This window comes from Pseudomonas sp. R25(2017) (genome assembly GCF_002112565.1).
In the GTDB taxonomy this organism is placed as follows: domain Bacteria; phylum Pseudomonadota; class Gammaproteobacteria; order Pseudomonadales; family Pseudomonadaceae; genus Aquipseudomonas; species Aquipseudomonas ekonensis.
The window spans coordinates 56,446-113,812 of the sequence record NZ_NEHZ01000008.1 but is presented as its reverse complement, the minus strand read 5'-3'; the positions used below and the strand labels follow the sequence as shown (position 1 = coordinate 113,812).

50 protein-coding genes (1 of these 50 cut by a window edge) are annotated in these 57,367 nt (G+C 64.8%); 20 read left to right on the top strand and 30 right to left on the bottom strand.

Features of this window, described 5'->3' with window-relative positions:
• The 17 genes from CAG31_RS12425 to rpsB form a co-directional block, all read right to left on the bottom strand.
• On the bottom strand, positions 1-438 hold the beginning of the coding sequence (locus CAG31_RS12425; RefSeq protein ID WP_085581403.1) for an acetyl-CoA carboxylase carboxyltransferase subunit alpha. It extends 510 nt beyond the left edge of the window; 438 of the gene's 948 nt are visible here — the first part of the coding sequence; the start codon lies at positions 436-438; its stop codon lies off the left edge, out of view.
• 138 nt (positions 439-576) lie between these two features.
• On the bottom strand, positions 577-4,098 hold the full coding sequence (dnaE, locus tag CAG31_RS12420; RefSeq protein WP_085581401.1) for a DNA polymerase III subunit alpha: 3,522 nt from the start codon (positions 4,096-4,098) through the stop codon (positions 577-579).
• A gap of 76 nt (positions 4,099-4,174) precedes the next feature.
• The gene (rnhB, locus tag CAG31_RS12415) at positions 4,175-4,801 is read right to left on the bottom strand and encodes a ribonuclease HII (RefSeq protein ID WP_085581759.1); all 627 of its coding nucleotides are present in this window, start codon (positions 4,799-4,801) and stop codon (positions 4,175-4,177) included.
• Between the two features lie 11 nt (positions 4,802-4,812).
• Positions 4,813-5,943 carry a lipid-A-disaccharide synthase gene (gene lpxB / locus CAG31_RS12410; protein WP_085581399.1) on the bottom strand — a complete coding sequence of 377 codons (1,131 nt, stop codon included), beginning with the start codon at positions 5,941-5,943 and terminating at the stop codon, positions 4,813-4,815.
• Between the two features lie 2 nt (positions 5,944-5,945).
• Positions 5,946-6,722: an acyl-ACP--UDP-N-acetylglucosamine O-acyltransferase gene (lpxA, locus tag CAG31_RS12405; RefSeq protein ID WP_085581397.1), complete on the bottom strand. Its 777-nt coding sequence runs from the start codon at positions 6,720-6,722 to the stop codon at positions 5,946-5,948.
• A complete protein-coding gene (fabZ, locus tag CAG31_RS12400) occupies positions 6,719-7,159 on the bottom strand; it encodes a 3-hydroxyacyl-ACP dehydratase FabZ (protein ID WP_085581395.1) in 441 nt (146 codons plus the stop codon). Before fabZ ends, lpxA begins: the two co-directional genes overlap by 4 nt.
• A 105-nt stretch (positions 7,160-7,264) precedes the next feature.
• Positions 7,265-8,320, bottom strand: a complete 1,056-nt coding sequence (lpxD, locus tag CAG31_RS12395; protein WP_085581393.1) for a UDP-3-O-(3-hydroxymyristoyl)glucosamine N-acyltransferase — start codon at positions 8,318-8,320, stop codon at positions 7,265-7,267.
• 3 nt (positions 8,321-8,323) lie between these two features.
• A complete protein-coding gene (locus CAG31_RS12390) occupies positions 8,324-8,827 on the bottom strand; it encodes an OmpH family outer membrane protein (RefSeq protein ID WP_003222140.1) in 504 nt (167 codons plus the stop codon).
• 45 nt (positions 8,828-8,872) lie between these two features.
• Positions 8,873-11,263 (bottom strand): outer membrane protein assembly factor BamA, encoded by a 2,391-nt coding sequence (bamA, locus tag CAG31_RS12385; protein ID WP_085581391.1) that lies wholly within the window; start codon positions 11,261-11,263, stop codon positions 8,873-8,875.
• 74 nt (positions 11,264-11,337) lie between these two features.
• Positions 11,338-12,690: a sigma E protease regulator RseP gene (rseP, locus tag CAG31_RS12380; RefSeq protein WP_085581389.1), complete on the bottom strand. Its 1,353-nt coding sequence runs from the start codon at positions 12,688-12,690 to the stop codon at positions 11,338-11,340.
• Positions 12,691-12,743: 53 nt separating this feature from the next.
• Entirely contained in the window at positions 12,744-13,934 is a 1,191-nt protein-coding gene (gene ispC, locus CAG31_RS12375) for a 1-deoxy-D-xylulose-5-phosphate reductoisomerase (RefSeq protein ID WP_085581387.1), read from the bottom strand.
• Positions 13,931-14,737, bottom strand: a complete 807-nt coding sequence (locus CAG31_RS12370) for a phosphatidate cytidylyltransferase (protein WP_085581385.1) — start codon at positions 14,735-14,737, stop codon at positions 13,931-13,933. The genes ispC and CAG31_RS12370 overlap by 4 nt, the downstream gene beginning before the upstream one ends.
• On the bottom strand, positions 14,737-15,492 hold the full coding sequence (gene uppS, locus CAG31_RS12365; protein ID WP_085581383.1) for a polyprenyl diphosphate synthase: 756 nt from the start codon (positions 15,490-15,492) through the stop codon (positions 14,737-14,739). Before uppS ends, CAG31_RS12370 begins: the two co-directional genes overlap by 1 nt.
• Positions 15,493-15,509: 17 nt before the next feature.
• Positions 15,510-16,067, bottom strand: a complete 558-nt coding sequence (gene frr, locus CAG31_RS12360) for a ribosome recycling factor (RefSeq protein ID WP_085581381.1) — start codon at positions 16,065-16,067, stop codon at positions 15,510-15,512.
• Positions 16,064-16,807, bottom strand: coding sequence for a UMP kinase (gene pyrH, locus CAG31_RS12355; RefSeq protein ID WP_011332683.1), 744 nt, complete (start codon positions 16,805-16,807; stop codon positions 16,064-16,066). Before pyrH ends, frr begins: the two co-directional genes overlap by 4 nt.
• A 212-nt stretch (positions 16,808-17,019) precedes the next feature.
• On the bottom strand, positions 17,020-17,883 hold the full coding sequence (gene tsf, locus CAG31_RS12350; protein ID WP_085581379.1) for a translation elongation factor Ts: 864 nt from the start codon (positions 17,881-17,883) through the stop codon (positions 17,020-17,022).
• Between the two features lie 205 nt (positions 17,884-18,088).
• Positions 18,089-18,826: a 30S ribosomal protein S2 gene (rpsB, locus tag CAG31_RS12345; protein ID WP_085581377.1), complete on the bottom strand. Its 738-nt coding sequence runs from the start codon at positions 18,824-18,826 to the stop codon at positions 18,089-18,091.
• Positions 18,827-19,199: 373 nt separating this feature from the next.
• On the opposite strand from rpsB, the gene map reads away from it, so the two are divergent.
• From map to CAG31_RS12325, 4 genes are all read left to right on the top strand, one after another.
• Positions 19,200-19,982 (top strand): type I methionyl aminopeptidase, encoded by a 783-nt coding sequence (map, locus tag CAG31_RS12340; protein WP_085581375.1) that lies wholly within the window; start codon positions 19,200-19,202, stop codon positions 19,980-19,982.
• A 40-nt stretch (positions 19,983-20,022) separates the two neighbouring features.
• Complete coding sequence (locus CAG31_RS12335; RefSeq protein ID WP_085581373.1) at positions 20,023-22,725, top strand: [protein-PII] uridylyltransferase; 2,703 nt, start codon at positions 20,023-20,025, stop codon at positions 22,723-22,725.
• A 61-nt stretch (positions 22,726-22,786) separates the two neighbouring features.
• On the top strand, positions 22,787-23,986 hold the full coding sequence (dapC, locus tag CAG31_RS12330) for a succinyldiaminopimelate transaminase (RefSeq protein WP_085581370.1): 1,200 nt from the start codon (positions 22,787-22,789) through the stop codon (positions 23,984-23,986).
• Between the two features lie 155 nt (positions 23,987-24,141).
• Entirely contained in the window at positions 24,142-24,888 is a 747-nt protein-coding gene (locus CAG31_RS12325) for a peptidase M12 (RefSeq protein WP_085581368.1), read from the top strand.
• A gap of 27 nt (positions 24,889-24,915) precedes the next feature.
• On the opposite strand, the gene CAG31_RS12320 is transcribed toward CAG31_RS12325, so the two are convergent.
• Positions 24,916-26,547 (bottom strand): Na+/H+ antiporter, encoded by a 1,632-nt coding sequence (locus tag CAG31_RS12320; protein WP_085581366.1) that lies wholly within the window; start codon positions 26,545-26,547, stop codon positions 24,916-24,918.
• Positions 26,548-26,819: 272 nt separating this feature from the next.
• Here CAG31_RS12320 and CAG31_RS12315 point away from each other — a divergent pair, with 272 nt between their 5' ends.
• The 4 genes from CAG31_RS12315 (at position 26,820) to CAG31_RS12300 (ending at position 29,926) form a co-directional block, all read left to right on the top strand.
• Positions 26,820-27,182, top strand: a complete 363-nt coding sequence (locus CAG31_RS12315; protein ID WP_085581364.1) for an ArsC family reductase — start codon at positions 26,820-26,822, stop codon at positions 27,180-27,182.
• 32 nt (positions 27,183-27,214) lie between these two features.
• On the top strand, positions 27,215-28,249 hold the full coding sequence (gene dapD, locus CAG31_RS12310) for a 2,3,4,5-tetrahydropyridine-2,6-dicarboxylate N-succinyltransferase (RefSeq protein ID WP_085581362.1): 1,035 nt from the start codon (positions 27,215-27,217) through the stop codon (positions 28,247-28,249).
• Positions 28,250-28,319: 70 nt separating this feature from the next.
• Positions 28,320-29,525 (top strand): aminotransferase class V-fold PLP-dependent enzyme, encoded by a 1,206-nt coding sequence (locus CAG31_RS12305; protein ID WP_085581360.1) that lies wholly within the window; start codon positions 28,320-28,322, stop codon positions 29,523-29,525.
• The gene (locus tag CAG31_RS12300) at positions 29,522-29,926 is read left to right on the top strand and encodes a SufE family protein (protein ID WP_085581358.1); all 405 of its coding nucleotides are present in this window, start codon (positions 29,522-29,524) and stop codon (positions 29,924-29,926) included. Before CAG31_RS12305 ends, CAG31_RS12300 begins: the two co-directional genes overlap by 4 nt.
• A gap of 94 nt (positions 29,927-30,020) precedes the next feature.
• Here the strand turns inward: CAG31_RS12300 and tcdA are convergent, their stop codons facing one another.
• Positions 30,021-30,833, bottom strand: a complete 813-nt coding sequence (gene tcdA, locus CAG31_RS12295) for a tRNA cyclic N6-threonylcarbamoyladenosine(37) synthase TcdA (protein ID WP_085581356.1) — start codon at positions 30,831-30,833, stop codon at positions 30,021-30,023.
• Between the two features lie 217 nt (positions 30,834-31,050).
• Here tcdA and CAG31_RS12290 point away from each other — a divergent pair, with 217 nt between their 5' ends.
• The 4 genes from CAG31_RS12290 to CAG31_RS12275 all read left to right on the top strand — a co-directional run bounded on the left by CAG31_RS12290 (position 31,051) and on the right by CAG31_RS12275 (position 36,298).
• Positions 31,051-33,642: a glycosyltransferase gene (locus tag CAG31_RS12290; protein WP_085581354.1), complete on the top strand. Its 2,592-nt coding sequence runs from the start codon at positions 31,051-31,053 to the stop codon at positions 33,640-33,642.
• A gap of 242 nt (positions 33,643-33,884) precedes the next feature.
• Entirely contained in the window at positions 33,885-35,036 is a 1,152-nt protein-coding gene (gene dapE / locus CAG31_RS12285) for a succinyl-diaminopimelate desuccinylase (protein ID WP_085581352.1), read from the top strand.
• A complete protein-coding gene (locus CAG31_RS12280) occupies positions 35,036-35,845 on the top strand; it encodes a putative RNA methyltransferase (protein WP_085581350.1) in 810 nt (269 codons plus the stop codon). The genes dapE and CAG31_RS12280 overlap by 1 nt, the downstream gene beginning before the upstream one ends.
• A gap of 75 nt (positions 35,846-35,920) precedes the next feature.
• Entirely contained in the window at positions 35,921-36,298 is a 378-nt protein-coding gene (locus tag CAG31_RS12275) for a hypothetical protein (protein WP_085581348.1), read from the top strand.
• Between the two features lie 138 nt (positions 36,299-36,436).
• Here CAG31_RS12275 and CAG31_RS12270 read toward each other — a convergent pair whose 3' ends face one another.
• A complete protein-coding gene (locus CAG31_RS12270; RefSeq protein ID WP_008019570.1) occupies positions 36,437-36,646 on the bottom strand; it encodes a cold shock domain-containing protein in 210 nt (69 codons plus the stop codon).
• A gap of 239 nt (positions 36,647-36,885) precedes the next feature.
• On the opposite strand from CAG31_RS12270, the gene plsB reads away from it, so the two are divergent.
• From plsB to CAG31_RS12250, 4 genes are all read left to right on the top strand, one after another.
• Entirely contained in the window at positions 36,886-39,396 is a 2,511-nt protein-coding gene (gene plsB, locus CAG31_RS12265) for a glycerol-3-phosphate 1-O-acyltransferase PlsB (protein ID WP_085581346.1), read from the top strand.
• Positions 39,397-39,487: 91 nt separating this feature from the next.
• Positions 39,488-40,174 (top strand): hypothetical protein, encoded by a 687-nt coding sequence (locus CAG31_RS12260; protein WP_085581344.1) that lies wholly within the window; start codon positions 39,488-39,490, stop codon positions 40,172-40,174.
• A 50-nt stretch (positions 40,175-40,224) separates the two neighbouring features.
• Positions 40,225-40,623 (top strand): YbaY family lipoprotein, encoded by a 399-nt coding sequence (locus CAG31_RS12255; protein ID WP_085581342.1) that lies wholly within the window; start codon positions 40,225-40,227, stop codon positions 40,621-40,623.
• A gap of 27 nt (positions 40,624-40,650) precedes the next feature.
• Positions 40,651-41,340 carry a DUF4197 domain-containing protein gene (locus CAG31_RS12250; protein ID WP_085581340.1) on the top strand — a complete coding sequence of 230 codons (690 nt, stop codon included), beginning with the start codon at positions 40,651-40,653 and terminating at the stop codon, positions 41,338-41,340.
• Here the strand turns inward: CAG31_RS12250 and CAG31_RS12245 are convergent.
• The 3 genes from CAG31_RS12245 to CAG31_RS12235 all read right to left on the bottom strand — a co-directional run bounded on the left by CAG31_RS12245 (position 41,337) and on the right by CAG31_RS12235 (position 46,984).
• Entirely contained in the window at positions 41,337-42,713 is a 1,377-nt protein-coding gene (locus tag CAG31_RS12245; RefSeq protein ID WP_085581757.1) for a Fic family protein, read from the bottom strand. The two genes, CAG31_RS12250 and CAG31_RS12245, sit on opposite strands and share 4 nt — an antisense overlap.
• A gap of 98 nt (positions 42,714-42,811) precedes the next feature.
• The gene (locus tag CAG31_RS12240) at positions 42,812-45,877 is read right to left on the bottom strand and encodes an efflux RND transporter permease subunit (RefSeq protein WP_085581338.1); all 3,066 of its coding nucleotides are present in this window, start codon (positions 45,875-45,877) and stop codon (positions 42,812-42,814) included.
• A 6-nt stretch (positions 45,878-45,883) separates the two neighbouring features.
• The gene (locus tag CAG31_RS12235) at positions 45,884-46,984 is read right to left on the bottom strand and encodes an efflux RND transporter periplasmic adaptor subunit (protein WP_085581336.1); all 1,101 of its coding nucleotides are present in this window, start codon (positions 46,982-46,984) and stop codon (positions 45,884-45,886) included.
• Positions 46,985-47,078: 94 nt separating this feature from the next.
• On the opposite strand from CAG31_RS12235, the gene CAG31_RS12230 reads away from it, so the two are divergent.
• A complete protein-coding gene (locus CAG31_RS12230; protein WP_085581334.1) occupies positions 47,079-47,714 on the top strand; it encodes a TetR/AcrR family transcriptional regulator in 636 nt (211 codons plus the stop codon).
• Positions 47,715-47,805: 91 nt separating this feature from the next.
• Here the strand turns inward: CAG31_RS12230 and CAG31_RS12225 are convergent, their stop codons facing one another.
• Positions 47,806-48,588, bottom strand: coding sequence for a class I SAM-dependent methyltransferase (locus CAG31_RS12225; RefSeq protein WP_085581755.1), 783 nt, complete (start codon positions 48,586-48,588; stop codon positions 47,806-47,808).
• A 92-nt stretch (positions 48,589-48,680) separates the two neighbouring features.
• Here CAG31_RS12225 and CAG31_RS12220 point away from each other — a divergent pair, with 92 nt between their 5' ends.
• Positions 48,681-49,301 (top strand): energy transducer TonB, encoded by a 621-nt coding sequence (locus CAG31_RS12220; RefSeq protein ID WP_085581332.1) that lies wholly within the window; start codon positions 48,681-48,683, stop codon positions 49,299-49,301.
• Between the two features lie 22 nt (positions 49,302-49,323).
• Here the strand turns inward: CAG31_RS12220 and CAG31_RS12215 are convergent, their stop codons facing one another.
• The 6 genes from CAG31_RS12215 to ppc all read right to left on the bottom strand — a co-directional run bounded on the left by CAG31_RS12215 (position 49,324) and on the right by ppc (position 55,917).
• A complete protein-coding gene (locus tag CAG31_RS12215) occupies positions 49,324-50,145 on the bottom strand; it encodes an oxaloacetate decarboxylase (protein WP_085581330.1) in 822 nt (273 codons plus the stop codon).
• A gap of 33 nt (positions 50,146-50,178) precedes the next feature.
• On the bottom strand, positions 50,179-51,039 hold the full coding sequence (locus tag CAG31_RS12210) for a DUF72 domain-containing protein (protein ID WP_085581328.1): 861 nt from the start codon (positions 51,037-51,039) through the stop codon (positions 50,179-50,181).
• Complete coding sequence (locus CAG31_RS12205; RefSeq protein ID WP_085581326.1) at positions 51,039-51,347, bottom strand: hypothetical protein; 309 nt, start codon at positions 51,345-51,347, stop codon at positions 51,039-51,041. The genes CAG31_RS12210 and CAG31_RS12205 overlap by 1 nt, the downstream gene beginning before the upstream one ends.
• Before the next feature lie 233 nt (positions 51,348-51,580).
• Complete coding sequence (gene tsaB, locus CAG31_RS12200; RefSeq protein WP_085581324.1) at positions 51,581-52,255, bottom strand: tRNA (adenosine(37)-N6)-threonylcarbamoyltransferase complex dimerization subunit type 1 TsaB; 675 nt, start codon at positions 52,253-52,255, stop codon at positions 51,581-51,583.
• Between the two features lie 94 nt (positions 52,256-52,349).
• Complete coding sequence (gene adk / locus CAG31_RS12195) at positions 52,350-52,997, bottom strand: adenylate kinase (RefSeq protein ID WP_085581321.1); 648 nt, start codon at positions 52,995-52,997, stop codon at positions 52,350-52,352.
• Between the two features lie 289 nt (positions 52,998-53,286).
• The gene (gene ppc, locus CAG31_RS12190) at positions 53,287-55,917 is read right to left on the bottom strand and encodes a phosphoenolpyruvate carboxylase (protein ID WP_085581319.1); all 2,631 of its coding nucleotides are present in this window, start codon (positions 55,915-55,917) and stop codon (positions 53,287-53,289) included.
• Between the two features lie 212 nt (positions 55,918-56,129).
• Between ppc and CAG31_RS12185 the strand changes: the two genes are divergently transcribed.
• On the top strand, positions 56,130-56,471 hold the full coding sequence (locus CAG31_RS12185) for a pilin assembly protein (RefSeq protein ID WP_085581317.1): 342 nt from the start codon (positions 56,130-56,132) through the stop codon (positions 56,469-56,471).
• Positions 56,472-56,914: 443 nt separating this feature from the next.
• Positions 56,915-57,319 (top strand): DUF4398 domain-containing protein, encoded by a 405-nt coding sequence (locus CAG31_RS12180; RefSeq protein WP_085581314.1) that lies wholly within the window; start codon positions 56,915-56,917, stop codon positions 57,317-57,319.
• The last annotated feature ends 48 nt before the right edge of the window (positions 57,320-57,367 follow it).

Sequence of the window (57,367 nt, the reverse complement as noted above, 5' to 3'; positions counted from 1 at the left end):
CATTTCCATCAGGCGGCAGGCCTTGCGGTAGCCTTCCGGACGCGGCATGCCGAAGTTGCGGCGCACCTTCTCGCGCACTTCGCGGCCCTTCTGGTGACCGATCACCATCACCGGCTGGTCGTCCAGACGTGCCACGCCGCCCACGATGGCCGCGTCGTCGGAGAAGTGACGGTCACCGTGCAGTTCGTCGAACTCGGTGAAGATGTGGTCGATGTAGTCGAGGGTGTACGGACGGCGCGGGTGACGCGCCAGACGTGCGATCTGCCAGCTGGTCAGCTTGCCGAAAATGTCTTCGGTCAGCGTCTTGCTCTTGTCCTGCAGGCGGGAGATCTCATCGCCGATATTCAGCGAATTGTCGTTACCGACCAAGCGCAATTCTTCGATCTTGGCTTGCAGGTCGGCGATCGGCTGTTCGAAATCTAGAAAATTCGGGTTCATAGGCGTCCGTCTAGGGTCGCGTCCAAGCAAGCTTGGGCCGGCCGGTTGTCTGTTCGCGCCCTACCTTAAGGGACAGGCGCGTCGAGGTCGAGATTAAAAGTTCAGGTTGCGGACAGGCGATCTGATATCACCTGCCGGTCAACGGTATTGGAGGAAGACGTTGTCTCGTCCGAACTGGTCACGCAGGGCTTGAATCAGGGCGTCCGCCGGATCGATCCGCCAGCTCTCGCCGAACTGCAGCAAGGTCTTCGCATCGGGGCTGGTGTATTCCATGGTGATCGGGCAAGCCCCGCGGTGGCGCTTGAGCAACTCGCCCAACCAGCGTAGCTGATCGCCCTTCAGGTCCTGGGTCTGCAGTTTCAGGCGCAGGCTCTCGGCCAGGCTGGTGCGCGCCTCTTCCATGCTCATCACCCGCTTGACCCGCAGGCGCAGGCCGCCGGAGAAGTCGTCGTTGCTGACTTCGCCTTCGACCACCACCATCGCGTCGGTCTGCAGTAGCGACTGGGCGGAGTGGAACGCATCGGCGAACAGCGACGCCTCGATCCGCCCGGAGCGGTCGTCGAGGGTGATGAAGCCCATCTTGTCGCCCTTTTTGTTCTTCATGACCCGCAGGGCGATGATCATGCCGGCGATGGTCTGGGTATCCCGCGCAGGCTTCAGGTCGATGATGCGCTGACGGGCGAAGCGGCGGATCTCGCTTTCGTATTCGTCGATCGGGTGGCCGGTGAGGTACAGGCCCAAGGTGTCCTTCTCGCCCTTGAGGCGTTCCTTGAGGGTCAGCTCCCGGGCCTTGCGGTGGCTGGCGTAGACATCCGCGTCCTCTTCGACGAACAGCCCGCCGAACAGGTCGGCGTGGCCGCTGTCGTGGGTGCGCGCGGTCTGTTCGGCGGCCTTGATCGCCTCTTCCATAGATGCCAGCAGCACCGCGCGGTTGCGGTCGATGTTGGCCTGGTAGGCCTTCTGCTCGTCATGGAAGTACGGACCCAGGCGGTCCAGCGCGCCGCTGCGGATCAGGCCGTCCAGGGTGCGCTTGTTGATGCGTTTGAGGTCGACGCGGGCGCAGAAGTCGAACAGGTCCTTGAACGGGCCGTCCTGGCGCGCTTCGGTGATCGCCTCCACCGGGCCTTCGCCGACGCCCTTGATCGCGCCGAGGCCGTAGACGATGCGCCCGTCGTCGTTCACCGTGAACTTGAACTCCGAGGTGTTCACGTCCGGCGCGTCGAGGCGCAGCTTCATCGTGCGCACTTCTTCGATCAAGGTCACGACCTTGTCGGTGTTGTGCATGTCCGCCGACAGCACCGCCGCCATGAACGGCGCCGGGTAGTGGGCCTTCAGCCACGCGGTCTGGTACGACACCAGGCCGTAGGCGGCGGAGTGGGATTTGTTGAAGCCGTAACCGGCGAATTTCTCCACCAGGTCGAAGATGTTGCCCGCCAGGTCCGCATCAATGTTGTTGGACGCGCAACCTTCGATGAAGCCGCCGCGCTGCTTGGCCATCTCCTCGGGCTTCTTTTTACCCATCGCCCGTCGCAGCATGTCCGCGCCGCCGAGGGTGTAGCCGGCCATGACCTGGGCGATCTGCATCACCTGTTCCTGGTACAGGATGATGCCGTAGGTCGGCGCCAGCACCGGCTGCAGGCCTTCGTACTGGTAGTCCGGATGCGGGTACGCCAGCTCGGCGCGGCCGTGCTTGCGGTTGATGAAGTCGTCCACCATGCCCGATTGCAGAGGGCCCGGACGGAACAGGGCCACCAGTGCGATGAGGTCTTCGAGGCAGTCGGGCTTGAGTTTCTTGATCAGCTCCTTCATGCCGCGGGATTCGAGCTGGAACACCGCCGTGGTTTCGGCCTTCTGCAGCAGGCTGTAGGTCGGCTTGTCGTCGAGCGGGATGAACGCGATGTCCAGCGGCGCCTCGTTGGTCTTGGCGCGGTCGCGGTTGATGGTCTTGAGCGCCCAGTCGATGATCGTCAGGGTCCGCAGGCCGAGGAAGTCGAACTTCACCAGGCCGGCCGCCTCCACGTCGTCCTTGTCGAACTGGGTGACCAGGCCGCCGCCCTCTTCATCGCAGGCGATCGGCGAGAAGTCGGTGAGCTTGGTGGGCGCGATCACCACGCCGCCGGCGTGCTTGCCGGTGCCGCGGGTCACGCCTTCGAGCTTGAGGGCCATGTCCCAGATTTCCTGGGCCTCTTCGTCGACCTTGAGGAAGTCGCGCAGGATCTCTTCCTGCTCGTAGGCCTTTTCGAGGGTCATGCCGACCTCGAACGGAATCATCTTCGACAGGCGGTCCGCCAGGCCGAACGACTTGCCCTGGGCCCGGGCCACGTCGCGCACCACCGCCTTGGCGGCCATGGAGCCGAAGGTGATGATCTGGCTCACCGCGTTGCGGCCGTACTTGTCGGCCACATAGTCGATCACCCGGTCACGGCCGTCCATGCAGAAGTCGACGTCGAAGTCGGGCATGGAGACCCGCTCCGGGTTGAGGAAACGTTCGAACAGCAGGTCGTATTCCAGCGGGTCGAGGTCGGTGATCTTCTGCACGTAGGCCACCAGCGAACCGGCGCCCGAACCCCGTCCGGGGCCCACCGGCACGCCGTTGTTCTTGGCCCACTGGATGAAGTCCATCACGATCAGGAAGTAACCGGGGAATCCCATCTGGATGATGATGTCCAGCTCGAAATTCAGCCGGTCGACATACACCTGACGCTTGGCGTCGTAGTCTTCGGTGGTGTCCTTGGGCAGCAGCACCGACAGGCGCTCCTCCAGGCCGTCGAACGAGACCTTGCGGAAATACTCGTCGATGGTCATGCCGTCGGGGATCGGATAGTCGGGCAGGAAGTGCTTGCCCAGCTTCACGTCGATGTTGCAGCGTTTGGCGATCTCGACGGTGTTTTCCAGCGCGTCGGGCAGGTCGCTGAACAGCTCGGCCATTTCCTCGGCGCTTTTGAGGTATTGCTGATCGCTGTAGTTCTTCGAGCGGCGCGGGTCGTCGAGGGCGCGGCCTTCACCGATGCAGACGCGGGTCTCGTGGGCCTCGAAGTCTTCCGGCTTGATGAAGCGCACATCGTTGGTCGCCACCAGCGGCGCGCCGAGCTTGTCGGCCAGAGCCACGGCGCCGTGCAGCTGCTCTTCGTCGTTGACGCGGTTGGTGCGCTGGATCTCCAGGTAGAAGCGGTCGGGAAACACCGCCATCCATTCGCGGGTCAATGCCTCGGCCTCGGCCGGGTTGCCGGCGATCAGGGCCATGCCGATCTCGCCCTCCTTCGCCGCCGACAGCATGATCAGGCCGGCGCTGGCCTCGACCACCCACTGGCGCTCGATGATGATCATCCCGTTGCGCTGGCCGTCGATGAACCCGCGGGAAATCAGCTCGGTGAGGTTGCGGTAGCCCAGGGCGTCCATCGCCAGCAGGCTGATCCGGCTCAGGGGGCCGTCCGGATCCTTGTTCGACAGCCACAGGTCGGCCCCGCAGATCGGCTTGATCCCGGCGCCCATGGCGGCCTTGTAGAACTTGACCAGGGAACACATGTTGTTCTGGTCGGTGACCGCAACGGCCGGCATGTTCATGCCGGTGAGCGCCTTGACCAGCGGCTTGATCCGCACCAGCCCGTCGACCAGGGAGTATTCAGTGTGCAGGCGTAGGTGAACGAATGAAGCCGGCATAGTGATCCTGTCCAGTTACATGGAAACAACAAGGCCCGGATTGTACCGGGCCTCGAACAAAACATCAGCCATGGGCCTAAACCGGCGCCAGGCCTTCCAGCGCCTCGTAGGCCTGACGCACCGGCGCGAACGAACGCCGGTGGATCGGCGTCGGCCCCAGGCGCACCAACGCTTCCAGATGAACGGGCGTCGGATAGCCCTTATGGCCGCCGATGCCGTAGCCCGGGTAGGTCAGCTCGAACGCCGCCATCTCGCGGTCGCGGCTGACCTTGGCCAGGATCGAGGCCGCCGCGATGGCCGGCACCTTGCTGTCGCCCTTGACCACCGCTTCGGAACGCATCGGCAGTTTCGGGCAACGGTTGCCGTCGATCATCGCCAGCTTCGGCTGGATGTGCAGGCCGGCGACGGCCCGCTGCATGGCCAGCATGGTGGCATGGAGGATGTTCAGTTCGTCGATCTCTTCGACCTCGGCCCGGGCGATGCACCAGCTCAGGGCCTTTTCCTTGATTTCGTCGAACAGTTTCTCGCGCCTGGCTTCGGTGAGCTTCTTCGAGTCGTTCAGGCCCTGGATCGGCCGGTTAGGATCGAGGATCACCGCCGCCGTCACCACCGCGCCGCACAACGGGCCACGGCCGACCTCGTCGACACCGGCCACCAGTTCTTCGACTTCGGCGACCAGGGTGAAATCCAGGCCCATCTGCATGCTTGTCTTGCTCATCGTGATTGACCGATCAGGTTCAGCACCGCGTCGGCGGCCTGGTTGGAGGCGTCCAGCCGCAGGGTGCGGTGGATCTCGTCGAAGCCGCGGGTCTGTTCCTCGCCGCCGTCGATCAGCGGGGAAAGCGTCTGGGCCAGGGCCTCGACCGTTGCGTCGTCCTGCAGCAGCTCAGGCACCAGAAGGCGCTGGGCCAGCAGGTTCGGCAGGGACACGTAAGGGCTCTTGACCATGCGCTTGAGGATCCAGAACGTCAGCGGCGCCAACCGGTAGGCCACCACCATCGGCCGCTTGTACAGCAGCGCCTCCAGCGTCGCCGTGCCGGAAGCGATCAGCACCGCGTCGCAGGCGGCGAGGGCCAGGTGGGACTTGCCGTCGAGCAGGGTCACCGGCAGGTCGCGGCCGGCCAGCAGCGCTTCGATCTGCACCCGCCGCTCGGGGCTGGCGCAGGGCAACACGAAACGCACGCCAGGGCGCAAGGCCCGCAGCCGCTGGGCGGTGTCGAGGAACAGCGCGCCGAGGCGCCCGACCTCGCCGCCGCGGCTGCCCGGCATCAGGGCGACCAGCGGCCCGTCGGGCAAGCCCAGCTCGGCCCGCGCCGCCCCACGATCGGCCTGCAACGGAATGGCGTCGGCCAGCGAGTGGCCGACGAACCGCACCGGCACGCCCTTTTCTTCGTAGAATTTCGCTTCGAACGGGAACAGCGTGAGCATCAGGTCGCAGCCTTCGCGGATCTTCAGCACGCGCTTCTGCCGCCACGCCCACACCGACGGGCTGACGTAGTGCACGGTCTTGATCCCGGCCTGACGCAGCTTGAGTTCGATGTTGAGGTTGAAGTCCGGGGCGTCGATGCCGATGAACACGTCCGGCTTGCGCTCGATCAGGGTCTCGATCAGGTGCTTGCGCCGCTTGAGCAGCTCGCGCAGCCGACCGAGCACCTCCACCAGCCCCATGACCGACAGACGCTCCATGGGAAAGTCGGAGGTCAGCCCTTCGGCCTGCATCAGCGGCCCGCCGACGCCGATGAACTCCGCCGTCGGATGCCGGGCCTTGAGGGCGCGCATCAGGCCGGCGCCCAGAATGTCGCCGGAAGCCTCGCCCGCCACCAGCGCAATACGCAGATTGGCCATGGTCAGCGGGTGATGCCGCGGTTCGAAGACTGGATGGAGTCGCGGAACAAGGCGACTTCAGGGAACTGGGCCGCAGGTTCGGCCAGTTCGGCCAGTGCCTGCTCGACGGTCAGCCCCTGGCGGTACACCGTTTTGTAGGCACGGCGCAGAGCGTGGATGGCATCCTCGCTGAAGCCGCGGCGACGCATGCCTTCGAAGTTCATGCTGCGCGCTTCGGCCGGGTTGCCGAACACGGTGACGAACGCCGGGACGTCCTTGCCGATCGCGGTGCCCATGCCGGAGAAGCTGTGCGCGCCGATGTGGCAATACTGGTGCACCAGCGTGAAGCCGGACAGGATCGCCCAGTCGTCGACGTGCACATGGCCGGCCAGCGCGGTGTTGTTGACCAGGATGCAGTGGTTGCCGATCACGCTGTCATGGCCGATGTGGGCATAGGCCATGATCAGGTTGTGGTCGCCCAGCGTGGTTTCCGAGCGGTCCTGCACCGTGCCGCGGTGAATCGTCACGCCTTCGCGGATGACGTTGTGGTCACCGATCACGAGGCGGGTCTCTTCACCCTTGTACTTGAGGTCCGGCGTATCCTCGCCGACCGAGGAAAACTGGTAGATCCGGTTGTGCTTGCCGATGCGGGTCGGGCCCTTGAGGACCACATGAGGCCCGATCACCGTACCCTCGCCGATTTCCACACCTGCGCCGACGATCGACCACGGGCCGACCTCGACCCCTTCAGCCAGGACGGCTGTCGGGTCGATGATTGCGCGAGGGTCGATCAAACTCATAGCTTGCGTTCCGCGCAGATGATTTCCGCCGAGCAGACCGGCTTGCCGTCGACAGAGGCTTGGCAGTCGAACTTCCAGATCTGGCGCTTGCAGCTGATGAACTTGGCTTCGAGGATCAACTGATCGCCCGGCAGCACAGGCTGACGGAAGCGCAGCTTGTCGGAACCGACGAAGTAGTAGAGGGTGCCGTCGGCCGGTTTGACGTCCAGCATTTTGAAACCGAGGATCCCGGCAGCCTGGGCCATCGCTTCGATGATCAGCACGCCCGGCATGATCGGATGCGCCGGGAAGTGGCCATTGAAGAACGGCTCGTTGATGCTGACATTCTTGTAGGCGCGAATGCGCTTGCCTTCAGTGTCCAGATCCACCACCCGGTCCACCAGCAGGAACGGGTAACGGTGAGGCAGGTATTCGCGAATCTCGTTGATGTCCATCATTTCGGGGGGAAGCCTATGTAAAGATTGGGAGTGCGACGTGGCGCACGCCTCTAGCAGATCAAGCAGACAGCCGGGTGGCTGCCTGCGATTGATATGGAAGCGGTATCAGCCATCTGATGAAGCATTACCGTCGGGGGTCACTTCCCCCACGCGCTTTTCCAGCTGTTTCAAGCGGCGCGCGAGGTCATCGAGCTGCCGGATGCGGGCCGCGCTCTTGCGCCATTCGGCCGCCGGTTGCATGGCTGTACCGGACGAATAGGCACCCGGCTCGGTGATCGAGTGGGTGACCATGGTCATGCCGGTCAGGAAAACGTTGTCGCAGATGTCGATGTGCCCGACCAAGCCGACGCCGCCGGCCAGCATGCAATGCTTGCCGATCTTGGTGCTGCCGGAGATGCCGACGCAAGCCGCCATGGCGGTGTGGTCGCCGACCTGGACGTTGTGGGCGATCTGGATCTGGTTGTCGAGCTTGACGCCGTTGCCGATCACGGTATCGGCCAGGGCGCCGCGGTCGATGGCCGTGTTCACGCCGATCTCCACATCGTCGCCGACGGTGACGCCGCCGATCTGGGCGATCTTTTGCCAGACGCCTTTCTCGTTGGCGAAGCCGAAGCCCTCGCCGCCGAGCACCGCACCGGACTGGATGACCACCCGTTTGCCGATGCGCACGTCGTGGTACAGCGTCACGCGCGGGGCGAGCCAGCCGCCTTCACCGATCTCGCTGCGCGCGCCGACCACGCAATGCGCGCCGAGGGTCACGCCGGCACCGATCCGGGCACCCGACTCGACGACCGCGAAGGGGCCGATGCTGGCGCTCGGATCGACCACCGCGTCCGCCGCGATCACGGCCGTCGGATGGATCCCGGCGGCGGCTTTCGGTTTCGGGTCGAACAGGTGGGACAGGCGGGCATAGGCCAGGTACGGATCCGGCACCACCAGCGCATCGCCGGCGAACGCTTCGGCGTCCGCGGCCTTGAGCAGCAGCGCTGCGGCCTGCGAGCCGGCGAGGTACTTGCGGTATTGGGGATTGGCCAGGAAGCTCAATTGAGCTGGGCCGGCCTCCTGCAAGGTGGCCAGCCCAGTGATTTGCTTCTCCGGGTCGCCACGCAGGGTGGCGCCGAGGAACTCGGCCAGCTGGCCGAGCTTGATGGTCACGGTCATGGGTTACTTCAGCTGGTTCATGCGCTCGATGACCTGGCGCGTGATGTCGTACTGAGGTTTGACGTCGATGACCGCGCCACGCTCGAACACCAGGTCAAAACCACCTTTCTTGATGACTTCTTCCACGGCGCTGTCCAGCTTCGGCTTCAGCTGCTTGAGCATCTCGCGGTCGGCGACGGCCTTGGCTTCGTTCAGTTCCTTGGACTGGAACTGGAAGTCACGGGCCTTTTGCTTGAATTCCAGCTCCAGACGCTCGCGCTCGCCTTGCTGCATCTTGTCGCCGCCAGCCATCAGGCGGTCCTGGATGCCCTTGGCGCTGCTTTCCAGGGTCTTGAGCTTGGTCAACTGCGGGCCGAACTTCTTCTCGGCGTCCACGGCGTACTTCTTGGCCGCGTCGGATTCCAGCAGGGCCATCTGATAGTTCAGGACGGCGATCTTCATGTCGGCAAATGCCGGGCCTGCCACCAGTACGGAGGCCAGGAGAACCAATTGAGTCAACTTACGCACGATGCACTCCTACAAAATCCATTGTCGTTATCTTGGGTCAGACGCTTAGAACGTCTGACCGAGGGAGAATTGGAACACTTGGGTTTCAGCGTTATCCGGTTTCTTCACCGGCGTGGCCAACGCGAAGCTCAATGGGCCCAGTGCGGTCACCCAGGTCACGCCGACACCGACGGAACTGGCCATGTTGCTCAGGCTCACGTCGTTGCACTGCGTGTTGGACTTCGTGACACCGTTGGTGTTGAGAGTCTGCTCGCACTTGGAGTCAAACACGTTACCCACGTCCCAGAACACGGAGGTGCGCAGGGAGCGTTGATCCTTGACGAACGGCAGCGGGAACAGGACTTCCACACCGCCCTGGATCAGGACGTTGCCGCCGAACGGCAGCGGATCCTGGTCCGGGTCGTTGATCGTGCCGACGTTGCCGGTCTTGGCCTGACCGCGGCTAGGCGTACTGCGCGGGCCCAGCGTGCTGTCCTTGAAGCCACGAACCGAGTTGAAACCACCAGCATAGTAGTTTTCATAGAACGGCAAGCCGTCGGTGGAGCCGTAGCCGTCGCCGTAGCCCAGTTCGGTGTGCAGGCGCAGCGTGTAGTTTTCGCTGATCGGCGCGAACAGCTGGCCGCGGTAGTCGAGCTTGTAGAACGACAGGTCGCTGCCCGGAATGGTGGTTTCCAGGGTCAGGCTCTGGGAACGGCCACGGGTCGGCAGCACGCCCTTGTTCAGGGTCGACTCGGACCAGCCGGCCGAAGCCTTGAAGTTCAGGTAGTTGTCGCCTTCACGGTTCACGAAGTCGAAGATTTCGTCGACGGTGTACTGACCGGTCTTGATCTTGTCCTGCTGGGCCGACAGGCCGAAGGTCAAGCGCGAGGTTTCGCTGATCGGGTAGCCGACGTTCACACCGGCGCCCAGGCTGTCCACCGCATAGCTCGCCACATCGACGTCGAGGTCTTTGTAGTCGGTGGTACGGTAGAAGGCGTTGTAGCCCAGGCTCACGCCGTCGGCGGTCCAGTAGGGATCGACGTAGCCGAAGTTGTAGCGGCTCTGGTATTCGCTGCGGGTCAGGCCCACGCTGACGCGGTTACCGGTACCGAGGAAGTTGTTCTGGGTGATGGAGCCGCCCAGGATCAGACCGGCGCTCTGGGCGAAGCCCACGCTGGCGGTGATCGAACCGGAAGCCTGCTCCTCGACGCTGTAGTTCACGTCGACCTGGTCGTCGACGCCCGGCACGGCCGGCGTCTCGACGTTGACTTCCTTGAAGAAGCCCAGGCGCTCCAGACGGGTCTTGGACTGGTCGATCAGGTAGGTCGAAGCCCAGCCGCCTTCCATCTGGCGCATTTCGCGACGCAGCACTTCGTCCTCGGACTTGGTGTTGCCACGGAAGTTGATGCGGTTGACGTAGGCGCGCTTGCCCGGATCGACGGCGAACAGAATGTCGACGGTGTGATCGTCGTCATGGGGCTGAGGCACGCCGTTGACGTTGGCGAAGGTGTAGCCTTCGTTGCCCAGACGGCGGGTGATCAGCTCGGAAGTGGTGGTCATCAGCTTGCGCGAGAACACCTGGCCCTTCTGCACCAGCAGCAGGGACTTGACCTGGTCTTCAGGTACTTTCAGGTCGCCGCTCAGCTTGACGTCGCGAACGGTGTACTTCTCGCCTTCGGTCACGTTGACGGTGATGTAGACGTGCTTCTTGTCCGGGGTGATGGACACCTGGGTCGAAGCGATGTCCATGTTGATGTAGCCGCGGTCCAGGTAGTAGGAACGCAGACGCTCCAGGTCACCGGAGAGCTTTTCGCGGGCGTACTTGTCGTCGTTCTTGAAGAAGGACAGCCAGTTGGTGGTTTTCAGCTCGAACAGGTCGACCAGGTCTTCCTCGGGGAAAACGGTGTTGCCGACCACGTTGATGTGCTGGATGGCAGCCACGGTGCCTTCGTTGATCTTCACCTTCAGGCCGACGCGGTTGCGCGGCTGCGACACCACTTCGGTGTCGACGGTCGCCGAGTAGCGGCCCTGGGCGACGTACTGACGCTGCAGCTCGTTGCGCACGCCTTCGAGGGTGGCGCGCTGGAAGATCTCGCCTTCGGCCAGGCCGGACTGCTTGAGGCCTTTCATCAGGTCTTCGGTGGAGATCGCCTTGTTGCCTTCGATCTCGATGCTGGCGACGGACGGACGCTCGACGACCGTGATCACCAGTACGTTGCCTTCGCGGCCCAGCTGGATATCTTGAAAGAAACCGGTTTTGAACAGCGCACGAGTGGACTCAACCAGACGACGGTCGTCCGCCTGATCGCCGACGTTCAACGGCAACGCGCCAAAGACGCTACCTGCGGAAACCCGCTGGAGGCCGTTGACACGAATATCAGAGATAGTGAAGGACTCGGCGTGAACTTCGGCGATCATCAATACGGTGAGAACCGCAGTTAGCAGCAGACGTTTCATGAAGTCCTTTCTTATTCCAACTGGCAATAAAGAAACTGCCGCAAAATGCGGCAGATTCGCAATTCAACGAAGCGTTACAGACGACCCAGATCGTTGACCAGAGCGAGAAGCATCACTCCAACCACCAAACTGATACCGATCTGTATCCCCCAACCTTGTACCCGCTCCGACAAGGGGCGACCACGCGCCCACTCGATCAGATAAAACAACAGATGCCCCCCATCCAGTACAGGAATGGGCAGCAAATTCAGAACACCCAGGCTAATACTCAGATAAGCAAGGAAATTCAGGAAATCGGCAACGCCCGACTGGGCAGAAGCGCCCGCCACTTTAGCAATGGTTATCGGTCCGCTCAAGTTTTTTACCGAGAGCTCGCCGAAGAGCATTTTCTTCAGGGAATCCAGCGTCAGGACACTCATCGCCCAAGTGCGGCGGGCACCCTCGCCGATCGCCGCCAACGGCCCGAAACTGACCTCACGGATCATTTCCGGCGGCCAGTCGACCGCCTTCACCCCTGCCCCCAGATAGCCGCTCGGCGACTTGCTTTCGCCCCGGGCCGCCAGCGTGACCGGAACGTCGATCCGGGCACCGTCGCGCTCGATGCGCAGCAGGACTTTAGCGTCAGGGCGGGTACGGACGGTGTCGACCACTTGCTGCCAGTCGTCCAGCGCCTGGCCGTCGAGCGCCAACAGGCGGTCGCCGGTCTTCAGCCCCGCCGCCTGGGCCGGGCCTTTCGGATCGAGTTCGGCGAGCACCGGCGGCAACGCCGGGCGCCATGGGCGGATGCCCAGCGAACGGATCGGGTCAGGTTCGTCCGCGCCCTTGAGCCAGTGGTCCAAGGCCAGCTCGCGAGGCGAGTCCGCCGTGGAGCCCTGATCACGCACCATCACCTGCAGGGAACCGCTCTCGCCCAGACGACGCACCAGCTGCAGATTGACCGCCGCCCAGCCGGACGTCGGTTCGCCGTCGATGGCGATGATTTCCTGGCCGGGGCTCAGGCCGGCCTTGGCCGCCATGCTGCCGGACTCGACCGCGCCGATGACCGGGCGCACCTGCTCGCTGCCGAGCATGGCCAAGACCCAGAAGAACACCAGAGCGAGGAGAAAGTTGGCGACCGGGCCGGCGGCGACGATGGCGATGCGCTGACGGACGGTCTTGCGGTTGAACGACTGATGCAGCTGATCGGCCGGCACCTCGCCTTCACGCTCGTCGAGCATCTTGACGTAACCGCCCAGCGGAATGGCCGCCACCACGAACTCCGTGCCGTGCCGGTCGTGCCAGCGCAGCAGGGGCATGCCGAAGCCGACGGAAAAACGCAGCACCTTGACGCCGCAGCGGCGCGCGACCCAGAAGTGGCCGAACTCGTGGAAGGTGACCAGCACACCGAGGGCGATCAGGGTGCCGGCAATCATATAGAGCGCGCTCATCTACTTTCTCCGCATTCCTGTCCAGTGCCGCGTGAAGCCAAGTACGGCGCAGCCTAACGGCCGTGGCGGCTCAGCCATTGGCCGGCCAGTGCCCGTGCCTTCGCGTCCGCCGTGAATACCGCGTCCAGGTCATCCAGCGCCACCACGGGCTGAAGATTCAAGACTTCTTCGATGATACTCGCGATTTCCAGGTAGCGAACCCGTCCGTCGAGAAACGCCGCGACCGCCACTTCGTTGGCCGCATTCAGCATCGCCGGGGCGCTGTCGCCGGCTTCCGCCGCCTGGCGCGCCAGGCGCAGGCAAGGGAAGCGCTGCTCGTCCGGTGCCTCGAAGTCCAGGCGCGCCACCGCGAACAGGTCCAGCGGCGCCACGCCCGAATCGATCCGCTCGGGCCAGGCCAGTGCGTTGGCGATCGGCGTGCGCATGTCCGGGTTGCCCAACTGCGCCAACACGGAACCGTCCACATAATCGACCAGCGAATGGATCACGCTCTGCGGATGGATGACCACCTCGACCTGGGAGGGCTTGGCATCGAACAGCCAGCAGGCTTCGATCAGCTCTAGGCCCTTGTTCATCATGCTGGCCGAATCCACCGAAATCTTGCGCCCCATGGACCAGTTCGGGTGGGCACACGCCTGCTCAGGTGAAACATGCGCCAAGTCAGCCATCGGCGTCTGCCGGAAAGGGCCGCCGGAGGCCGTCAGAAGAATCCGACGGACACCGACATGGCTCAATCCGCGGGAGAAGTCCTGCGGCATGCATTGGAAAATCGCATTGTGCTCGCTGTCGATCGGCAGCAGCGCCGAACCGCTCTTGCGCACCGCCTGCATGAACAAGGCGCCGGACATCACCAGCGCCTCCTTGTTTGCCAGCAGGATTTTCTTGCCCGCCTCGACGGCCGCCAGGGTCGGGCGCAGCCCGGCCGCGCCGACGATCGCCGCCATCACGGCGTCCACTTCGGGAGCTGCAGCCACCTGGCACAGCCCCTCCTCCCCCACCAGCACGCGGGTCGGCAGGCCGGCGGCGCGCAGGTCGTCCTGCAGGTGGCGCGCAGCCTGAGCCTCAGGCACGACCGCGAATTGCGGTACATGACGCACGCACAGGGCGAGCAGCTCGCTCAGGCGGCTGAACCCACTCAGGGCGAACGCCCGGTAACGGTCAGGATGGCGCGCGATGACATCCAGGGTGCTCAGACCGATGGAACCGGTCGCCCCCAGTACGGTGATCTGCTGCGGCCGGCTCACGGTGCGGCCATCCACAGCATCACGGCGAACAGCGGGATCGCTGCGGTCAGGCTGTCGATGCGGTCCAGGACACCGCCGTGCCCCGGCAGCAGGTTACTGCTGTCCTTGATGCCGGACTGGCGCTTGAACATGCTTTCGGTGAGGTCGCCCACCACCGAAACGAACACGATCACGGCCGCCCCGATCAAGCCCTTGAACAGCTGCGCCACGGTCCAGTCGCGCACGAAGCCGACCAGCACGGTGATCGCCAGGCTCAAGGCGAGGCCGCCGTAGACGCCCTCCCAGCTCTTGCCCGGGCTGACCTGCGGCGCCAGCTTGCGCTTGCCGAAGGCCCGGCCGGAGAAGTAGGCGCCGATGTCGGCGCCCCACACCAGCACCATCACCGCCATGATCAGCCAGTTGCCCAGCGGGTACTGCTTGATCTGCACCAGCCCTTGCCAGGCGGGCAGCAGGATCAGGAAGCCGATGACCAGCTTGCACGCCGCGCTGGCCCAATGCCCGCTGGATTGCGGGTAGGTCAGCACCAGATACGTGGCCACCGCCCACCACAGCACCGAAGCGCCGAGCACCCAGGGCGCAAGGCCGGGCAGGATGTACATGACGAACAGCATCAACGCCACCACGGCGGCGTAGCCTACGCGGAACGACTGCGCGCCGAAGCCCGCCAGACGCGCCCATTCCCACGCGCCGAGACTCACGACCAGCCCGATGAACAACGCAAAACCGGATCCTTCGAGCAGAAAGAAACCGCCCAACGCGATCGGCAGCAAGATCAGTGCGGTGATGATTCGTTGTTTAAGCATTAAACCCGGGCTCCGGCTTCGACCTGCTCGCTCGTTTTACCGAAGCGGCGCTGGCGCGAAGCGAAATCGGCCAGCGCGTTGCGCATGGCATCGTGTTTGAAGTCCGGCCAGAACAGGTCGGAGAAATACAGCTCGGCGTAAGCGAGCTGCCAGAGCAGGAAGTTGCTGATGCGGTGTTCGCCGCCGGTGCGGATGCACAGGTCCGGCAACGGCAGGTCGCCGGTGGCCAGGCACGCCTGCAACAGGTCCGGCGTGATGTCGTCCGGCCGCAGGTGACCGGCCTGCACCTCACGGGCAAGACGCTGCGCAGCCTGCGCGATGTCCCACTGGCCGCCGTAGTTGGCGGCGATCTGCAGGACAAAGCGGTTGGCGCCGGCGGTCATCGCCTCGGCTTCGCGCATCGCCGCCTGAAGCTCAGGGTGGAAGCGCGAACGGTCGCCGATGATGCGCAGGCTGATGTTGTTGTCGTTGAGGCGCTTGGCCTCACGACGCAACGCCTTGAAGAACAGATCCATCAAGGCGCTGACCTCATCGGCCGGGCGCTGCCAGTTCTCGCTGGAGAAGGCAAACAGCGTCAGCACCTCGACCTTGGCCTCGGCGCACACTTCTATCACCGCACGCACGGCATCCACGCCCGCCTTGTGCCCGGCGACGCCGGGCATGAAGCGTTTCTTCGCCCAGCGGTTGTTGCCATCCATGATGATCGCGACATGGCGCGGCACCGCGGACGGCGCAGTCTGCTTGGTCTTTTCCATGAAGGCGTCCTGACCCTTTATACGGCCATCAGATCCTTTTCTTTTTCTTCGGTCGCCTTGGCGATCTGACCTTCGAAGTCCTTGATCAGCTTGTCGATGTCGGCACCGGCGCGACGCTCTTCGTCTTCGCTGATTTCCTTGTCCTTGGACAGCTTCTTCAGCTCGCCCAGGGCGTCACGACGGATGTTGCGCACGGCGACGCGGGCATCTTCGGCCGCGGCGCGCGCCTGCTTGGTGAAGCCCTTGCGGGTCTCTTCGGTCAGCGGCGCCATCTTGATCAGCAGCAACTCGCCAAGGTTGGTCGGGTTGAGGTTGAGGCCGGCGCTGCCGATGGCCTTGTCGATGGCGCCGAGCATGTTGCGCTCGAACGGCACCACCTGCAGGGTCTGGCTGTCCTTCACGGTCACGTTGGCCACACCGCTCAGCGGGGTGTCGGCGCCGTAGTAAGGCACCATCACGCTGCCCAGGATGCTCGGGTGGGCCTTGCCGGTGCGGATCTGGCCGAACGCGTGCGCCAGGGACTCCAGGGACTTCTGCATGCGCGCCTGGGCGTCTTTCTTGATTTCGTTGATCATTGTTGAACTTCCTCGATCAGGGTTCCTTCGGCGCCGCCATGCACGATGTTCAGCAGGGCGCCGGGCTTGTTCATGTTGAATACACGCAGCGGCATCTTGTGGTCGCGGCACAGGCAAATGGCCGTCAGATCCATCACACCCAGCTTGCGATCCAGCACTTCATCGTAGGTCAGATGATCGAACTTCTCGGCATGCGGGTCTTTGAACGGGTCTGCGGTGTAGACGCCATCGACCTTGGTCGCCTTGAGCACGACGTCGGCGTCGATTTCGATGGCTCGCAGGCAGGCTGCCGAATCCGTGGTGAAGAACGGATTGCCGGTGCCGGCGGCGAAAATCACGACGTCCTTGGAGTTCAGGTGGCGCATGGCCTTGCGGCGATCATAGTGATCGGTCACGCCGACCATGGAAATGGCGGACATCACGATGGCCGAGATATTGGCACGTTCCAGCGCATCGCGCATGGCCAGGGCGTTCATCACAGTGGCCAGCATGCCCATGTGGTCGCCCGTGACGCGGTCCATGCCGGCCTTGCTCAGGGCTTCGCCGCGAAACAGGTTGCCGCCGCCGATCACCAGACCGACCTGAACACCGATGCCGACCAGCTGGCCGACTTCCAGCGCCATGCGGTCCAGCACCTTCGGGTCGATCCCGAACTCTTCCGAGCCCATCAGGGCCTCGCCGCTGAGCTTGAGTAGAATGCGTTTATAGCGAGCCTGATAACCACTGCCCTGCTGAGCCATTGCGAATCTCTCCTGCGGCGTATTTAAAAATTCTTTGCGAGCTGTTTGCAGCTGGCGCTTCACTCTAGCTTGGCGCTGCTTCAGCGCCATCGGAACATGGCTTTGTAAGTCAGTTCCAAGCGGAAACCAATTAAAAAATCGGTCACCGTATCTGAAAAGAGGCTGCGCGCGTGAGCGGGCAGCCTCTTTCGGGCGACAGTTGAAAAACCGTCTTACTGCTTGGCGGCAGCCACTTGTGCGGCAACTTCTTCAGCGAAGTTGTCGACTGGCTTCTCGATGCCTTCGCCCACTTTGAAGTAGGTGAAGGAAACGATTTCAGCGCCGGCTTTCTTGGCCAGTTCGCCGACCTTGACTTCCGGGTTCATGACGAACGCTTGCTCGACCAGCGAGGCTTCGGCCAGGAACTTCGAGATACGACCTTTGATCATGTTCTCGACGATGTTTTCCGGCTTGCCCGCGATCTTGTCGGCGTTCAGCTGCAGGAAAACGCCTTTTTCGCGCTCGATGGCTTCGGCCGACACTTCCGACGGCAGCAGGAACTCTGGGTTCGAAGCGGCAACGTGCATGGCGATGTTCTTGGCCAGCTCGATGTCGCCGCCTTTCAGAACGACGGTAGCGCCGATCTTGTTGCCGTGCAGGTAAGCACCGACAACGTCACCCTCAACGCGCGCCAGGCGACGGATGTTGACGTTTTCGCCGCACTTGGCGACCAGGGCTTCACGGGCGGCTTCACGGGATGCGATCAGCGGAGCGGCGTCGGTCAGCTTCTGGGCGAAGGCTTCTTCCAGGCTTTCGGCGACGAAGTTCTTGAAGTCGTCCTGCAGGGCCAGGAAGTCGGTCTGCGAGTTCACTTCCAGCAGAACGGCGGATTTACCGTCGGTCTTCACGGCGATGGCGCCTTCGGCAGCGATGTTGCCTGCTTTCTTGGCAGCCTTGATGGCGCCCGAAGCACGCATGTCATCAATGGCTTTCTCGATGTCGCCGCCAGCCTTTTCCAGGGCTTTCTTGCAATCCATCATGCCTTCGCCGGTGCGCTCGCGCAGTTCTTTGACCAACGCTGCAGTAATTGCTGCCATTTTCAAATTCCTCTTGGATAGGTTTTCAACCATTCCACCCGACTGAACGGGCGTTCAATTCTTCCCGAACCACCTTGTATAGCCGCTGCACGTTACAGATGCAGGGCGGGCGCTGCCACAAGCGGGCGCCGACAAATGGTTTTCGAGGTGGCAAAAAGGGGGCCAAGCCCCCTTTTTGCTTACTGAGTCAACGCCAGGGCGTCAATTACTCAGCTGCAGCCGCCGGAGCTTCTTCAGCGAAGACTTCGGTGCCGCCAGCAACGTTGTTGCGGCCACGGATAACGGCGTCAGCCATCGAACCCATGTACAGCTCGATCGCGCGGATGGCGTCGTCGTTGCCTGGGATGATGTAGTCAACGCCTTCCGGGCTGCTGTTGGTATCGACTACGCCGATGACCGGGATGCCCAGCTTGTTGGCTTCGGTGATCGCGATGCGCTCGTGGTCGACGTCGATCACGAACAGAGCGTCCGGCAGGCCGCCCATGTCCTTGATGCCGCCCAGGGAGCGGTCCAGCTTCTCGAGGTCACGGGTGCGCATCAGCGCTTCTTTCTTGGTCAGCTTGGCGAAGGTGCCGTCTTCGGCTTGAACTTCGAGGTCACGCAGACGCTTGATGGAAGCACGGATGGTCTTGAAGTTGGTCAGCATGCCGCCCAACCAGCGGTGATCGACGTACGGCGAACCGCAGCGTGCTGCTTGCTCGGCGACGATCTTGCCGGCGGAACGCTTGGTGCCGACGAACAGAATCTTGTTTTTGCCCTGGGCCAGGCGCTCTACGAAGGTCAGTGCTTCGTTGAACATCGGCAGGGTTTTTTCAAGGTTGATGATGTGGATCTTGTTGCGCGCGCCGAAAATGTACTTGCCCATTTTCGGGTTCCAGTAACGGGTTTGGTGACCGAAGTGCACACCGGCCTTCAGCATATCGCGCATGTTGACTTGGGACATGATAGTTCCTTGATAAGTCGGGTTGGGCCTCCACGCATCCCAATGACCAACCGCCGATCCGAGGATCAAGGGCACCCAGGTCATCGTGTCGACACGTGTGTGGGTTAATGCTTTCGGGGCTATCCCCGGAAAGCGGCGCATTTTATATCACAAGGAGGGCGCAAACGGAACCCGGAATCTGCATTCGCATCAGGGACATGAGGGAAGCGCGCCGCGGATCCGCCCTGGCACGGCATTGTACGGACGGACGCGATGCACACAGACGCGGATTTGCGCCTTTCGTCTGTTAGAATCGCGTTTTTCAGGGCCGCAGCCTGAACGCCTGCCGTCCTATCCGTATCTGCAAGCGCCGCCGGGCGCAGAGAGAGCCTGTATGACCGTCAACCTCAAAACCCCCGAGGACATCGCTGGCATGCGTGTCGCCGGCAAACTGGCCGCCGACGTGCTGGAAATGATCGCCGAGCACGTAAAGCCGGGCATCACCACCGATGAGCTGAACCAGATCTGCCACGACTACATCGTCAACGTGCAGCAGGCCATCCCCGCCCCGCTCAACTACAAGGGCTACCCGAAGTCGATCTGCACCTCGATCAACCACGTGGTCTGCCACGGCATCCCCAACGACAAGCCGCTGAAGAACGGCGACACCCTGAACATCGACGTCACGGTGATCAAGGACGGCTACCACGGCGACACCAGCCGCATGTTCCACGTCGGCACCGTGCCGGTCTGGGCCGAACGCCTGTCCCAGGTCACCCAGGAATGCATGTACAAGGCGATCGAGATCGTCAAGCCCGGCTGCCGCCTCGGCGACATCGGCGAAATCATCCAGAAGCACGCCGAGAAGAACGGCTTCTCGGTGGTGCGCGAGTTCTGCGGCCACGGCATCGGCAAGGTGTTCCATGAAGAGCCGCAGATCCTGCACTACGGCCGCGCCGGCACCGGCATGGAGCTGCAGGCCGGCATGACCTTTACCATCGAGCCGATGATCAACCAGGGCAAGGCCGATACCAAGGTGCTGGGCGACGGCTGGACCGCCATCACCAAGGACCGCAAGCTCTCGGCGCAGTGGGAACACACCCTGCTGGTCACTGAAACCGGCTACGAGATCTTCACCCTGCGCAGCGACGACACGATCCCGCGCGTATCGGCCTGACCCAGACACCGCTCCCAGCCTATAGAAGGAAAGCCAACCGATGCCGCAGGTGGATCCCGAACTCTTCGACCGCGGCCAGTTCCAGGCTGAACTGGCCCTGAAAGCGAGTCCCATCGCGGCATTCAAGAAGGCCATCCGCCAGGCCCACGAGGTGCTCGACACGCGTTTTCGCAACGGCCGCGACATCCGCCGGCTGATCGAAGACCGCGCCTGGTTCGTCGACAACATCCTGCAAAAGGCCTGGGAGCAGTTCAACTGGAGCGACGACGCCGACATCGCGCTGGTGGCGGTCGGCGGCTACGGCCGAGGCGAGCTGCACCCCTATTCCGACATCGATCTGCTGATCCTGCTGGACAGCGCCGACCATGAGATCTTCCGCGACTCCATCGAGCGCTTCCTGACCCTGCTCTGGGACATCGGCCTGGAGGTCGGCCAGAGCGTGCGCTCGGTGGACGAATGCGCCGAAGAGGCCCGCGCCGACCTCACGGTCGTCACCAACCTGATGGAAAGCCGCACCATCTGCGGCCCCGAGCGCCTGCGCCAGCGGATGCTGGACGTCACCAGCACCGCCCACATGTGGCCGAGCAAGGACTTCTTCCTGGCCAAGCGCGCCGAGCAGAAGGCCCGCCACCACAAGTACAACGACACCGAGTACAACCTGGAGCCCAACGTCAAAGGCTCGCCCGGCGGGCTGCGGGACATCCAGACGATCCTCTGGGTCGCCCGGCGCCAGTACGGCACCCTGAACCTGCGGGCGCTGGCCGGCGAAGGCTTTCTGGTGGAGAGCGAAAACGCCTTGCTCGCCTCGTCCCAGGAGTTCCTCTGGAAGGTGCGCTATGCCCTGCACATGCTGGCCGGCCGCGCCGAGGATCGCCTGCTGTTCGACCATCAGCGCTCGATCGCCACGCTGCTGGGTTTTGAAGGCGACGACGCCAAGCAAGCCGTCGAAAACTTCATGCAGCAGTATTTCCGCGTGGTGATGAGCATCGCCCAGCTCAGCGACCTGATCATCCAGCACTTCGAGGAAGTCATCCTCGCGCCGGAGGACGAAGCCCCGCCGCAGCCGATCAACGCACGGTTCCAGCTGCACGACGGCTACATCGAGGCCCGCAGCGAAAACGTGTTCCGCCGCACGCCGTTCGCCATGCTCGAGATCTTCGTGCTGATGGCCCAGCAGCCGGAAATCAAGGGCGTGCGGGCCGACACCATCCGCCTGCTGCGCGAACACCGGCACCTGATCGACGACAATTTCCGCAACGACATCCGCAACACCAGCCTGTTCATCGAGCTGTTCAAGTGCAAGATCGGCATCCACCGCAACCTGCGCCGGATGAACCGCTACGGCATCCTCGGGCGCTACCTGCCGGAGTTCGGCTTCATCGTCGGGCAGATGCAGCACGACCTGTTCCACATCTACACCGTGGACGCCCACACGCTGAACCTGATCAAGCACCTGCGCAAACTGCAGTACACCCAGGTGTCGGAAAAATTCCCGCTGGCCAGCAAGCTCATGGGCAAGCTGCCCAAGCCCGAACTGATCTACCTGGCCGGCCTGTACCACGACATCGGCAAGGGCCGCCACGGCGACCACTCCGAGATCGGCGCCGTGGACGCCGAGGCCTTCTGCCAGCGCCACCAGTTGCCGGTCTGGGACACCCGCCTGATCGTGTGGCTGGTGCAGAACCACCTGGTGATGTCCACCACCGCCCAGCGCAAGGACCTGTCCGACCCGCAGGTGATCCACGACTTCGCCCAGACCGTCGGCGACGAGACCCGCCTGGATTATCTCTACGTGCTGACCGTGGCCGACATCAACGCCACCAACCCGACCCTGTGGAACTCCTGGCGCGCCAGCCTGCTGCGCCAGCTCTACACCGAAACCAAGCGTGCGCTGCGCCGCGGCCTGGAAAACCCGGTGGATCGCGAGGAGCAGATCCGCCAGACCCAGAGCGCCGCGCTGGACATCCTGGTGCGCGGCGGCACCGACCCGGACGACGTCGAGCAATTGTGGGCGCAGCTGGGCGACGACTACTTCCTGCGCCACACCGCCGGCGACGTGGCCTGGCACAGCGACGCGATCCTCCAGCAACCGGCCGACGGCGGCCCGCTGGTGCTGATCAAGGAGACCACCCAGCGCGAGTTCGAAGGCGGCACGCAGATCTTCATCTATGCGCCGGACCAGCACGACTTCTTCGCCGTGACGGTGGCGGCGATGGATCAGCTCAACCTGAACATCCACGACGCCCGGATCATCACCTCCAGCAGCCAGTTCACCCTCGACACCTACATCGTGCTCGACACCGACGGCGACTCGATCGGCGACAACCCGCTGCGGGTCAAGCAGATCCGCGACGGGCTGACGGAGGCCCTGCGCAACCCTGACGACTACCCGACGATCATCCAGCGCCGGGTGCCGCGCCAGCTCAAGCATTTCGCGTTTGCGCCGCAGGTGACGATCCACAACGACGCCCAGCGTCCGGTGACGGTGCTGGAGCTCACGGCACCGGACCGGCCGGGCCTGCTGGCGCGGGTCGGCGGGATTTTCCTGGAGTTCGACCTGTCGCTGCAGAACGCCAAGATCGCCACCCTGGGCGAGCGGGTGGAAGACGTGTTCTTCATCACCGACGCGCACAACCAGCCGTTGTCCGACCCGCTGCTGTGCAGCCGATTGCAGGATGCGATCGTCGAGCAACTGAGCGTCAACCAGGAGCCCGACATCAAGCTGTCGCGCATCAGCATCTGACCCGACTATTTTCCCCTTGCGGGAGCGGGCTCGCCCGCTCCCGCACAGCACGAGACCCTTCATGAACAACGCCCTGAACCAGTTGCAGCCCTACCCGTTCGAAAAGCTCCGCGCCTTGCTCGGCAGCGTCACGCCGAACCCGGACAAGCGCCCGATCGCCCTGTCGATCGGCGAGCCGAAACACCGCTCGCCGAGCTTTGTCGCCGAGGCGCTGGCCAGCAACCTGGAGCAGATGGCGGTGTACCCGACCACCCTCGGCATCCCGGCCCTGCGCGAAGCCATCGCCGCCTGGTGCGAACGCCGCTTCAACGTGCCGGGCGGCTGGATCGACCCGGCGCGCAACGTGCTGCCGGTCAACGGCACCCGCGAGGCGCTGTTCGCCTTCACCCAGACCGTGGTCAACCGCGGTGACGACGCGCTGGTGGTCAGCCCGAACCCGTTCTACCAGATCTACGAAGGCGCGGCGTTCCTGGCCGGGGCCAAGCCGCACTACCTGCCGTGCCTGGACGAAAACGGCTTCAACCCGGACTTCGACGCGGTGTCGCCGGACATCTGGAAACGCTGCCAGATTCTGTTCCTGTGCTCGCCGGGCAACCCGACCGGCGCGCTGATCCCCCTCGACACCCTCAAAAAACTGATCGCCCTGGCTGACGAGCATGATTTCGTGATCGCCGCCGACGAGTGCTACAGCGAACTGTACTTCGACGAACAGACCCCGCCGCCGGGCCTGCTGACCGCCTGCGCCGAGCTGGGCCGCAAGGACTTCAAGCGCTGCGTGGTGTTCCACAGCCTGTCCAAGCGCTCGAACCTGCCGGGGCTGCGCTCGGGCTTCGTCGCCGGGGACGCCGACGTCCTCAAGGGCTTCCTGCTGTACCGCACCTACCACGGCTGCGCGATGCCGGTGCAGACCCAACTGGCCAGCGTCGCCGCCTGGAACGACGAAGTGCACGTGCGCGCCAACCGTGCGCTGTACCGCGAGAAGTTCGACGCCGTGCTGGCGATCCTCAGCCCGGTGATGGACGTGCAGCGCCCCGACGGCAGCTTCTACCTGTGGCCGAACGTGAACGGCGACGACGCGGCGTTCTGCCGCGACCTGTTCGAACAGGAGCACGTGACCGTGGTGCCGGGTTCGTACCTGTCCCGCGACGCCGACGGCGTCAACCCTGGGGCCGGCCGTGTGCGCATGGCGCTGGTGGCACCGCTGGCGGAGTGCGTCGAGGCCGCCGAACGGATCCGCGCGTTCATCACCCGTCGACAGTGAGCCCGACACCGTGCCAGCCATGCTGGCACGGTGACTTTTCATATCGGGAAACACCTGCGCACGGCGCGGACACCTTTTAGTGCAGGAAGGCAGGTTACTCTTGCCCCGCGCATCGACTTGCGCATCGCCCCCTCCACTTCAAGGATGAAGCCCCCATGAATCAATTGCAGGATTGCAGGCTCGTGCAATGGCCGGACGACCAGGCCGCCCATGACACCGCCATCAACGAAAACCCCGCCAACGCCGGCACCGCCAGCGGCGGACGCCGCAAGCGTTCGCTGATCGACTATTCGAAACTCTGGGCCAACGGCCGAACCCTGACGATCGCCTTCATCGACGCGCCCGACCCCGAGCGCAAACAGAGAATCATCAGCGCCGCCAGCCGCTGGCTGCCGTACATCAACCTGACGTTCGATTTCGTCGAAGGCGTGCAGGGCGATATCCGCATCGCGACGAAGAACAACAACAACAGCTCGATGCTCGGCACCGACGCGCTGCTCGTCCATCCCGACTGGCCCACCATGAACCTGGGCGTGACGCCCGACCATCCGGACTTCGACGTGATCGTCACCCATGAGTTCGGCCATGCCCTGGGCGCGATGCACGAACACCTGCATCCGCAGGCCAAAATCCCCTGGGACAAACCCAAGGTGTACGCGTTTTACCAGAACCGCGAGATGAACCCGCTGACCCGCAAGCAGGTCGACCTGAACCTGTTCAAAACCTTCAGCACGCCGGTGGCGATCCACACTGACTACGACCGCCGGTCAATCATGCATCACCCGGTCTCGAACGAACTGACGCTGGGGGACTGGGAAAACCCGATCAACCGCAAGATCAGCAAAAAGGACAAGAAGATGATGCGGCTGATGTACCCGAAGCAGCCCCGGCAAACCCGCTGAGCACCCGGCCCTTTCCGGGGCCTCCGCTCACTTGACCTGCCCTAGGTTCGCCTCGCTCAGATCAAGGTCCGCCAGCACTTCTCGCAGCACGTCATCACCGATCTGGTGGTGACGGCTCAGGCTGTAAAGCGTCAGACGCTGCGCCCGCAGCGCCTTCAGGCGCAGGCGACGCTCCAGCAGATCCATCTGGAAAGCCAGCGCCTGGGCTTCGGCCGAATCGTTGAACACCTCCAGCTGATGGCGGTACTCGGACATGATCCGTGCCTTGAGCTCCACCGCCAGGGCGGCCTCGGCGGCGTCCTGCGGGTTGGCCTCTTCGGTCTCCAGCGCATGGATCGCCGCCTCGGCGGTCTTGCGCCAGGCCTCGCGGACTTCCTGGCGGCGCTTGTCGTCCGGGCTCTTCTCGACGCCCCGAAGCAGCAGCGGCAGCGCGATGCAGGCCGCAATCAGCGACAGCAGGATCACCCCAGCGGCGATGAAGATCAGCAAGTCCCGCTCCGGAAACGCTTGCGCGCCCATCAGCATCGGCACCGACATCACACCCGCCAACGTCACCGCCCCGCGCACCCCGCCCACCGTCAGCAGCCAGCAGGAACGCGCCGTCGGCACCTGCGTCAGGTCGCCCTTGCCGCGCAGACGGCGCAACAGCACAGACAGGCGCCAGATGCTCTGCACCCAGACGAAGCGCAGCAGCACCAGCGTCAGGAAGATCGCCAGCACTTCGAGGCCACGGTAGAACAACGCGGGCCACAACGTCGGCTCATGACTGACCACCGCCTTGACGATGTCCGGCAACTGCAGGCCCAGCAGCAGGAAAATCAGGCCGTTGAAGGCGAACTCCAACAGCGACCAGACGCTGCGGTTGAGCAGCCGGGTGCTGGTCTGGCGCGGCAGCAAGTCGAGCCAGCTCTGCATCATGCCGGCCGCGACGGCCGAGAGGATGCCCGAAGCGCCCAGGCGTTCGGCAAGCACGTAAGCGGCGAACGGCAACAGCAGCATGAACACCACATGGGTCGCCGGATCGTCCCAGCCGCGGGCGATCATCCACGCCCGCAGCCGGCCGACCAGCCAGCTCAGCGCCACGCCGACCAGCAGGCCTCCCGCCGCCACCAGCACGAATGTCAGGCTCGCGCCGGCCAGCGAAAACGCGCCGGTGACCGCCGCCACCAGGGCGAACTTGAACGTCACCAGGCCCGAGGCGTCGTTCATCAGCGCCTCGCCCTGCAGGACGTGCATCAACGGAGTCGGCAGGCGGTTCTGGGAGATGGCGGACACCGCCACCGCATCGGTGGGCGACAGCACGGCCGCCAGGGCGAAGGCCACCGGCAACGGGATGTCCGGCAGCAGCCAATGGATGAAGTAGCCCGCCCCGACGACGGTGAACAGCACCAGCCCCACCGCCAGCGTCAGGATCGGGCCGCGCAAGTGCCAGAACGCCCGCTTGGGCATGCGCCAGCCATCGGAAAACAGCAGCGGCGGCAAAAACAGGAACAGGAACAGTTCAGGATCGAGGGCGACATGCAGCCCCAGCGTCGGCCAGGCCAGCAAGGCCCCGGCGGCGATCTGCACCAGCGGCAGCGGCAAGGGGACGACCCGTCCGACCAGGCGCGAGACGCTGACCAGCATCAACAGGATCAGGACGGTGTAGGCGGTTTGCATAAAGCGGATGTCTCAGGCGATCGACAGCGATGAACTGCCATATTAGCCGCATAGGCTCCGGATGACCGTTGCACCTATGTCGCACAGCCTCGATCGGCCCTTCTGCGGGCGCCAGCCTGCTGGTGATGGCCTCACCCGGCCAAACCAGACAGCGGCCCCACAGGCCCGATCAAGATTCCGGCGAGTAAATCGACCACGGCCGCCGCGATGCCGTCCGGTCATGGCATAATCCGACACCATTTTTCTCCAGCACCTGTAAAGGGGGCGATTCCTTGACCGTTTCAAGCAAAACGTTGCACCTTTTCGGCATCAAAGCCTGCGACACCATGAAAAAGGCGCGCACCTGGCTCGATGAACACGCTGTCAGCTACGACTTCCACGACTACAAGACCGCCGGCATCGACCGTGAGCACCTGACCCAATGGTGCGACGAACATGGCTGGCAAACCGTGCTGAACCGCGCGGGCACGACCTTCCGCAAGCTCGACGACGAACAGAAAGCCGATCTCGACCAGCCGAAGGCCATCGAACTGATGCTCGCCCAACCCTCGATGATCAAGCGCCCGGTGCTCGATCTCGGTGACCGAACCCTGATTGGCTTCAAGCCAGATACCTACGCGGCAGCGCTCAAGTAAGCGGCCCGTCCCCATTCGATAGAGGTATTCACATGTCCAACTCCCTGTTCAGCCTGGCCTTCGGCGTCGGCACCCAAAACCGTGACGGCGCCTGGCTGGAAGTGTTCTACGCCCAGCCGCTGCTCAAGCCGTCGGCCGAGCTGGTCGCCGCCGTCGCGCCGATCCTGGGCTACACCGAAGGCAACCAGGCCATCGCCTTCACCACCGCCCAGGCCGCGCAACTGGCCGAAGCCGTGAAGGGCGTCGACGCCGCGCAGGCCAAGCTGCTGACCCGCCTGGCCGAAAGCCACAAGCCGCTGGTCGCCACCCTGCTGGCCGAAGACACCCAGCTGACCTCCACCCCTGAGGCCTACCTGAAGCTGCACCTGCTGTCCCACCGCCTGGTGAAGCCGCACGGCGTGAGCCTGGCCGGCATCTTCCCGCTGCTGCCGAACGTGGCCTGGACCAGCCAGGGCGCCATCGACCTGAGCGAACTGGCCGAACTGCAGCTCGAAGCCCGCCTGCGCGGCGAGCTGCTGGAAGTGTTCTCGGTGGACAAGTTCCCGAAAATGACCGACTACGTCGTGCCGGCCGGCGTGCGCATCGCTGACGCCGCCCGCCTGCGCCTGGGCGCCTACGTGGGCGAAGGCACCACCGTGATGCACGAAGGCTTCGTCAACTTCAACGCCGGCACCGAAGGCCCGGGCATGATCGAAGGCCGCGTGTCCGCCGGCGTGTTCGTCGGCAAGGGTTCGGACCTGGGCGGCGGCTGCTCGACCATGGGCACCCTGTCGGGCGGCGGCAACATTGTGATCAAGGTCGGCGAAGGCTGCCTGATCGGCGCCAACGCCGGCATCGGCATCCCGCTGGGCGACCGCAACACCGTCGAGTCGGGCCTGTACGTGACCGCCGGCACCAAGGTCGCGCTGCTGGACGAGAACAACCAGTTGGTCAAGGTGGTCAAGGCCCGTGACCTGGCCGGCCAGACCGACCTGCTGTTCCGCCGCAATTCGGAAACCGGTGCCGTGGAGTGCAAGACCCACAAATCGGCCATCGAACTGAACGAAGCGCTGCACGCCCACAACTAAGCGGCACATCGTCCAACCTGTGGGAGCGGGCTTGCCCGCCCCCACAGGTCTTGTGCATAGGCCGAACGACATGATGATTCCCTCCCCCTGGCGTGCCGACTTCCCGGCCATCGCCGCCCTGCAACGGCAAGGCCAGACCTACCTGGACAACGCCGCCACCACGCAAAAGCCCCAGGCCCTGCTCGACGCGCTGGCGCATTACTACGCCAACGGCGCCGCCAACGTGCACCGCGCGCAACACCTGCCCGGCGCCCATGCCACACAGGCGTTCGAAGACACCCGCCTGAAGGTGGCGCAATGGCTCAACGCCGGCGACAGCGGGCAGATCATCTTCACCCACGGCGCCACCAGCGCGCTGAATCTCCTGGCCTATGGCCTGGAACACCTTTTCTCTGCGGGAGACGAAATCGTCGTCAGCGCCCTGGAGCATCACGCCAACCTGCTGCCGTGGCAGCAACTGGCCCGCCGCCGCGACCTGAAGCTGGTGATCCTGCCGCTGGACGCCGACGGCCTGATCGATCTTGCGCAAGCGGTGCACCTGATCGGCCCGCGCACCCGTCTGCTGGCGGTCAGTCAGTTGTCCAACGTGCTCGGTGCCTGGCAACCGTTGCCCGCCCTGCTCGCCATGGCCAAAGTGCACGACGCCCTGACCGTGGTCGACGGCGCCCAAGGCGTGGTGCACGGTCGCCACGACGTGCAGGCGCTGGGCTGCGACTTCTATGTGTTTTCCAGCCACAAGCTGTACGGGCCCGACGGCCTCGGCGCGCTGTTCGGGCGCAACGCGGCGCTTGAGCGCTTGCGGCCGTGGCAGTTCGGCGGCGAAATGGTGCTCGAAGCCCATTACCACGACTCGCGCTTTCGCCCGGCACCACTGGGCTTCGAGGCCGGCACGCCGCCGATCGCCAGCGTGATCGGCCTGGGCGCGACCCTCGACTACCTGGCCGGCCTGGATCAGGACGCCGTGTCCGCCCACGAGGCGGCGCTGCACGACTACCTGCTCAAAGGCCTGGCGGCGCGCAACGGCATCCGCCTGCTGGGCCGGCCGCAACTGGCGCTGGCGAGTTTTGTGGTGGACGGCGTGCACAACGCCGATCTGGCGCATCTGCTGACCGAGCAAGGCATTGCCGTGCGCGCCGGTCATCACTGCGCCATGCCGCTGCTCAAGCGCTTCGAACTGGCCGGGGCGATCCGCGTGTCGCTGGCGCTGTACAACGATTCAGAGGATCTGGAACGCTTCTTCGAAGCGCTGGACCAGGCGCTGGAGCTGTTGCGGTGAGCCTGCCGAGCGAAGCCGCCGAAGCCCTGCGGATCTTTCAGGGCGCCGCCGGCTGGGAGCAGCGGGCGCGCCTGCTGATGCAGTTCGGCGACCGTCTCGCCCCTCTGGATGACGCCGACAAGTGCGACGCCAACCGGGTGCACGGCTGCGAAAGCCAAATGTGGCTGGTGGGAGAACTTCACGACGGGCGCTGGCAATTCGCGGCCGCCAGCGATGCGCGGTTGATCCGCGGGCTGGTGGCGCTGCTGCTGGTGCGGGTGAACGGGCTGACGGCGGCCGAACTGCGCCAGGTGGATCTGCCGGACTGGTTCGATCAGCTGGGGCTGTCGCGCCAACTGTCACCGTCGCGCAGCAATGGCCTGAACGCGGTGCTCCAGCGGATGAACGCGCTGGCCGGCTGAGCGCCATCGCCAGCAGGCTGGCTCCCACCGGGATCTCGGTTGGATGCAGCGCCTGCTGTCGCCCCGGATCACTGCGGGAGCGGGCTTGCCCCGGTCAAGCCTGAGGCTTGGCCCGGTCCGAAGGCCGCCGCACGCCCGCGACGATCTTGTCCACCGCCTTGGTCGCCGCGACCATGCCGAACGTCGCCGTCACCATCATCACCGCCCCGAACCCGCCGGCGCAGTCCAGCTTCACGCCGTCGCCGACAAAGCGCTTCTGCAGGCAAATGCTGCCGTCCGGCTTCGGATAGCGCAGCTGCTCGGTGGAATACACGCACGGTACGCTGTAATGGCGGTTCGGCGTGCGGGAAAAGCCGTAGTCGCGGCGCAACGTGGAGCGCACCTTCGAGGCCAGCGGGTCGTTGTAGGTGCGGTTGAGATCCACGACCTGGATCTGGGTCGGGTCGATCTGCCCGCCCGCGCCGCCGGTGGTGATGATCTGGATCTTGCGGCGCTTGCACCAGGCGATCAGCGCGGCCTTGGCGTTGACGCTGTCGATGCAGTCGATCACGCAGTCGATGTCCGGCGTGATGTAGTCGGCCATGGTGTCGCGGGTGACGAAGTCGGCCACCGGGTGCACCGTGCAGGCCGGGTTGATGCCGCGCACGCGCTCGGCCATCACCTCGACCTTGGGCTTGCCGACGGTGCTGTCCAGCGCATGCAACTGACGGTTGGCGTTGCTCACGCAGACGTCGTCCAGGTCGAACAGCGAGATCTCGCCCACCCCGCAGCGGGCGATGGCTTCCGCCGCCCAGGAACCGACGCCGCCGATGCCGACGACCGCCACATGGGCCGCCCGCAGACGCGCCAAACCTTCAATGCCGTACAAACGGGCGATGCCTGCAAACCGCGGATCTTCTGTGCTCATGACCGTTACCCCAAAAACCGGCGCGCATTATGGACGACCGCGCGACAACTTTTAAGCTTCCAGCTACAAGTGTAAGAACTTAAGTCAAAGCGGGTTGCCCAATGTCGGGCATTTCCCCGTCCGATGTGCGACTGGTGAACTGCCGGTGTAGGATTCGCGCCCTTTGGCACGACCTCGCCGAACCTTCGTTCCACAGCCTTTGGAACCCGAAACAGCTATGTCATCGCGTAAATTTGGACTCAACCTGGTGGTGGTTCTGGCAATCGCCGCCCTGTTCACCGGTTTCTGGGCGCTGATCAACCGCCCGGTCTCCGCGCCGAACTGGCCGGAGCAGATCTCCGGCTTCTCCTACTCACCGTTCCAACAGGGACAATTCCCGCAGAAAGAGCAGTATCCGTCCGACGACGAAATGCGCCGTGACCTGGAAATCATGAGCAAGCTGACGGACAACATCCGTATCTACTCGGTCGACGGCAGTCTGCAGGACATCCCGAAACTGGCCGAAGAGTTCGGCCTGCGGGTGACGCTCGGGATCTGGATCAGCCCGGACAAGGAGCGCAACGAACGGGAAATCACCCGGGCCATTGAACTGGCCAACACCTCGCGCAGCGTGGTACGCGTGGTGGTCGGCAACGAAGCGCTGTTTCGCAAGGAAATCACCGCCCAAGAGTTGAGCGTGCTGCTCGACCGCGTGCGCGCGGCGGTGAAGGTACCGGTCACCACGTCCGAGCAGTGGCACGTCTGGGAAGAGCACCCGGAACTGGCCAAGCACGTCGACCTGATCGCCGCGCACATCCTGCCCTACTGGGAATTCATCCCGATGGACAAGGCCGGGCAGTTCGTCTTCGACCGCGCCCGCGACCTGAAGAAGATGTTCCCGAAAAAGCCGCTGCTGCTGTCCGAAGTCGGCTGGCCGAGCAACGGCCGCATGCGCGGCGGCGCCGATGCGTCGCCAGCGGATCAGGCGATCTACCTGCGTACCCTGGTCAACAAGCTCAACCGCCAGGGCTTCAACTACTTCGTGATCGAAGCCTTCGACCAGCCGTGGAAGGCCAGCGACGAAGGGTCGGTCGGCGCCTACTGGGGCGTGTTCAACGCCGCGCGCCAGCAGAAATTCAACTTCGAAGGCCCGGTCGTGGCGATCCCGCAGTGGCGGGTGCTGGCAGTGGGCTCCGGGGTGCTGGCGCTGCTGTCGCTGACCCTGCTGATGATCGACGGTTCGGCCCTGCGCCAGCGCGGCCGCACCTTCCTGACCTTCATCGCGTTCCTGTGCGGTTCGGTGCTGGTGTGGATCGGCTACGACTACAGCCAGCAGTACAGCACCTGGTTCAGCCTGACGGTGGGCTTCTTGTTGGCGCTCGGCGCGCTCGGGGTGTTCATCGTGCTGCTCACCGAGGCCCATGAGTTGGCCGAGGCCGTGTGGGTGCACAAGCGCCGGCGTGAATTCCTGCCGGTGGTGGGCGATTCGGACTACCGGCCCAAGGTGTCGATCCACGTGCCTTGCTACAACGAGCCGCCGGAGATGGTCAAACAGACCCTCGACGCCCTGGCCAACCTCGACTATCCGGACTTCGAAGTCCTGATCATCGACAACAACACCAAGGATCCGGCGGTCTGGGAGCCGGTGCGCGACTACTGCGAGACCCTCGGCCCCCGCTTCCGGTTCTTCCACGTCTCGCCGCTGGCCGGCTTCAAGGGCGGCGCGCTGAACTACCTGATCCCGCACACCGCCAAGGACGCCGAAGTGATCGCGGTGATCGATTCCGACTACTGCGTGCACCCCAATTGGCTCAAGCACATGGTGCCGCACTTCGCCGACCCGAAGATCGCCGTGGTGCAGTCGCCGCAGGACTACCGCGACCAGAACGAAAGCACCTTCAAGAAGCTGTGCTACGCCGAGTACAAGGGCTTCTTCCACATCGGCATGGTCACCCGCAACGACCGCGACGCGATCATCCAGCACGGCACCATGACCATGACCCGCCGTTCGGTCCTGGAAGAGCTGGGCTGGGCCGACTGGTGCATCTGCGAAGACGCCGAGCTGGGCCTGCGGGTGTTCGAGAAAGGCCTGTCGGCGGCGTACTACCACGACAGCTACGGCAAGGGCCTGATGCCGGACACCTTCATCGACTTCAAGAAGCAGCGTTTCCGCTGGGCCTACGGCGCGATCCAGATCATCAAGCGCCACACCCGCAGCCTGCTGCGCGGCAAGGACACCGAACTGACCCGCGGCCAGCGCTACCACTTCCTCGCGGGCTGGCTGCCGTGGGTGGCGGACGGCATGAACATCTTCTTCACCGTCGGCGCGCTGCTGTGGTCGGCGGCGATGATCATCGTGCCGCAACGGGTCGACCCGCCGCTGCTGATCTTCGCGATCCCGCCGCTGGCGCTGTTCGCCTTCAAGGTCGGCAAGATCATCTTCCTGTACCGCCGCGCGGTGGGGGTGAACCTCAAGGACGCGTTCTGCGCGGCGCTGGCGGGGCTTGCGCTGTCGCACACCATCGCCAAGGCGGTGCTGTACGGGTTCTTCACCAGCAGCATCCCGTTCTTCCGCACCCCGAAGAACGCCGACAGCCACGGCTTCTGGGTGGCCATTTCCGAGGCCCGGGAAGAGCTGTTCATCATGTTGCTGCTGTGGGGCGCGGCGCTGGGGATTTTCCTGGTGCAGGGCCTGCCGAGCAGCGACATGCGCTTCTGGGTGGCCATGCTGCTGGTGCAGTCGCTGCCGTACGTGGCGGCGCTGATCATGGCGTTCCTGTCGTCGCTGCCAAGGCCCGCTCCGGCGCCTGAACCGGCACCGGCGGTCTAATTGTTCGACGATGCACTAAACGGCGGCCTATGGCCGCCGTTTTGCTTTAAGATGACCGCCATTTTGCAGGGCTTGGCGTGCAGCAAGGTCTGACCGACAGACTTCAGTCCCCTGTGGGAGCGGGCTTGCCCGCGAAGGCGTTGTAACATTCAACCGTTATGTTGGCTGACGCACCGCACTCGCGGGCAAGCCCGCTCCCACATCAACAGTCCGCGCCCACATTCATGATCCCGGAGTTTCCCATGACGGCCCACGCCGACCTTTCGCCGACCCTCCAGCTGGCCATCGACCTGATCCGCCGTCCGTCCGTGACGCCGGTCGACGCCGATTGCCAGAAACAGATGATGCAGCGCCTGGGCGCCGCCGGTTTCACCCTGGAGCCGATGCGCATCGAGGACGTGGACAACTTCTGGGCCACCCACGGCAAGGACGACGGCCCGGTGCTGTGCTTCGCCGGCCACACCGACGTGGTGCCGACCGGTCCCGTGACCGCCTGGCAGATCGATCCGTTCAACGCAGTGATCGACGAACACGGCATGCTCTGCGGCCGCGGCGCGGCGGACATGAAAGGCAGCCTGGCGTCGATGACCGTGGCCGCCGAGCGCTTCGTCGCCGACTACCCGGACCACAAGGGCAAGGTCGCGTTCCTGATCACCAGTGACGAAGAAGGCCCGGCGCACCATGGCACCAAGGCCGTGGTCGAGCGTCTGGCGGCGCGCAAGGAGCGCCTCGACTGGTGCATCGTCGGCGAACCGTCGAGCACCGCCCTGGTCGGCGATGTGGTGAAGAACGGCCGTCGCGGCTCCCTCGGCGCCAAGCTCACCGTGCGCGGCGTGCAGGGCCACGTGGCCTACCCGCACCTGGCGAAGAACCCGATCCACCTCGCCGCCCCGGCCCTGGCCGAACTGGCCGCCGAGCACTGGGACCACGGCAACGATTTCTTCCCGCCGACCAGTTTCCAGATCTCCAACGTCAACTCCGGCACCGGCGCGACCAACGTGATCCCCGGCGACCTGGTGGCGCTGTTCAACTTCCGCTTCTCCACCGAGTCCACCGTCGAAGGCCTGCAGAAGCGCGTCGCCGACATCCTCGACAAGCACAACCTGGACTGGCACATCGACTGGGCGCTGTCCGGCCTGCCGTTCCTCACCGAGCCGGGCGCGCTGCTCGACGCGGTGTCGTCGAGCATCAAGCAGATCACCGGCCGCGAAACCCAGGCGTCCACCAGCGGCGGCACCTCCGACGGCCGCTTCATCGCGACCATGGGCACCCAGGTGGTCGAGCTGGGCCCGGTCAACGCGACCATCCACCAGGTCAACGAACGCGTGCTGGCGGCCGATCTCGACGTCCTGACCGAAATCTACTACCAGACCCTGATCAAGTTGCTCGCCTGATGCTCGCCTGTCCGATCTGCAACGAACCGCTCAACGCCGTGGACAACGGCGTGGCCTGCCCCGCCGGGCACCGCTTCGACCGCGCACGCCAGGGTTACCTGAACTTGCTGCCGGTGCAGCACAAGAACAGCCGCGACCCCGGCGACAACCAGGCGATGGTCGAGGCCCGCCGCGACTTCCTCAACGCCGGGCACTATGCGCCGGTGGCCAGGCGCCTGGCGGAGCTGGCGGCCGGCTATGCGCCGCAGCGCTGGGTCGACATCGGCTGCGGCGAGGGCTACTACACCGCGCAGATCGCCGAGGCCCTGCCGGGTGCCGACGGTTATGCGCTGGACATCTCCAAGGAAGCGGTCAAGCGCGCCTGCAAGCGCAACCCCGCCGTGACCTGGTTGATCGCCAGCATGGCCCGCGTGCCGCTGGCGCCGGGCAGTTGCCAGTTCCTGGCCAGCGTGTTCAGCCCGCTGGACTGGGACGAGGCCAAGCGCCTGCTCAGCGTCGGCGGCGGCCTGATGAAGGTCGGGCCGACCCGCGGCCACCTGATGGAACTGCGCGAACGCCTGTACGACGAAGTGCGCGAATACACCGACGACAAGCACCTGGCCCTGGTGCCGCAAGGCATGGCGCTGGCCCACAGCGAAACGCTGGAGTTCAAGCTGACGCTGGACAAGCCCGAAGACCGCGCCAACCTGCTGGCCATGACGCCCCACGGCTGGCGCGCCAGCGCCGAGCGCCGCGCCGCGGTGATCGGCCAGGCCGAGCCCTTCGTGACCACCGTGTCGATGCGCTACGATTATTTCGTTCTTCAATAACCCTTTGGACTCGGGCACCGCCCGGGGCCGGCTAAATCCGCGAATGGATTTTTCAGACCCGCAGTGAGGACATCCATGCGCCAACCGGACATCGAGATTTACCTGAAAGACGCCGACGTCGACCACAAGCAGATCGCCGAATGGCTCGGCGCCGCCCTGGGCCCGTGCAGCGAATGGAAGCAGAAGGGCCAGACCTTCAAATGCCTGGCCGGCAGCATCCCCGTGACCTGGCTGCCCAAGGCCGTGGGCAAATGGAACAGCCTGTACCTGGAAAGCGACCAGACCCCATGGGACGACGACATCGCCTGCGCCCGCGCCGCCTTCGCCGCGCTGAACGTCGAAGTGCGCTGCGCACCGGGCAGCTGGGTCGAGGAAGAAGGCGAGGAAACGGCGGACCGCTGGATCCGCATCAGCGCCGACGGCGAGGAAGAGATCACCTGGCGCACGAGCTGACCTGCGTTTCAGCCCCAAAAATGTGGGAGCGAACCTGCTCGCGATTGCGCAATGTCAGTCGACATCAATGCCGGCTGAAACACCGCAATCGCGAGCAGGCTCGCTCCCACATGCGTTTTGGGGTTTCGGAGCGTGGCGTTACAGGCCTACCACATCCTCAGCCTGCAGGCCCTTCTGCCCCTGCACCACCGCATACTCCACCTGCTGGCCTTCGGTCAGCGAACGGTGCCCTTCGCCGCGGATCGCGCGGTAGTGCACGAACACGTCCACCCCGTCTTCGCGCTGGATGAAGCCGTAACCCTTGGCGTCGTTGAACCACTTCACGTTGCCGGTTTCACGTGTTGCCATCTGTTCATACTCCCTTTTTATTATTGAACGGGCTTTTCGCAGGAAAGCCTTTGAGGAACGTCAGCCTGCGCCCGACGTCCATACAAGGGCCCCGGCGACAGACCGCCGAGTATATGTCAGGTGCCGATAGTCTCAACAAGAGTTTACTTGGCCGCTTTTTTGCCGATTTTCAGCGAATCCGGCACACTGTCGCCCTTCCCGAGCAAACGCTCGGTTTTATTCAATGACGAAGAATCCGTATGACCCGTTCCCCGTTCCGCCGTCTTGTGTTCGGCACCTTGCGCCGGCTGTTGTACCTCTGGGTCCGCTCGGAGACGATCAACCAGTCGTCGTTCACCCTCGACCTCGACCGCAGCCGTCCGGTGTTCTACGTCCTGCAGACCCCTTCGCTGACCGACCTGGCCGTGCTCGACACCGAGTGCACCAAGGCCGGCCTGCCGCGCCCGGTGCTGCCGGTGTCCGTCGGGTCGCTGATCGAGCCGGCGGCGTTCTTCTACCTGACGCCGGATCCGGACTGGCTCGGCCGCCACGACAAGCGCGGCGCGCCGCCGACCCTGACCCGGCTGGTCAGCGCCCTGAGCCAGAACGCCGCCGAAGACGCGCAGGTCATTCCGGTGAGCGTGTTCTGGGGCCAGTCGCCGGACAGCGAGTCGAGCCCGTGGAAACTGCTGTTCGCCGACAGCTGGGCGGTCACCGGCCGTCTGCGCCGCCTGCTGAGCATCATGATCCTGGGACGCAAGACCCGCGTGCAGTTCTCAGCGCCGATCCACCTGCGCGAACTGATCGACCACAACAAGGGCCACGAACGCACCGTGCGCATGGCCCAGCGGATCCTGCGGGTGCATTTTCGCAACCTCAAGGCGGCGGTGATCGGCCCGGACATCTCCCACCGGCGCAACCTGGTCAAGGGCCTGATCAACCAGCCGCTGGTGCGCCAGGCGATCCTCGACGAGGCCGAGCGGGAAAACATCTCGGCGGAAAAGGCCAAGGCCCAGGCCCTGCGCTACGGCAACGAGATCGCCTCGGACTACACCTACACCGCCATCCGTTTCCTGGAAGTGGTGCTGAGCTGGTTCTGGAACAAGATCTACGACGGGATCAAGGTCAACCACATCGAAGGCGTGCAGAAGATCGCGCCGGGCCATGAAGTGATCTACGTGCCCTGCCACCGCAGCCACATCGATTACCTGCTGCTGTCCTACCTGCTGTTTCGCAACGGCCTGACCCCGCCGCACATCGCCGCCGGGATCAACCTGAACATGCCGGTGATCGGCGGCCTGCTGCGCCGCGGCGGCGCGTTCTTCATGCGCCGTACGTTCAAGGGCAACCCGCTGTACACCTCGGTGTTCAACGAATACCTGCATACGCTGTTCACCAAGGGCTTCCCGGTGGAGTACTTCGTCGAGGGCGGCCGTTCGCGCACCGGGCGCATGCTGCAACCGAAGACCGGCATGCTGGCGATCACGATGCGCAGCTTCCTGCGTTCCTCGCGCACGCCGATCGTGTTCGTGCCGGTGTACATTGGCTACGAGCGCGTGCTGGAAGGCCGGACCTACCTCGGCGAACTGCGCGGGGCGAGCAAGAAGAAAGAATCGATCTTCGACATCTTCAAGGTCATCGGCGCGCTCAAGCAGCGCTTCGGCCAGGTGGCGGTGAACTTCGGCGAGCCGATCAAGCTGGCGGAGTTCCTCGACCACGAACAGCCGGGCTGGCGCCAGCAAGACCTCGGCCCGCAGTTCAAGCCGGCATGGCTCAACGAAACCACCAACCGCCTGGGCGAGAAGGTCGCGCAGCACCTGAACGAAGCGGCGGCGGTCAACCCGGTGAACCTGGTGGCGCTGGCGCTGCTGTCCACCGGCCGCCTGGCCCTGGACGACCGCGCCATGGCGCGGGTGCTGGATCTGTACCTGGCGCTGCTGCGCAAGGTGCCGTACTCGCCGCACACCACCTTGCCGCAAGGCGACGGCCAGGCGCTGATCAAGCATGTGAAGGACATGGACCTGTTGTCCGAGCAGAACGACGCGCTGGGCAAGATCCTCTACCTGGACGAGCAGAACGCCGTCCTGATGACCTACTACCGCAACAACGTGCTGCACATCTTCGCCCTGCCGGCGCTGCTGGCGAGCTTCTTCCAGAGCAGCTCGCGCATGAGCCGCGAGCAGATCCTGCGCTACACCCGGGCGCTGTATCCGTACTTGCAGGCAGAGCTGTTCATCCGCTGGACGCTGGACGAGCTCGATGCGGTGATCGACCAGTGGCTGGAAGCGTTCGTCGAACAAGGCCTGCTGCGCTTCGAGAAGGACGTGTACCTGCGCCCGGCCCCGAGCTCACGGCATTTCGTGCTGCTGACCCTGCTGTCGCGCAGCATCGCCCAGACCCTGCAGCGCTTCTACATGACCGTCTCACTGCTGCTCAACAGCGGCCAGAACAGCCTCAGCGCCGAAGAGCTGGAAGACCTGTGCACGGTCATGGCCCAGCGCCTGTCGATCCTGCACGGGCTCAATGCCCCGGAGTTCTTCGACAAGAGCCTGTTCCGCCACTTCATCCAGACGATGCTCGACCTGGATGTGCTGCGCCGCGACGAGGCCGGCAAGTTGAGCTACCACGAACTGCTCGGCGAACTGGCCGAAGGCGCGGCCAAGCGCGTGCTGCCGGCGGAGATCCGCCTGTCGATCCGTCAGGTGGCGCTGCACCGCAGCGAAGATGCCGCCGAAGCGGCCGCCCCCGTGCAGCCGACCACTGAAAGCTGAAACGTGCGGACAACTAACCGGAAGGTGCCAGCATTTTCCGGTCGGTTGATTCGTGGACTAATGGGTTCTTTTGATCGATAAGGACATCGAAATGAACCCATTGAACGAAGTTGCACCCCTCATCAGGCTGACCTTCAGTCTTCCCGAAACCTTCAAGGCACCTGCCGACGGAGAGAACGAAACCGTCGTCGAAGTCCATGCGGACAACGGCACTGCACCGATGAAAATCAAAGCATGGAGAACCCCTTCCATCGCCGATGGCCAATGGGACTTCGCCTTTGAACACCGCCTGAGCGGCATCGGCGTCAGATACCGGATCAGTGTCCAGTTGTTCCACGACCGGCAGCCCTTGCTGGTGAAACAGGATCACCTGGTCATCGTCAATCGCGCCCCGCATCGCCAGACCGTGCACCTGAGCCCGGTCGGCTACCTGTATGTCAACGTCCAGGAGCCCGAGACTGTCGCGCCGGAAGAAGCCGTGACCATCAGCCTGCACGAACCCGACAGCCCGGACGTCGAACTGCTCCGTATCACCCAGGATGAACAGAGCGCCCGCTCGTTCTACCTTCGCTACGATCCGCGGCAACTGATCCCCGGCAGGCAGTATGCGTTGAGCGGCATCGAAAACCGCTATCACCAACGCATCGCGGTCTATCCCGGGCGGGCGGAACTGGTGCCGGCGGCGCGTGCGGCACGTTCAGCCGAATGGCCGTCGATCATCCGCCGGCTCGCGGCGCCATTACGTTTGTTCACTGACGCAGCCGCCAAATTCCGCTAGATTTTCCGGGGCGTCGGGATTCTTCCGGCGCCCCTGTCCCAGAGGTTTCCATGAAAAGACTGTCCCTGCTCGCCGCCGCCACGCTGCTGAGCGCCTGCCAATCCACCACGCCGGCCGGCAAGGCCAGCCTCGACGGCGAAGTGTTCTACCTGCAACGCATCGCCCTGCCGCCGAGCGCCACCCTCAGCGTGAGCCTGCAGGACGTATCCCTGGCCGACGCCCCGGCCGTGGTGCTCGACGAACAGACCGGCCCGGTCAAAGGCCAGGTGCCGCTGCCGTTCCGTTTGAGCTACGATCCGGCCCAGGTCAAACCCGGCCACCGCTATTCGGTCAGCGCGCGCATCGAGGTCAATGGTGAACTGATGTTCATCACCACCGAACACCACGCCGTGCAGCTCGACGGCAACGATCCGCAGCCGTTCAAAGTCCGCGTCGACGCCGTCCGCTAATTCACTTTCAGGAACAAGGAAGCCGCCATGCTCCGCCCTACCCTTCGCTTCGCCGGCCTGTGCGCAGGCCTGATGATCTCCGCCGGCGCGTCCGCGCTGTCCTTGAGCGACCTGTCGCAGTCCGACGCCACCGGCGGCCTCAAGGACGCCCTGACCCAGGGTGCGCAACTGGCCGTCAAACAGCTGGGCACGCCGGGCGGCTTCAGCGACAACCCGGACGTGAGGATCGAACTGCCGGGCAAGCTCGGCAAGGTCGCCAGCAAAATGAAGGCGTTCGGCATGGGCGACCAGGTCGACCAACTGGAGACCAGCATGAACAAGGCCGCCGAGACCGCCGTGGTGCAGGCCCAGCCGATCCTCGTCGACGCCGTGAAGAAAATGACCGTCGAAGACGCCAAGGGCATCCTCAGCGGCGGCAACGACTCCGCCACCCAGTACCTGAACAAGACCAGCCGCGAACAGATCCGCGCCAAGTTCCTGCCGATCGTCAAGCAGGCCACCGACAAGGTCGGCGTGGCGCAGAAGTACAACGCGTTCGCAGGCCAGGCCGCGACCTTCGGCGTGTTGGACGCCAAGAGCGCCAACATCGAAAGCTACGTGACCGAGCAGGCGCTCGATGGCTTGTTCGAAATGATCGGCAAGCAGGAAGAAACCATCCGCAAGAATCCGGCCGCCGCGGCGACCGGCCTGGCGAAGAAGGTGTTCGGCACCCTCTAGGCCGACAGGACAAGGGAGCGAGAGGCATCGCTCCCTTTCTTCGTTTCAAAGGGTGGCGCCGCACGCAGGAAGAACACCCACTCGCGCCCCATTTTCCGCTTCTCGAAGACCTGCAATCCCACCAGCCCGTTCAGGGCTGACACCGCCGCCCGATAGGAGCACCCCAGATGCTCCTGCACATTGCCCGCCGTGAATTCCTTGGCCACCTCGCTCTTGGCCGCCCGATACAGCGCCCGCTGCCTGTCCGAAAGCCGCTCGAAGAACCCTGACGCCAACAACCCGCGCTCGAAGTCTTCGGTGTGCGCCAGGCTCTTGCGATAGGCATCGGCAAAGGCATTCACCGCCCGCAGGATCACCGAGCACTGGAACTCGATGAAGTAAGTCAAATCCAGCTCGTCCGCTTCCGTATGCAGGTACGAGCGCCCGTACTGCACCGGCGCATTGCGCAGCAGGAGACTGATCGCGACGTAGCGAAACGCCGAGAAGTCGTTCTTGAACATGAACCAATAGAACAACGCCCGGGCGACCCGCCCGTTCCCGTCGCGGAACGGGTGCTCGTAACCCAGGGCAAAATGCAGCGTGATCGCCTTGATCAAAGGGTGCAGATCATCATGCCTTTGATTGACCCACCGAGAGAGGGCCTCAAGGCGCGCCACCAACCCGGCGGCGGGCGGCGGCCGATGCACCGTGTTGCCTTCGCCGTCCTGGACCACCACGTCGTCATCGCGCCTGAAACGGCCCGGCTGATACTGCGCATCATCGATCCCCTCCACACCGACCCGATGGAGCGCAGCGATCAGCCCGACACTCAAAGGCTCATGACGCTTTTCCCAGGCGAACCCCATCATCCTGTAATTGCCCATGACCATGCGCTCGTCGGGGGTGCGCGGCTGGCGCCGGTGCCTGAGCATGTCCTTGGCGACCCGCGTCGTGGTCGCCGCGCCCTCCAGTTGGCTGCTGGCGATGGCCTCGTCCTCGGTCAGGTCGTTGAGCAGACAGCTGAAATGCGCACGCTCGCCGATCCGGCTCGCCCTGTATTCGAGGGAGGCCGAAGTGGTCTGCCGATCCACCACGCAGAGGGTCTTCTGCGCCAGCGGCGTCAGCAGGTACTTGCCCCACTGCGCCGGCTCGCCCAAAGGCAGCAGGTTGATGTGCTGGGCGGCCCTGGCCTTCTTGACCAATGCCCAGCAGAGCCTCGCATCGAGCCCCGCCGCCCAGCGATGGCGCAAGGCGTCGAAGGGAAGGTAACGGTTCCGGTCGTCGAGGGGCTTGAGCAGTGCGAGATAGTCCATCAACCGATGCTTGTGGGGCGGGCGCACCAACAGCTCGAAGACCGGATCGGTCCTGCCCTTCAAGGGAGGCGGATTTTTCATGGAGGCTGACTCGAACGCTCGTCGAAAACGGAGCGTCGAGTACAGCATCCAGGCCCCGACGGCTCAATATCAGACCGGTCTGATATTGGCGTAGGAGATCAGACAGGCTCCTTCCTGACCCGGAACCACGCCGCATACAGCGCCGGCAGGAACAGCAGCGTCAGCGCCGTCGCCACGATCAGCCCGCCCATGATCGCCACCGCCATCGGGCCGAAGAACACGCTGCGCGACAGCGGGATCATCGCCAGCACCGCCGCCAGGGCGGTCAGCACAATGGGCCGGAACCGGCGCACGGTGGCCTCGATGATCGCCTGCCACGGCTTGAGCCCCGCGGCGATGTCCTGTTCGATCTGGTCCACCAGGATCACCGAGTTGCGCATGATCATCCCCGACAGCGCGATGGTGCCCAGCATCGCCACGAAGCCGAACGGCTGGCGGAACACCAGCAGGAACAGGGTCACGCCGATCAGGCCCAGCGGCGCCGTCAGGAACACCATCGCCGTGCGCGAGAAGCTGCGCAGCTGCACCATCAGCAAGGTCAGCACCACAACGATGAACATCGGCACGCCGGCGTTGACCGACTTCTGCCCGCGCTCGGAGTCCTCCACGGTGCCGCCGACGTCCAGCAGGTAGCCGTCCGGCAGTTCGGCGCGGATCGGGTCGAGGGTCGGCATGATCTGCTGCACCAGGGTGGCCGGTTGCTCCTTGCCGTAGATGTCGGCGCGCACGGTCACGTTCGGCAGGCGGTTGCGGTGCCAGATGATGCCTTCCTCGAACCCGTACTCCAGCGTGGCGATCTGCGACAGCGCCACGCTGCGACCGTTGTCGGTGGGCACCGCCAGGCTCGGCAGCAGCGACAGCTCGGTGCGTTCGTGCACGGTGCCGCGCAGCAGGATCTCGATCAGTTCGTTGTCCTCGCGGTACTGGCTGACGCTGGAGCCGGTCAGCGAGCTCTGCAGGAACTTCGCCAGGTTGGCGGTGCTCACGCCCAGGGCCCGGGCGCGATCCTGATCGATGTTCAGGTACACGACCTTGCTCGGCTCTTCCCAGTCCAGGTGGACGTTGACCACGTGCGGGTTCTCGCGCACCTTGGCCGCGACCTTGCGGGCCAGCGCACGGACTTCCTCGATGTGTTCGCCGGTGACGCGGAACTGCACCGGGTAGCCGACCGGCGGGCCGTTCTCCAGCCGCGTGACCCGCGAACGCAGGGTCGGGAACTGTTCGTTGAGCGTGTCGATCAGCCAGGTGCGCAGGGCTTCGCGCTCCTCGATGGTCTTGGCCAGCACCACGAACTGGGCAAAGCTGGCGGCCGGCAATTGCTGATCCAACGGCAAGTAGAAGCGCGGCGAGCCGGTGCCGACGTAGGCCACGTAGTTGTCGATGCCGGCGCGATCCTTGAGCAGCGCCTCCAGGCGTTTGACCTCGGCGGCGGTGTTGGCCAGGGAGGCGCCTTCGGCCAGCTTCAGGTCGACCATCAGCTCCAGCCGCCCGGAAGCCGGGAAGAACTGCTGGGGCACGAAGCGGAACAGCATCACCGAGGCGACGAACAGGCCGATGGTCAGCACGATCACGGTCTTGCGCCGGCGCACGCACCATTCCACCAGTCGACGCACCCGCTGGTAGAACGGCGTGCCGTAAGGGTCCGGCTGATCCGGGCCGTGCTTGGCCGCGTGGAGCTTCGCCAGGTCCGGCAGCAGCTTTTCCCCCAGGTAGGGCACGAACACCACCGCCGCCACCCACGAGGCCAGCAGCGCGATGGTCACCACCTGAAAGATCGAACGGGTGTACTCGCCGGTGCCGGACTGCGCCGTGGCGATCGGCAGAAACCCGGCCGCCGTGATCAGCGTGCCGGTGAGCATCGGGAACGCGGTGCTGGTCCAGGCGAAACTGGCGGCCTTGATCCGGTCGAAGCCCTGCTCCATTTTGATCGCCATCATCTCCACGGCGATGATCGCGTCGTCCACCAGCAGCCCGAGGGCCAGCACCAGCGCACCGAGGGAAATCTTGTGCAGGCCGATCCCCAGGTAGTACATGCAGGCGAATGTCATTGCCAGCACCAGCGGGATGGTCAGCGCCACCACCATGCCGGTGCGCACGCCGAGGGAGAAGAAGCTCACCAGCAGCACGATGGCCAGCGCCTCGACCAGCACCTGGACGAACTCGCCGACGCCGGTCTTCACCGCCGCCGGCTGGTCGGAGACCTTGCGCAGCTGCATGCCGGCCGGGAGGTTCTTCTGGATGCGGGCGAACTCCAGCTCCAACGCCTTGCCCAGCACCAGGATGTCGCCGCCGTCTTTCATCGCCACGGCCAGGCCGATGGCGTCCTCGCCCATGAAGCGCATGCGCGGCGCGGGCGGGTCGTTGAAGCCACGGCGCACGTCGGCGACATCGGCGATGCGGAAGGTGCGGTCGCCGACGCGGATCGGGAAGTTGCGGATTTCGTCGACCGTCTGGAAATTTCCCGAGACCCGCAGTTGCAGGCGCTCGCTGCCGGTCTCGAAGAACCCGGCGGTGGACACCGCGTTCTGCTCCTCCAGCGCCTGCTGCACAGCCGCCAGCGGCAGGCCGAGGGTGGCCAGCTTGACGTTGGACAGCTCGACCCAGATTTTCTCGTCCTGCAGGCCGAGCAGGTCCACCTTGCCCACGTCCTTGACCCGTTGCAGCTGGATCTGCACGCGGTCGGCGTAGTCCTTGAGCACCGCGTAGTCGAAGCCGTCGCCGGTCAGGGCGTAGATGTTGCCGAACGTGGTGCCGAACTCATCGTTGAAGAACGGGCCCTGAATGCCCGGCGGCAAGGTCTGGCGGATGTCGCTGACCTTCTTGCGCACCTGATACCAGAGATCCGGGATCTCGGCCGAATGCATGGAGTCCCGGGCAATGAACGTCACCTGGGATTCGCCGGGGCGGGAGAACGACACGATGCGTTCGTATTCGCCGGTCTCCATCAGTTTCTTTTCGATGCGCTCGGTGACCTGCCGCGAGACTTCCTGGGCAGTGGCGCCCGGCCAGCGGGTCTGGATCACCATGGCCTTGAAGGTGAACGGCGGGTCTTCGCTCTGGCCGAGCTTGGTGTAGGACAACGCGCCGACAATCGCCAGCAAAAGCATCAGGAACAGTACGATCTGGCGATTGCGCAGCGCCCAGGCGGAAAGATTGAAACCCATCGGGGATTACTCCTTGCCCGCCAGATTGACCACCCGGTTGGAACGGTCCACGGGGCGCACCTGCTGCCCCTCCAGAAGCACATGCACACCGGCGGCGACCACCCAGTCGCTGGCGTTCAGGCCTTCGAGCACCGGCACGCTCTTCTCGCCGAAGGCGCCGATGCGCACCGGGGTCTTCTTCAGGGTGTTGTTGGCGCTGACGACCCAGACGTAGGTCATGCCGTTCTCGGCGGTCAGCGCAGATAACGGCACCGACAGCGGCACGGATTCTGCGGTCTGCACGTACACCCGGGCGCTCTGGCCGAGTTCGGCGGGCACCTTGCCGGAGGCGAAGGCGATGCGCGCGGCAAAGGTGCGGGATTTCGGGTCGGCGGCCGGCGACAGCTCGCGGATGCGCCCGGCGAAACGCTGATCCGGCTGCGTCCAGAGTTCCACCGAAACCGGCTGGCCGACCTTGAAGCGGCCGAAGCTCTGCTCCGGCAGGCTGATCGACACTTCACGCTCGCCGTCGGTGGCGAGGGTGAACACGGTCTGCCCGGCGGCGACCACCTGGCCGACCTCCAGCGAACGCCGGGACACCACGCCGTCCTGCGGCGCGCGCAGCACCGCGTAGCTGGCCTGGTTGGTCGAGACGTTGAATTCGGCCTTGATCTGCTTGAGGCGGGCTTCGCCGGAGCGGTAGAGGTTTTCCGCGTTGTCGTACTGGGAACGGCTGACCATCTGCCGATCCATCAGGGTCTTGTAGCGGTCGCGCTCGGCCCGCACAAGGTTCAGGTTGGCTTCGGCGGCGGCGACCTGGGCGCGGGTGGCCTCCAATTGCAGGCGCACGTCCTGCGGATCGAGCTCGGCCAGGGGTTGGTCGGCCTTCACGCGCTGGCCCTCTTCGACCAGTCGTCGGCTGACCTTGCCGCCGATGCGGAATGCCAGATCAGGCTCGTAGCGGGCCCTCACCTCACCGGGATAACTCTCCATCGCCTGCGCCGAAGGCTCTGGCTGAACCACCATGGCCGGCCGGACGGCGACGGGCGTCGCCTCCTCGTGACCGCATGCCGACAATAAAAAAGCCAGACTGACTGGCATTGCAATGGACAGCGCATAGCGGAACATGGTGACGGACCTTTCGCTAAGGGGGCCTGGAATAATTATACTGGCGGGTATGTTATTAATAGCAAACTCACCAGTCCAGTATTAAAAGCGAAGAATGCCAAACAATCCCCCAGCCCCAAACGGCCCGGGTCGCCCCAAGGATCCGGCCAAGCGCCAGGCGATCCTCGAAGCGGCGAAAACCCTGTTCCTGAGCCACGGCTACGCCAACACCAGCATGGACGCGGTGGCCGCCGAGGCGGGCGTTTCAAAACTGACCGTATACAGTCACTTCAACGACAAGGAGACGCTGTTTTCCGCCGCCGTGGCGGCCAAATGCGAAGCGCAGCTGCCGTCGATGGTCTTCGAACTGCCGGACGGCGTCGCGGTGGAAAATGTGTTGCTGAACATTGCCCGCGGCTTCCACCAACTGATCAACAGCGAAGAATCGGTGAACCTGCACCGGCTCATCATGGCGCTGGGCAGTCAGGATCCGAAGCTGTCGCTGATCTTCTTCGAGGCCGGCCCCCAGCGCATGGTGCAGGGCATGGAGCGGCTGCTGGCCCGCGTCAACGAGACCGGCGAACTGAGCATCGACCTGCCGCGCAACGCCGCCGAGCATTTCTTCTGCCTGATCAAGGGCGCGGGCAATTTCCGCCTGCTGTACGGCTGCGGCGAGCCGCTGACCGACGAGGCGGCCGAGAGCCATGTGCAGGAAGTGGTGGGGTTGTTCATGCGGGCCTACCGGCCCTGACGGCTGCGCCGCGCCGACGGGCTCCCACAGCGCATGCCTGATGCCCGGAGCATCACTGTGGGAGCCGGCCGGCGATGGCGGCGCCTGGGGCTCAGGCCTTGAGTGCTTTCTTCGGATAGATGTCGTAGCGGCTGGACTTGCCGTCCAGCGCATGGCTCGGCTTCGGCCCTTCGATGCACGGCGCCTTGCGCGGGCGCTTGACCACCACCCGGTGGCTGGCCAGGGCCAGGGCCGCCTCCAGCAGCGCCGGCGCGTCCGGGTCATCGCCCACCAACGGCCGGAACAGGCGCATCTCCTTCTTCACCAGCGCGGTCTTCTCGCGGTGGGGAAACATCGGATCGAGGTAGATCACCTGCGGCGGCTCGCCCTCCCAGTTGCGCATCACCTCGATGGAGTTGCCCTTGAGCAGCGTCATCCGCGCCACGATCGGCGCCACGTCGAAATCCTCAGCCGCCCGGGCCAGGCCGTCTTCGAGCAACGCACCGATCAGCGGCTGACGCTCGATCAGGCTCATCTCGCAGCCCAGGCTCGCCAGCACGAACGCATCCTTGCCCAGCCCCGCCGTGGCGTCCAGCACCCGCGGACGCACGCCCTGGGCGATGCCGACGGCCTTGGCGATCATTTGGCCGTTGCCTCCGCCGTACAGCCGCCGGTGGGCCGCACCGCCCTCGACGAAGTCCACCCGCACCGGCCCCGGCGCATCCGGCCCCAGCTGCTGCAGCTGCAGGCCCTGCCCGCCGACCTGCAAGGCGAACTCGCCGTCCTGCGCCTGCAACGGCAGGCTCAGGCGCTCGGCCCACTGCCGGGCCTGCGGCTCGAAGGCAGGCTCAAGGGCCTCGACATGGATGCGGCAGGCCGCTGGATGCTCAATCATGAAAAACACGCTCAAAAAGTTAAGGATCGGCAAAATCCGCCGATAACCCAATCAACGCGCATTCTGCCAGAGCCGAGCGTCGACCGAAAAAAATGTCAGGCATTCTTCCCACATCGATTGGCTACATCTCGCCCCATGGCGATTTCAGCCGTCAGAACACTCAAGCACTGAGCGGCGTCAGTCACCTGTGGCAGGATTTCTTTGCCCAGGCGCTGGCCGAACAGTCGAGTGATGTGGTGCCGGCCTGCGGCACGTTCCCGCCGGTCGACCTGGACAGCCCGGACGAGCCGACCGTGGGCAGCGACCTGCACGCGCACATCATCAGCCAGCGCGAATGCGACGTGGTCGACACCGAGATCCGCCCGCCGGAGCCGCTGTTCCTGCCGATCGCCGAATTCGAGACGGAACTGCTCGACAAGCCGTTCCCGCCGTTCCCGCCGGAAGAGATCAACGCCCAGCAGAAGCAGCAGGACTTCGAGAGCGGCTGGGTTCGCCCGATCGTGCTCACCCATGGCCAACCGGTTCCCGAGCCGGGCGCCGCGCCGCAGAAACGTCCGCTGTACCTGCCGATCGCCGAGTTCGACCTCGACCTCATGGAAAAACCGTTCCCGCCGTTCTCCCCCGAAGAGATCGTCGAGCAGCAGCGTGCGCTGGACTTCGACAACGGTTGGGTGCGCCCGATCGTTCAGCAGAACCTGCGCATCGCAGCCTGAGCCTCAGCGCCACGCCCCGCCCTCACCCCTTGAACAGCTGATTGACCTGGGCATACGCCATCGAACGCGAGGCGAACGAGAAGGTGCCCGACCGCTTGATCTCCTCGGCCGCCCGGAAGAACTCCCCGAGCGCCGCCAACGCCAGCGCCGACCCGGTGCTCACCCGGCGCACGCCCATCTCCTCCAGTTCCTGCAACGTCAGCTTCAGTGCGCCGGACATCAGCACATTCACCGGTTTCGGCGCCACGGCGCGCACCACCGCCAGCACCTCTTCGGCATTGCGCAGGCCCGGCGCGTAGAGCACGTCGGCCCCCGCTTCAGCGAACGCCTGCAAGCGGCGAAGGGTGTCATCGAGATCGGGCCGGCCGTGCAGGTAGTTTTCCGCACGGGCGGTCAGGGTGAAGGGAAACGGCAGTGAGCGCACCGCCGCCACCGCCGCCTCGATCCGCGCCACGGCATGTTCGAAGCAGTAGATCGGGCCGTCTTCGCGGCCGGTGGCGTCTTCGATGGAACCGCCCACCGCGCCCGCCCTTGCCGCGTGGATCAGGCTCTGCGCCGATTCGGCCGGCCCGTCGGCGAAACCGTTCTCCAGATCCACCGACACCGGCAGCTCCGTCGCCGCCGCGATTGCCCGGACATTGGCCAGGGTTTCCTCAAGGCTCAGGCCGCCGTCGGGCTTGCCCTGGGAAAACGCATACCCGGCGCTGGTGGTCGCCAGCGCCGGGTAGCCCAGGCCGGCGAGTATCTTCGCGGAGCCGGCGTCCCACGGATTGGGCATGACAAAGAGCCCGCTGCGTTCATGCAGGGCTCTGAAGGCTTCGGCTTTACGGATTTGCGCGTCCATCGGCAGGCTCCCGGGCAGAGAAGGAAATCCGCCTCAGAGCAGTCCCAACTGCTCCGCGGCGGGCTCTCTGTATAGCTCAGGCAGGGCCGGCAGGCCAGGCAGGCGCTGCATCAGTTGGGCGTGAAAGCGTTGCGCCAGCTTCGCCGCCAGCAGGTTGTCCGCCGTGTGCAGGAAGATGTACGGCGTGCGCCCCTCTTCGATCCACTCGGCGATTTTCGCCACCCACGGCACCAGGAACGGGTCGTTGGCCTCCAACTGCGGATGGCCGATGAAACGCACCTGCGGATGCTGGGTGAACGCCGCCGGGCGCGTGGGCACGCGGGGCTTTTTCGATTGGGCGTGGATCACCGACGATTCGGTGGACAGGCAACTGAACAGCGCACGCGGGTCGAGGCAGATGCGCTCGACGCCTCGGTCGAGCAACAAGCGATTGAGCAGCCGTTCGCTCTCGCCCTTGGCGAAGAACTGGTCATGGCGCACTTCCACCGCCAGGGGCCGGTCCAACGCGTCGATGAACGCCGCCAGTTCCGGCAAACGCTGCGGGGTAAAGCTTTTCGACAGTTGCAGCCACATCGGCGAGACCCGGTCGCCGAGGGGGCCGAGCAATTGGATGAAGGTTTCGGCGGCGGTGAGCTGGTCGCGCAGGTCGCCGCCGTGGCTGATGTCGCCGGGGAACTTGGCGGTGAACCGAAAGTGCTCCGGCATCACCTCGGCCCAGCGCTGCACCGTGGCCGGCGACGGGCTGGCGTAGAAAGTCGTGTTGCCTTCCACCGCGTTGAACACCTGGGCATAGAGGCCGAGGAAGTCAGCCGTTTTCGCGTCCGCCGGGTACAGGTAATCGCGCCAGGCGCTTTCGCTCCAGGACGGACAACCCAAGTAATAGGGCAGCGCCATCAGATGTACAGGTCGAGGCCCAGCACGTCCGCTTCCCAGTCGACAAACCCGGCGGTGCTCAGGTAGCTGGCCAAGGCCATGGCCACGCTCTTCTTCATCGCACGGTGGTAGATCATGTCTTGCTGACGGGCGGGCAGATTGCTCAGGCGTTGCGCGGAGGCCTTGGCGGCGCGGGCGGCCAGTTGCTCCTCGGAAGGGATTTCCAGCTCGCCGTCGATATCGTCGACGGACTCATCCAGCGCCGCGTTGCCTTTGCGGGGCTTGCGCTTGATGGGGTAGGAATGAGAGGAAACGCCGTCTATACGCATAAAGTCATGCTCGGTATCGATGATGGCAATTTAGCGGCACCTGACCGACTTAGCAAACCGCCGAGTGATAACTAGAACACATAAAAGACAAAAGGTTTAAAGCGCGGGGTTGGAAACTGACGATTGGCAGCACAGGAACGGGCTCGCCCCTCCTATCGGTGCGTGCCTGCCGACGCCATCGCCAGCAGGCTGGCTTCTGCAGTCGTTACCTGAGACGCTGACTTGGGCGTGAGTCAGCGGGCCTTGGGGGTGGCGACCTTGTCGCGCAGGTAGACCGGCTGAGCGTCGTCCGGCGCAATGGCTTCGCCGCGCGCCCAGGCGAACCGGGCCAGGGTCAACAGGTCTTCGGCATGGGGCAGCATGCCGGCGTCAGAGCCGCTCAGGCTGACGGCGATGCGCTCGCCGTAGCCCCAACCGGTGCCCGCGCCGAACCATTCACCGGCGGCATCGGCCGGCAGCGCTGCGGCTTCCGGCGGCAGGACCGCTTCGGCGCCGACCAGGCGCATCTCCCCTGCCGTCTCGCGGTAGCAGCCCCAGTACACCTCGTCCATGCGCGCATCGATGGCTGCCGCGACCTGGCTTGCGCCGTGCTCGCGCAAGGCTCGCTGCGCCAGCACCGCCAGGTTGGAGACCGGCAGCACCGGACGTTCCAGGGCGAACGCCAGCCCCTGCACCACGCCGATGGCGATCCGCACGCCGGTGAAGGCGCCGGGCCCGCGGCCGAAGGCGATGGCGTCCACCGCTTGCAGGGTGGTGCCAGCGTCGGCCAGCAGCCGCTGGATCATCGGCAGCAGTTTCTGCGCATGCAGGCGCGGGATCACCTCGTAATGGCTCGTGACCTTGCCGTCATGCAGCAAGGCGACGGAGCAGGCTTCAGTCGCGGTGTCCAGGGCCAGCAGGGTGCTCATCGGTGTGTCCGTCAATCAGGAGGGGAAAAAGGGCGCCAGTATAAACAACTACGGCCCGCAAGCGGGCCGTGGATGATGCAGCTGAGCCGTTTTTTCAGCTCAGGGCCGCCAGCACCTTGGCGGTGATGGCCTCGACCGAACCGACGCCAGGGATGTGGCTGTACTTCGGCTTGCCCTGGGCGGCAGACAGCTTCTGGTAGAAGTCCACCAGCGGCTTGGTCTGCGAATGGTAGACCGACAGGCGATGGCGCACGGTCTCTTCGGTGTCGTCCTTGCGCTGCACCAGCTCTTCGCCGGTGACGTCGTCCTTGCCTTCGACCTTCGGCGGGTTGTAGACGATGTGGTACACGCGGCCGCTGGCCTCGTGGACGCGGCGGCCGGCGATGCGCTGCACGATCTCTTCGTCTTCGACCGCGATCTCGACCACGGCGTCCAGCTCGACGCCGGCGGTGACCAGGGCTTCGGCCTGAGGAATGGTGCGCGGGAAACCGTCGAACAGGAAGCCGTTGGCGCAGTCAGACTGAGCGATGCGATCCTTGACCAGCGCGATGATCAGGTCATCCGACACCAGGCCGCCGGCATCCATGATGCCCTTGGCCTTGAGGCCCAGCTCGGTGCCGGCCTTGACCGCCGCACGCAGCATGTCGCCGGTGGAGATTTGCGGAATGCCGAATTTCTCGGTGATGAACTTAGCCTGAGTACCTTTACCGGCCCCGGGAGCTCCCAGCAGAATGACGCGCATCGATGTGCTCCTCAATTTTTTATATAAAAAACAACGGATTCGCCTCGTGGGGCCAATCTTGAAAATAGGGTCGCGGCCGCCCAAACGGCCAAAGGCTGATCAAGATACACAGCAGGCTGCGCCCACACAAGACACCAAAAGTCGGAGAAACCGGCCCCTGCCGCGACGTTGCGCCGCAGTGTCCCAAGTCGCAACCCCATCATTAACTGTCGCCTGACCGCACCTTTTCCGTGTGCGCCAGACGGCCCCCGCGAACCGCTGCGGGAGCCCCCGCCCCACGCAGAAAACCTTAGCCGGTATTTCGAAGACCGGCGGCGATCCCCGCCACAGACACCAGCAGCGCCTGTTCCACGGGGCTGCCCTGCACCACTTCCTGGCGCCGGGAACGGGCCAGCAGTTCGGCCTGCAATAGATGCAGCGGATCAAGGTAAGTGTTGCGCAGGCGGATGAATTCCAGGGTGTCGGGGCTGTGCGCCAGCAACTGCGACTGACCGGTCAGCCCGAGCACGACCGCGCACGCCTGCGACAATAGGTCGCGCAAGTGCGCACCCAGCGGCAGCAGCGACGGCTCGACCAGCCGCTGGTCATAGGACAGCGCGATGTCGGCGTCCGCCTTGGCCAGCACCATCTCCAGCATGTCGATGCGGGTGCGGAAGAACGGCCATTGCTCGCGCATCTGCGCCAGCAGATCCCCTTCGCCCCGGGCCAGGGCGTTGTTCAGCGCGGTCTCCCAGCCGAGCCAGGCCGGCAGCATCAGCCGCGTCTGGGTCCAACCGAAGATCCACGGGATCGCCCGCAGGCTCTCGATGCCGCCGGCCCGGCGCTTGGCCGGGCGGCTGCCCAGCGGCAAGCGCCCCAGCTCCTGCTCCGGTGTGGATTGGCGGAAGTACTCGACGAACTGCGGATTTTCCCGCACCACAGCGCGGTAGGCCTTGACGCCGTCGGCGGCCAGTTCGTCCATCAGGTGCCGCCATTCGGGGGTCGGGGGCGGCGGCGGCAACAGGGTCGCTTCGAGCACCGCCGCCAGATAGAGGTTGAGGTTCTGTTCGGCGATGTCAGGCAGGCCGAATTTGAAACGGATCATTTCGCCCTGCTCGGTGGTGCGGAACCGCCCCGCCACCGATCCCGGCGGCTGCGACAGGATCGCCGCGTGGGCCGGGCCGCCGCCGCGGCCGACGGTGCCGCCACGGCCGTGGAACAGCAACAGTTCGACCTGCTGTTCGCGGCAGATCTCCACCAGCCGCTCCTGGGCGCGGTATTGGGCCCACGCGGCAGCGGTGGTGCCGGCGTCCTTGGCCGAGTCGGAGTAGCCGATCATCACTTCCTGCGGCCCCTGCAACCGTGCGCGGTAACCCGGCAGTTGCAGCAGCCGCTCGATCACAGGACCTGCGTTGTCGAGGTCGGCCAGGGTCTCGAACAGCGGCACCACGCGCATCGGCCGCAGCACGCCGGCTTCCTTGAGCAGCAGTTGCACCGCAAGCACGTCGGACGCGGCGCCGGCCATGGAAATGACGTAGGAACCCAGCGAGGCGCCCGGCGCAGCGGCGATCTCCTTGCAGGTGGCGAGGACTTCGGCGGTGTCCGCCGAGGGCTTGAAGTGGGCCGGCAGCAATGGCCGGCGGTTGTTCAGTTCGCGGGTCAGGAACTCGATGCGCTGCTCCTCGCCCCATTCCTCGTAGCGGCCCAGGCCCAGGTAATCGGTGATTTCGGTCATGGCCGCGCTGTGCCGCGACGAGTCCTGGCGCACGTCCAGGCGCACCAGGAACAGGCCGAACGTCACCGCCCGGCGCAGGCAGTCGAGCAGCGGCCCGTCGGCGATCACGCCCATGCCGCATTCGTGCAGCGAGCGGTAGCACAGCTCCAGCGGATCAAGCAGTTCGCGGTTGCCGTGCAGCACGTCCGCCGGCGCCGGGGTGGCGGCGGTCAGCGCCGCATGGGCCCAGTTGCGCGTGGCGCGCAGGCGTTCGCGCAGTTGCTTGAGCACGGCGCGGTACGGCTCGGCGCTGTCGCCGGCGCGGGCCTTGAGTTCATCGCTGGCCTGCTGCATCGACAGCTCGGCGGCCAAGCGGTCGACGTCGCGCAGGTACAGGTCGGCCGCCATCCAGCGCGCCAGCAACAGCACCTCACGGGTGACGGCGGCGGTGACATTGGGGTTGCCGTCGCGGTCGCCGCCCATCCATGAAGCGAAGCGGATCGGCGCGGCCTCCAACGGCAAGCGCAGGCCGGTGGCGGCGTGCAGCGCCTGGTCGGCCTTGCGCATGTGGTTGGGGATCGCCTGCCACAGCGAATGCTCGATCACCGCGAAGCCCCATTTGGCTTCGTCTACGGGCGTGGGTCGGGTGCGGCGGATCTCTTCGGTGTGCCAGGCTTCGGCGATCAGGCGTTGCAGGGTGTTGTGGATTTGCCCGCGCTCGGCGTCGGTCAGGTCGCGATGATCCTGGGCCGCCAACTGCGCGGCGATCGCGTCGTACTTCTGGATCAGCGTGCGCCGCGCCACTTCGGTCGGGTGGGCCGTGAGCACCAGTTCGATCTCCAACCGCGCCAGCTGGCGGGCCAGGGCCTCGGCGCTGTGGCCTTCGCTGCGCAGGCGGGCCAACAGCTCCGGCAGCACCCGGGATTCGAACGGCGCGGCCTGCGACGCCTCGCGGCGATGGATCAACTGGTACTGCTCGGCGATGTTGGCCAGGTTGAGGAACTGGTTGAACGCCCGCGCCACCGGCAGCAGTTCGGCTTCGCTCAGCTGATCGAGGCTGGCGCTGAGCTCGGCGTCCATCGAACCGCGCCGGTCGGCCTTGGCGCCCTTGCGGATCTGCTCGATCTTGTCGAGGAAACCCTCGCCGTACTGGTCACGGATGGTGTTGCCCAACAGCTCTCCGAGCAGGTGAACATCTTCGCGCAAGCGTGCATCGATATCGGTCATCGGCAGTTCTCCAGCAGTCGTCCAGGCGGCTAAAAAGCGAGCGAATGGTCAGAGAGTGCCGCTCTGCGGCGCGACTTACAAGCAGACGACGAAGGGCCACGCAACCCCGCGCCCGCCAGCTAACCTCAACAACAGGCCCCACAACGGCTTGCCGCCGGCCCCGCCGGACACTCACCAGAACCTGCCACGAGCGGGTGCGCCATGAGGTCATCATGAAAATCCGAGAACTTGCCCAGCATTGGGAAGAAACCGCCAAGGGTCGCCTGACCGACACCGGCTACACCATCCGCCTGGACGTGGAGGCCGCCGCGCGGCTGGCCGCCATCGCCGAGATGTACCCCAAGCGGCATCCCGAGGAACTGCTCGGCGAACTGATCGGCGCCGCCCTCGAAGAGTTCGAGGCGAGCCTGCCGTACGTGAAGGGCTCGACGGTGGTCGCCACCGACGAGGAAGGCGATCCGCTGTACGAGGACGTCGGCCCGACGCCGCGTTTCCTCGCCTTGTCGCGCCGGCATCTGCAGGATCTGTCCGCCGCCGGCAAGCCGAAGCACTGATCCCGCACAGCTCATCCTGTGGGAGCAACGGTCTTGACCTGGGCCTGCGGTCTCAGGCCTGACGCCATCGCCAGCAGGCTGGCTCCCACAGGGAAATGTGTGCACACCCCCGAAAACTGTGGGCGCGGGCTTGCCCGCGAAAGCGCCCTTTCTGGCTCCTTCAGTCGTGGCTGACACAGCGCATGGCAAGCAAGCCCGCTCTCGCTTTTCGGACGGCAATCGGCCCGCCCATACCGCCAGACACCGCCAAAGTTCCCGTTTTAGAGCCCTGCCCGTTCGGTCAAATTTTTTTTGGCGATGGGCCATCTTTTCTGAACTTTTAAAAAATGCGCCCGGTCGGAACAGGTAACCACGCCTGGGACGAGCGTTTCAGAACGCGCTCCGACACGACGCATGCGACTCCTCGTCCAGGATGGATTCAGCGTTATCCAAGGAGTTGAACAATGGAGTTGAAGACCATGAAGACCCAAACCTCGTCCACCCCTCTGCGCAGCCTGAAACTGGTCGCCCTGGCCCTGGGCGCCGGCGTCGTGCTGGCCGGTTGCGCCGGCAACCCGCCGACCGAGCAGTACGCCGTCACCCAATCGGCGGTCAACAGCGCGGTCAGCGCCGGCGGCACCGAATTCGCCGCCGTGGAAATGAAGCAGGCCCAGGACAAGCTCAAGCAGGCTGAAATCGCCATGCACGACAAGAAATACGATCAGGCCCGCACCCTGGCCGAACAGGCCGAGTGGGACGCCCGGGTCGCCGAGCGCAAGGCCCAGGCGATGAAGGCCGAGCAGGCCGTGAAGGACTCCCAGAAGGGCGTTCAGGAACTGCGTCAGGAAAGTCAGCGCACCGTGCAGTAAGCGCGCATCCCGACCGCAAGGCTGAATCTCTTATTGACAGAAGGACGA

Coding starts and splice junctions, on each gene's coding strand:
- CAG31_RS12220 (WP_085581332.1), top strand. CDS start 48,681: ATGTCAGGCATTCTTCCCACATCGATTGGCTACATCTCGCCCCATGGC.
- CAG31_RS12215 (WP_085581330.1), bottom strand. CDS start 50,145: ATGGACGCGCAAATCCGTAAAGCCGAAGCCTTCAGAGCCCTGCATGAA.
- frr (WP_085581381.1), bottom strand. CDS start 16,067: ATGATCAACGAAATCAAGAAAGACGCCCAGGCGCGCATGCAGAAGTCC.
- CAG31_RS12255 (WP_085581342.1), top strand. CDS start 40,225: ATGAAAAGACTGTCCCTGCTCGCCGCCGCCACGCTGCTGAGCGCCTGC.
- rnhB (WP_085581759.1), bottom strand. CDS start 4,801: ATGCAGATGGGCCTGGATTTCACCCTGGTCGCCGAAGTCGAAGAACTG.
- CAG31_RS12280 (WP_085581350.1), top strand. CDS start 35,036: ATGCTCGCCTGTCCGATCTGCAACGAACCGCTCAACGCCGTGGACAAC.
- CAG31_RS12210 (WP_085581328.1), bottom strand. CDS start 51,039: ATGGCGCTGCCCTATTACTTGGGTTGTCCGTCCTGGAGCGAAAGCGCC.
- CAG31_RS12270 (WP_008019570.1), bottom strand. CDS start 36,646: ATGGCAACACGTGAAACCGGCAACGTGAAGTGGTTCAACGACGCCAAG.
- dapC (WP_085581370.1), top strand. CDS start 22,787: ATGAACAACGCCCTGAACCAGTTGCAGCCCTACCCGTTCGAAAAGCTC.
- CAG31_RS12370 (WP_085581385.1), bottom strand. CDS start 14,737: ATGCTTAAACAACGAATCATCACCGCACTGATCTTGCTGCCGATCGCG.
- CAG31_RS12230 (WP_085581334.1), top strand. CDS start 47,079: ATGCCAAACAATCCCCCAGCCCCAAACGGCCCGGGTCGCCCCAAGGAT.
- pyrH (WP_011332683.1), bottom strand. CDS start 16,807: ATGGCTCAGCAGGGCAGTGGTTATCAGGCTCGCTATAAACGCATTCTA.
- bamA (WP_085581391.1), bottom strand. CDS start 11,263: ATGAAACGTCTGCTGCTAACTGCGGTTCTCACCGTATTGATGATCGCC.
- plsB (WP_085581346.1), top strand. CDS start 36,886: ATGACCCGTTCCCCGTTCCGCCGTCTTGTGTTCGGCACCTTGCGCCGG.
- dnaE (WP_085581401.1), bottom strand. CDS start 4,098: ATGCCGGCTTCATTCGTTCACCTACGCCTGCACACTGAATACTCCCTG.
- CAG31_RS12335 (WP_085581373.1), top strand. CDS start 20,023: ATGCCGCAGGTGGATCCCGAACTCTTCGACCGCGGCCAGTTCCAGGCT.
- CAG31_RS12250 (WP_085581340.1), top strand. CDS start 40,651: ATGCTCCGCCCTACCCTTCGCTTCGCCGGCCTGTGCGCAGGCCTGATG.
- lpxA (WP_085581397.1), bottom strand. CDS start 6,722: ATGAGTTTGATCGACCCTCGCGCAATCATCGACCCGACAGCCGTCCTG.
- fabZ (WP_085581395.1), bottom strand. CDS start 7,159: ATGATGGACATCAACGAGATTCGCGAATACCTGCCTCACCGTTACCCG.
- CAG31_RS12235 (WP_085581336.1), bottom strand. CDS start 46,984: ATGTTCCGCTATGCGCTGTCCATTGCAATGCCAGTCAGTCTGGCTTTT.
- adk (WP_085581321.1), bottom strand. CDS start 52,997: ATGCGCGTCATTCTGCTGGGAGCTCCCGGGGCCGGTAAAGGTACTCAG.
- rseP (WP_085581389.1), bottom strand. CDS start 12,690: ATGAGCGCGCTCTATATGATTGCCGGCACCCTGATCGCCCTCGGTGTG.
- dapD (WP_085581362.1), top strand. CDS start 27,215: ATGTCCAACTCCCTGTTCAGCCTGGCCTTCGGCGTCGGCACCCAAAAC.
- CAG31_RS12320 (WP_085581366.1), bottom strand. CDS start 26,547: ATGCAAACCGCCTACACCGTCCTGATCCTGTTGATGCTGGTCAGCGTC.
- CAG31_RS12305 (WP_085581360.1), top strand. CDS start 28,320: ATGATGATTCCCTCCCCCTGGCGTGCCGACTTCCCGGCCATCGCCGCC.
- CAG31_RS12275 (WP_085581348.1), top strand. CDS start 35,921: ATGCGCCAACCGGACATCGAGATTTACCTGAAAGACGCCGACGTCGAC.
- CAG31_RS12245 (WP_085581757.1), bottom strand. CDS start 42,713: ATGAAAAATCCGCCTCCCTTGAAGGGCAGGACCGATCCGGTCTTCGAG.
- CAG31_RS12205 (WP_085581326.1), bottom strand. CDS start 51,347: ATGCGTATAGACGGCGTTTCCTCTCATTCCTACCCCATCAAGCGCAAG.
- CAG31_RS12290 (WP_085581354.1), top strand. CDS start 31,051: ATGTCATCGCGTAAATTTGGACTCAACCTGGTGGTGGTTCTGGCAATC.
- rpsB (WP_085581377.1), bottom strand. CDS start 18,826: ATGTCCCAAGTCAACATGCGCGATATGCTGAAGGCCGGTGTGCACTTC.
- tsaB (WP_085581324.1), bottom strand. CDS start 52,255: ATGAGCACCCTGCTGGCCCTGGACACCGCGACTGAAGCCTGCTCCGTC.
- CAG31_RS12325 (WP_085581368.1), top strand. CDS start 24,142: ATGAATCAATTGCAGGATTGCAGGCTCGTGCAATGGCCGGACGACCAG.
- CAG31_RS12225 (WP_085581755.1), bottom strand. CDS start 48,588: ATGATTGAGCATCCAGCGGCCTGCCGCATCCATGTCGAGGCCCTTGAG.
- CAG31_RS12180 (WP_085581314.1), top strand. CDS start 56,915: ATGGAGTTGAAGACCATGAAGACCCAAACCTCGTCCACCCCTCTGCGC.
- CAG31_RS12260 (WP_085581344.1), top strand. CDS start 39,488: ATGAACCCATTGAACGAAGTTGCACCCCTCATCAGGCTGACCTTCAGT.
- lpxB (WP_085581399.1), bottom strand. CDS start 5,943: ATGGCCAATCTGCGTATTGCGCTGGTGGCGGGCGAGGCTTCCGGCGAC.
- lpxD (WP_085581393.1), bottom strand. CDS start 8,320: ATGACCGTGACCATCAAGCTCGGCCAGCTGGCCGAGTTCCTCGGCGCC.
- CAG31_RS12240 (WP_085581338.1), bottom strand. CDS start 45,877: ATGGGTTTCAATCTTTCCGCCTGGGCGCTGCGCAATCGCCAGATCGTA.
- dapE (WP_085581352.1), top strand. CDS start 33,885: ATGACGGCCCACGCCGACCTTTCGCCGACCCTCCAGCTGGCCATCGAC.
- tsf (WP_085581379.1), bottom strand. CDS start 17,883: ATGGCAGCAATTACTGCAGCGTTGGTCAAAGAACTGCGCGAGCGCACC.
- map (WP_085581375.1), top strand. CDS start 19,200: ATGACCGTCAACCTCAAAACCCCCGAGGACATCGCTGGCATGCGTGTC.
- uppS (WP_085581383.1), bottom strand. CDS start 15,492: ATGGAAAAGACCAAGCAGACTGCGCCGTCCGCGGTGCCGCGCCATGTC.
- ppc (WP_085581319.1), bottom strand. CDS start 55,917: ATGACCGATATCGATGCACGCTTGCGCGAAGATGTTCACCTGCTCGGA.
- CAG31_RS12185 (WP_085581317.1), top strand. CDS start 56,130: ATGAAAATCCGAGAACTTGCCCAGCATTGGGAAGAAACCGCCAAGGGT.
- tcdA (WP_085581356.1), bottom strand. CDS start 30,833: ATGAGCACAGAAGATCCGCGGTTTGCAGGCATCGCCCGTTTGTACGGC.